We start from the raw sequence: 44,181 nt of genomic DNA, 5'->3' as shown, positions 1-44,181 counted from the left end.
GTGGGGGTGGAACACCCTGCGGGGCTATTTGTTCGGGGGGGGGGGGGGGGGGGGGGGGGGGGGCCCCCCGCGGGGGGGGGGGGCCCCCCCCCCCCGGGGGGGGGGGGGGCGCCCCCCCCCCCCCCCCCCCGCTACCGTGCCATCATCCCCCCATGAAGATCTATCTTGTCGGCGGCGCCGTGCGCGACCGCCTGTTGCAGCGCCCTGCCGGCGACCGTGACTGGGTCGTCGTCGGCGCCACGCCCGCGCAGATGGAAGCGCAGGGCTTCACCGCGGTCGGCCGTGATTTTCCCGTCTTCCTGCACCCGGAGACCGGCGAGGAATACGCGCTGGCCCGCACCGAACGCAAATCCGGCCGTGGCTACCGCGGCTTCGTGGTCGATGCCGATCCGGCGGTGACGCTGGAAGAAGACCTGCAGCGCCGCGACTTCACCATCAATGCCATCGCCTGCGACGAAGACAGCGGCACGCTGGTCGATCCCTATGGCGGCGCGCGCGACATCGAGCAGCGCGTGCTGCGCCATGTCGGTCCCGCATTCGTTGAAGACCCGCTACGCGTGCTGCGTGCGGCGCGCTTCATGGCCCGCTTCGCCTCGCTCGGCTTCACCGTCGCGCCGGAAACCATGGCGCTGATGCGCGAGGTGGCCGCCAGTGGCGAGCTCAACGCGCTGGTACCGGAACGTGTGTGGCAGGAACTGCGCAAGGCACTGGTGTGCGAACGCCCATCGGCGTTCCTGCGGACCCTGCACGACGCGCACGCGCTTGGCCCGATACTGCCAGAGCTGGAAGCGCTGTACGGCGTACCGCAGCGCGCGGAATTCCATCCGGAAGTCGACACCGGCATCCACCAGGAAATGGTCAGCGACATGGCGGCGACGCTCGCGCCCGGTGATGACCTGGTCGGCTTCGCCGCACTGACCCACGACCTCGGCAAGGGCCTGACCCCGGCCGAGGAATGGCCGCGCCACATCATGCACGAGCAGCGCGGCATCAAACCGCTGAAAGCACTGTGCGCGCGCCTGAAGATTCCGACCGAGCACCAGCAGTTGGCCGAGGCCGTCTGCCGCGAGCATCTGAACGTGCATCGCATCGACGAACTGCGCGATGCCACCGTGCTGGAACTGCTGGGCCGCTGCGATGCGTTGCGCCGGCCGGAGCGGGTGGCACGCATCGCGCTGTGCTGCGAGGCCGACAAGCGCGGCCGGCTCGGTTTCAAGGACAGCGACTACCCGCAGGGCGAAACACTCAAGCGCCTGCACCGGGCGGCGCTGTCAGTGCAGGCGCGTGACCTGGACACCACAAACCTGAAAGGCCCGGCCATTGGTGAGGCGCTGGCCAAGGCGCGTGTACGGGCGATCGCCGCCGCCCGCTGATGCTTATCCGGCGCTGTCACCGGTAGTGCCGGCCGCTGGCCGGCAACCACAGCGCTATCAGTGCGCCATCCCACGGGTGATCGCCGCAGCGCGCTCTTTCAGCTGCGCCACGGCATCGGGAATCATCTCCATGCCCACGTCCAGGCCGGGGTTCAGCACCAGGCCGACGCCCTCGCCGATGCCCGACAGCAGTGCATGCACCGCGATGGGCATGGCGTGGGCAAACTGCGGCAGCTGCTCATGCCAGATCTCCGCGCGCTCGGGCGCGGTGAACACCGCAAACATCGGCTCGCCGCTTTCGCTGGTCAGCACCAGCGGCGAAATGCTCTCGTCCCAGGCGCCGTCTTCACCGATGGCCTTGTCCAGCAGCACGAACACCGGCGCGGTCAGCAGGCCGTCGAGGAACTGCGAAGCCGTGAGGGTTCCGTCCTGGGCCTGCAACAGGCGCACTTCCAGGTCGTTGGCGGGTTCGAACGGCGTTTCGTGGTCCATGGTCGGTTCCGGTACGTGGTTGCTGGCTGCAACTTTAGCAGGCCCGGCATCAGCCTACGTACACCTCGTTCCGCAGCGGAATCGACCTCAGCGGCCGATCAGGCTTTCCGCCGGAATGCCCAGGTTGCGGTGCAGATTGCGGATCATCTCCAGGGTCAATCCGCGCTTGCGATTCAATACCTCATATACGCGGTTGAGCTGACCAATCGAGGGCACCAGATCCTTGACGGTCAGACCGCCCTGCTCCATGCGGAAGCGGATCGCTTCAATCGGGTCCGGCAGCTCGATCAGGTAGTGCTTCGCTTCGTAGGCCTCCACCAAGGTGGCGAGAATCTCGAAACGATCTCCCTCTTCGCTATCCAGCGCAGGTTCGTTCTCGAAATAGGCCTCCAGCTCGCGCAACGCGTTCTGGTAGTCGACTTCTGTGCGAACAGGACGAATGTTCATGGAAACTCCGCAGTACAAGCGCCAACCAGATCATAAGCCGCACGCAGCACTTCAGTTATACGGTCAGCCCCCACCGTGTCCCTGCCGCCACATCCACCCCGCCACCGCCAGCCCGGCCACTATCACCAGCATCACCGGCAGGCCGAAGCGGTGCCGGAATGGGATCGGCACCCCGCCCAGTTGCTGGTCCATGCTTTCGGTATCCAGCACCCAGCCATGTTCGCAGCCGGTGCAGGCCAGCTCGTAGCGGCGCTGGTAGACGAAGCCGAACAGCAGGTCGATGCGCGCCATCCTGTAGCGCAGTTGCGGGGCGAATTCGGTTTCGGTCTGGCAGCGCAGGCAGTGGTGCGATTCGGTGGGGCCGACAATCAGCACTCGCTCGTGTTGGCCGATCAGCAGCATGGCTCAGCCGTCCTTGCAGGCCGGCTGGGCGAGCAACCATGTTTCTGCGGCCAGCAGGGTGGAAGGGCCACTAGGCGTGATCTGGTCGGGCTGCAGCTTGGCGCCATCGCCCTGTCCACTGCGGTCGGTCATCACATTCCCTGTCAGCACAAGCATCGAGCCATCTACCAGAGGAACCGGGCGGTTGCCGGTGGAAAGGCCCGCGCTGGGCTGACCGAAACTGCGGCTGCCCGGCTGACCGCGGAACGCCAGCGCCACGGCCTCGCCGGAACTGGCCGTGCCTGCACCCATCACGACCGCGACAGGTGCGGGCGACACCCGCAACGTGTAGGTGGCCTGACGCGAGCGCAGCGAGCCATTGCCGCCGGCCGTCACCGCTCCCTCCCCCTGCCGCCAGGGCTGCAGGCCGCCAGCACTGCGGAACCCACCAATCACGCCTCCCTCGGGATCCGTGGTTCCATGCAGCAACGGCAACAGTCCCAACAGCATGGGCCACATATTGCCGCCGCCATTGCTGCTTACATCCACCACCCAACCGCACCGTGCACCATCATCCAAGGTGGCGATGCGCTGCTGCAGCGCCAGCGCGTACGCCTTGCGCGCCGTATAGCGCTCCTGCTCGCTCTTTCGCAGATCCTCAACGAAGGGGCTCACCTGCAATATGCCGATGCGTGGGTTGTCCTGCCGAGGCGCGGACAAGGCAGCGCTCTGGCCCCCGTTCAAACGCTGGGCGCGCTGGGAACGTTGGTGCTGCTCGCCGGGCGAGATCCATCGCCCATGCCCTCCGCTGCTGCGTGCAGCCGCCTCATCCAGCAAACGGCGTTGCAGAACGCGGTCACTGCCAGCGGCGGCCAGCTGCATGCGCACCTCGCTCCAATCCACGCGGTCGCGATACAGCGACTGCGTTTCCAGCAGTTCCAACATCTGGTCACGTGCTTCAGGCGTAGGCAGTTCGACCGCAGCTTCCGCCGCTCCGGCAGCGGATGGAATCAGAAGCATGCCGAGCATGGCTATGCGCGCATCCCTGTACTTCAGCATTGACGACTCCGTGTCATGTAGTGAACGGGAAGGATAACTGTGTCCAATGGCCTGGCGCTATCACGCAACGCGTCGTTTCTGGCACGACATGCACCCTCCGGAAATCTGCAACTTCACTCATTCCAACAGGCCGGCCAGCGTGTGAAATTCCTTATGCCAGCGCGTTCTGTGTTGGCCGGGATTGGCGTCCCGAATGAAGCTTTTCAGAGGCGGACTTGCAACGACGTTGCAGGACCGAACAATGCACCGTCCGTCGTTCTGCGGCGGGCGGTGCGAGGGGATCTTCCGGATCCGCCGGCTTCATTTCCTCTGGAAAGCTTCACCGGCACGCCAACCCGCACCGCCCGCCACCTTGCATTCCGCAGGTGGCCCAGCCCTGTGAGGTTGTTGCCATGACCACGCTCTACCCCACCTATCCGCGCCTGCACACATTGCTGGGCGATGCCCTGCCCGACCTGCAGCTGCCCAACGCCACCGCCGAGGCGCTGGAAGACGCGCTGGCCGAAGCCGATGAAGCTGCTCCCACGCCCGCCTTCTTCAAGCGGCTGCGCGACGTCACGCGCTGCCACGCCGCTGACGGCGAGCCGTGGACGGAACTGCGCATCACGCCGGCACGGGCGCGCGATCTGGCCTGCACCACGCGCTGCCTGCTGGCGTTGTCGGCGCTGGGAGGTGTGCTGCTGGCGACGCAGGCGGCGCGTGAACTGGACGACGTGGAAGCGCAGTGCCCGCCGCTGACGGAGGAAGGGCTGTTGCACGCGGTGCAGCTGCTGGCCGATCACGCGGGCGCGTTGCTGGGGCGTTCGCCGTTGTGATGCAGCGGCGTTGGGATTGCTTGATTGGTGGAAAGGCGTGTCGACCGAGTTCGACACCTACCAGAGCAGGTCATGGCGCTGGAGGGATTCGTGCCGACCTGGGTTGGCACCCACCAAAGCGGATCATGGCGCTGGAGGGATTCGTGTCGACCGAGGTCGACACCTACCAGAGCGGGTCATGCCGCTGGAGGGATTCGTGTCGACCGAGGTCGACACCTACCAGAGCGGATCATGGCGCCGGGGGGATTCGTGCCGACCTCGGTCGGCACCCACCAGAGCGGGTCATGGCGTCGGTTGGATTCGTGTCGACCAAGGTCGACACCCACCCAAGCGGAGGTCGTCACCAGTCCGCGCGCAGGCCGATGTTGCCTTCGATGATGCGGCGCTTGCCGTTGTCGCTGCCACCAACCTCGCGGGTGTAGTCGGCCACGGCATACGCGCTGATCGTGCGGTTGAAGCGCCCGACCACGCCGACACCGGCCTCCACAGCACGCGAGCGCTGCGAATTGATGATCGCGTCGCTGTCGAACAGGATGCGGTCCTCGCCTGAACGGCCATGCCAGTAGTTCAACTTGAAGTACGGCTGCCAGCCGTTGTCGGCCAACTGGTAATCGCCCGCCAGGCGCAGGCCGACGCGGCCGGTCCAGGCGTTGTCGTTGTCGAAGGAAACGGTGGACACCAGATCACGCTGGTCATCCAGTGAACTGCGCTGCCAGATCACCTGCAGCTGCGGTTCCAGCCACCACGATGACTGCCCGAACTGCAGCAGTGGCTTGCCCGCTTCCAGCGACAGCGTGGTGCCATCGCCCTTGAGGTCGATGCCCAGCCCGCGCGAGGAGCGCGTGCGGCCGTCGTAGCGGCTCTGCATCGCCACCGCATCGATGTAGCCGCCGCTGCTGTCGGTCAACGTCCAGTACAGGCCCACGTGCTTGTCGTCCAACCGGCTCTGGCCGACCAACACGTTGTCCCAGCCTACCGCCAGGCCGGTGATCCTGCCATCGGCGCGGGTACGGCCGACGAACACGCCGATCTGGTTGCGGTGGCTGTCACCGCTGGCAGCCCACACATCCAGGCCTGCCTGCACACCCATCACGTCACCATCGAAGCCGGGCCGTGCATCGCCTTTCCAGTGGATCTCGCTGCTCTGCCCGACCAGCCGTCCCCATGCCGTGCGGAAGGCGCCCTGGTTGTACAGCAGTCGCTGTTCGCCCTGGCGCTCATGGAAGGTCCCCAGGCTGGCCAGCGAGGTCTCGCGCAGCAGCGGTGGCACCACGGCGTAGGCCGCGGTCTCCAGGCGATACAGCGGCACCAGGCCGTTCTCGTTCGGCGCGGCGGGCCTTGCCCCCGCACTGGGCGGCGGCGAACCGGTACCGGGCAGGCTGCCACCGGCCACCGGCACGTCCGGTACGGGTGGATCACTGGGCGGCGCTACGGGCGCAGGTTCCGGCGGCGGTGGCGGCGGTGCGGTCTCGCCTGCGGTCAGGTCCGGATCGGTGGCACCCTCTGGCGGCGGCGGGGGTGCCGGGGGAATCGGCGGTGGTGGCGCCACCGGGGGCGTCGGCGGTGGCGGTGGCAGTACTTCGCCGCCGCCGTTCGGCGCGGGCGTCGGCCCGGCCGCCAATGTCGAACGCAGGTACCAGTTCTCGCCGGTGCCGGCGCTGACGCCGCCCTTGAACAGGAAATACTCGTAGGCACCGGCCGAGACCGGTGCGAACAACGAGAACGCGCCTGGCGCGGTGGTTGCGCCGTTCAGCGCCTGCACCACCAGGATACCGTCGACCAGCGTGGCCGCTCCTCCGCCACCGGTGTTGATGATGCCAAGGCCGGTGCTGCCGGTGGCGGTGCCGCCATCAAAGACCAGGCGGTCGCTGGCTGAGTCGTCCGCACCCAGCACGGTCTGCAGGTACACGCCACCGCCGTCGCCGCGATAGTTGCCACGGATGGTGAAGGCATCGCCGGCGCCGCTGTTGTTGGTCAGATCAATGCGTCCGGCGTTGACCATGTTCACCAGCGCGGCTGCCGCGAACGGGCGGATCGCATGGTTGCCGCCTCCGCCGAACAGCGTGCTGGTCTCGTCCACGTTCAAGCTGCCGGTGCCGGTGGCACTGTCGCCCAGCACCAGGTCGCCATCGAAGGTGAGCTCGGTGCTGCTGGCCAGGCTGATCGCTTCCCAGTTCTGGAAGCGCCCGACGCCAGCGGTCTTGACGTTGTTGAAGCTGAGGCGATCGCTGCCGGTGCCACCATCGAACAGCGGTACAGCGCCGAGGTTGGCCTGGTTGAGATTGCCCAGGGTCGCGACGTCATCGTCGGGGCCCATGTCGATGGCGCCGTAGACAATGCCGCCGCCATTCCAGTTGAAGGTGTCGTTGCCGGTGCTCAGCAGCACCTGGCCACGCACCGTGCCACCGGTGATGGTGACGCTGTCGGCGCCGCCACTGACGCTGATGTTGCCGCCGATGTAGGCGTCGTTGGAGATGATGATGGTGTCGGTGTCGAAGCCGGTGACCACGTTGCCGTCGACGGTGCCGCCGGACATGTCCCACAGGTTCTTGTCCAGTTTCATGTTGACGCGGCCGATGCGGCCGCCGGTCATCCACGCCTGGTCGCCATCTTCGAACGCGCCGACGATGCGGCCACCGCTCATGCGGAAGGTGTCGATGTTGTCGCCCTGCTGCAGGGCGCCGATGGTGCCGCCGGTCATGACGAAATCATCGCGGCCACTGCCCTGCGTCACCAGCCCGGTGATGGTGCCGGCGTTGACGGTCAGCTGGTCATCGCCATTGCCCTGGTCGAGGCTGTCGATGGTGCCGCCGCTGAGCAGCAGCACGTCGTTGCCATCGCCCTGCTGCACGCCGCCGCTGATGCTGCCGGCCAGCATCTGCAGACGATCGTTGCCGGCACCGAACTGCACGCCGCTGCTGCCACTGATGGTGCCGCGGTTGACCAGCTCGCTGTCGCCGGCACCGCTGAACTGCAGTGCGATACCGCTGCCGGAACTGATGCTGCCGGTGTTGTCGACGCGGCTGCCGCCGCCAAGCTGTACCGCGTTACCGCTCGCCGAGCTGATGGTGCCGAGATTGGTGAGCACGTGCCCGCCCGCGCCGAGCAGGGAGACGGCGCTGCCCGCGCCGGCCTGCTGCAGCTGCGCGCCATTGCCAACATTCACGGTGATGCCTGCCGCGCCACTGGCGCTGATGGCTGCTGTCTCGGGATTGGGGGCGGTGCTGCTGCAGGTGACGGTCTGCCCGGCCACGGGAGCCGTCGCGTCGCACCCGGCCCAGGCGGCAGGGGCGGACAGGGCGAGCAGCGAGGGCATCGCCAGGATCTGCAGCAGGGAAACGGTCAAGCGGCGCTGGCGGAACCCGCGCGGGACGACATGGGACATACAGCACTCCTGGGTCGGGGATCAGGAACTGCGGATGCTCTGTACGACACTGCCGATGCAGTCTGCCCTGCCATGAATGGTTTCGATAGGTGAACTTATCGGCAGTCGGTCACGCTTTCGTTGTGAAACCGGGAAGTAGTCACGCAGCCCGCATGTCGATGAACCGATTCATTTCCCATCGCCCGGGATGGAACATCCACGCATGGCACAGCGGGCATGCCACACCTGGATAGCCATGGATCCACACCCGGATGGGCCATGCCCAGTAGATCCACGCCATGCGTGGATGGGCCGTTCTCCACGATGTTTGCCGCGCTCAGATCTTCAGATAAATGCGACGTCGGTCCAACCACCACGCCACGCCCCACCACAGCGCGACGAACGCCAACGCCTGCAGCATCGAGGCCAGCTCCAGCGCCTGTGGCATCGCTGCGGCCAACTGTTGCCAGACCCAACCCCAGGCGCCGGTGGCCAACAGGATCACCGACATCACCGAGGCACCCAGATAGGCGGTGATGGCATTGACGCCGAAGCGCCGGCCCAGTGCCGGCCATCCCTTGCGGTCGATCAGCAGGTGGCCCAGCCACAATGCCAGCGCGGCCAGGCCACCGGTCCACAGCACGTAGCTGGGCGTCCACAGCTGCTTGTTGAGCGGCAGTACGGTTGCCAGCAGCAGGCCAAGCACGGCGGTGACCGCACCCAGCGCGGCCAATGCACCGGCACGGCCATTGCGCAGCAGGCCACCGGCCAGCAGGCCCAGCACGGTGCTGGCCAATGCGCCGAGACTGCTCAGCAATCCTTCCGGGTCATGGCCCAGACCGGTATCGGCCTGCCATTGGTAGATCCATGGCGCGAACAAGGTGGTATCCAGGCGACTGGCCGGGTTGGTCCACGGCGCCAGGTCACCCACGCCCAGCAGCAGCGCGGCGTAGCCCACCAGCAGCGCCACCAGCGCGGCCGCCTGCACGCGCGGGCGCGCATACACCGCCAGCACGCCCACCACGGCCGCGCACAGCGCAATGCGCTGCAGCACGCCCCAGATGCGGAAATGGTGCGTGTGCAGTGCCCACCACACCAGCAGGTGCAGCAGCACACCGGCAACGGCGATGCGCAACGCGCGTTCCAGCACGCCACGTGCAAGCGCAGGCCGTGCGGCCGGATCCAGCGCGCGCGGTGCGACGCTGAAGGCCATCGACACGCCAACAAGGAACAGGAAGAACGGGAACACCAGATCGGTCGGCGTACAACCGTGCCAGTCGGAATGGCGCAGCGGTGCGAACACCGCGCTCCAGTCGCCTGGGTTGTTGACCAGGAGCATCGCCGCCACGGTCATGCCGCGCAGGGCGTCGATCGAGCCCAACCGGCGTGGCGGCGCGCTGCTCATCGTCAGGCCGCCTCGTACTGGCCGGCGATCCACGTACCACGCACCTGCAGCGCGTCGTCCAGCAGCACCAGGTCGGCCTGGTAGCCCTCGGCGATGTAGCCCAGGCGATCATCGACATTGAGGAACTGCGCCGGATAGGTCGAGGCCATGCGCGCGGCTTCGGCCAGCGGCTGGCGCAGCAACTGCACGGTGTTGCGCACGGCAGTGGCCATGTCCAGCGCCGAACCGGCCAGCGAGCCGGCCGCGTTGCGCACCACGCCGTCGATGGCAGTAATGGTTTCGCCATACAGCACGTAGCTCGGATCGTCGGCACCGACCGGCGGCATCGCGTCGGTCACCAGCAGCAGGCGGCCACGCGGCTTGGCCGCCAGCGCCACCCGCAGGCTGGCCGGATGCACGTGCACGCCATCGACGATGATGCCGATCCAGCTGTCGCGATCTTCCAGCGCCGCGCCGACTGCGCCGGGTTCGCGGCCCTGCAGCGGCGACATCGCGTTGTACAGATGGGTGAAGCCACGCACGCCGGCATCGAGGCCGGCACGGATCTCTTCATAGGTGCCGGCCGTGTGGCCAGCAGCGACGATCACACCGCGCTCGACCAGCGCGCGGATGGTCTCCAGCGGCACGCGCTCGGGCGCCAGGGTCAGCAGGGTCACGCCGTTGTCCAGCGACGACGCCAGTTCGATTTCCTGCTCGTCCGGCACGCGGAACTTGCTGGCATCGTGCGTGCCCTTGCGCGCCGGTGCGATGTACGGGCCTTCCAGGTGGATGCCGATCACGCCGGGCACGCCCTGTGCGATCGCCTGGCGCATCGCGCCGATCGCCTCGCGCATCACGACCACGTCGTCACTGATCAGGGTCGGCAGCATTGCCGTGGTGCCGAAGCGGCGATGCGCACGGGCAATCGTACGCAGCGACTCGACGTCGGGCGTGTTGTTGAACAGCGCGCCGCCACCGCCATTGACCTGTACATCGATGAAGCCGGGCAGCAGCCAGCCACCGCCAAGATCCACCTGCTCGTCGGCCGTACCCAGCTGCGGCGCCGCGTCGGGCAGCAGCGCGCTGATGTGGCCGTCTTCGATCACCACCGCAAGATCATCGCGGAACTCATCGCCGGCAAGAATGCGGGCATTGCGCAGGACGGTTGCCATCACACCGTCTCCGTCACCTTGTTCAGATGCGGCGGCAGATCCGGGTTGAAGCCACGGCGCAGCGCCAGTGCATTGATCGCGCGATAGAAGCTCTGCACCGTCAGCAGCGGCGCGCACAGCGGATGCGGCGCGGCAGCGACCGGCAGGTTGCCGCCGGCACCGGCCAGCCACACCTTGGCGCCACGTGCGGTGAACTCTTCAGCCACGGCACGGGTACCGGCGCCGGTCTCATCGGGCTGGGCAAAGGCCAGCACCGGGAAGCCGCGATCGACCAGCGCCATCGGACCATGCTTGACCTCGGCCGAGCTGTAGGCCTCGGCATGCAGGCTGCAGGTTTCCTTGAACTTCAGCGCCGCTTCCTGCGCCGCGCCCAGGCCGAGGCCACGGCCGAGCACGAACAGGTTGTTGGCCTCCACCAGGCCATCGGTCACCGCGCTCCAGTCGCACTGCCAGGCCTCGCGCATCGCATCGGGCAGCAGGTCCAGAGCGTTGCGCAGCGCGCTGTCCTGCTTCCAGTACGCGGCCAGCTGCAGCAGCGCGGACAACGAAGCGAGGTAGCTCTTGGTCGCCGCCACGCTCTTCTCCACGCCGGCATGCAGCGGAATGACCGTGTCGGCCAGTTGTGCCAGCGGAGAATCCTCGACGTTGACCAGCGCCACCACGCGCGCGCCAGCGGCCTTGGCCGCTTCGGCATTACGCAGCAGGTCCGGGCTCTTGCCGGACTGCGAGATGACAATGAACAACGCACCGCGCAGCTGCAGCGGTGCCGCGTAGACCGAACCCACCGACGGCGAGGCCGAGGCGACGACCAGGCCCAGCTGGGTTTCCAGCAGGTACTTGCCGTAGGTCGCGGCATGGTCGGAGCTGCCACGTGCGCAGGTCACCACGAACGGCGGCGGCGCAGCGCGCAGGCTGGCGGCCAGCGTCTCCATCACGGCGTGGTTGCGGGCGAACTGGCGGGCAACGACCTCGGCCGCTTCGGCAGCCTCGGCGAACATCAGGGTGGCGGTGGGATCGGACAGCGACATGGCAGGCTCAGGAAGGATCGGAAGGAAGGGGACGCGCGGCGGCAGGACGCATCGGTGCGGTCGAGCCGCGCACCACCAGTTGCGGCACGAAGCCCTGGTTGTGCAGCGGCGCCGGCGCATCGTCGTAGGCATCGCTGCGCAGCTGTGCGATCAGCAGGCGCGCGGCATGGCGGGCGATGTCTTCGGTGGCCTGCTTGGCAGTGGTCAGCGGCGGCCACGACTGGCGCGAGAACGGACTGTCCTCGAAGCCGGCAATGGACAGGTCGTAGGGCACGTTCATGCCGGCCGACTTCGCTGCGGCCAGCACGCCGGCGGCGATTTCATCGTTGGAACCGAAGATGGCGGTGGGCGGTTCGCGCAGTGCCAGCAGGCGCCGCGCACCGCGGAAACCATCGTCGAAGGTGTAGTCGCCCTGCACCACCAGATGCTTGTCCACGGTCATGCCGTAGTCCTTCAGCGCGGCCTCGTAACCGGCGTAGCGTTCGCCCGAAGAACGGTGCGAGGTGCCACCCCAGAGGAAGCCGATGCGCTGGTGGCCCAGCTGGATCAGGTGCTCGGTGATTTCATAGGCGGCTTCGCGGTCGTCGACGAACACACAGGCGCCATCGGCCGGATCTTCGGTGGCGGCAATGATCCGCACCAGCTTGATGCCGCGCGCGGTGAGCGCCTGGACCAGGTCGCGACGTTCGGACATCGGTGCGGTCAGCACCAGCCCGGCCAGGCGCGAGCGCTGCACCCAGTCGGCCAGTTCATCGGCCAGCAGCGGCGAACTGGAATCGCACGGATGGATCTGCAGGCCGAAGCCGGTTTCGCGGCAGGCCGCGAGCACGCCGTTCTGCACGCCGATGATGTGGTACGGGTTGGGGTTGTCGTACACCAGCCCGATCACGAAGGTGGTGCCGCTGCGCAGGTTGCGCGCCGACGGATCGGGTTCGTAGTCGAGCTCGGCAATGGCACGCAGCACCCGCGCACGGGTGGCCTGCATCACCGAGGGCTCGTTGTTGATCACCCGCGACACCGTCTTCAGCGAGACCTTGGCCTTTTCGGCAACGTCCTTGATGGTCGCTCTGCGCATCGGCTTTTCCTGGGGTTGGCTGCCGTCCATCATCGCCGATCAGACCTTGTCCTGCGGCAGGCCGACGCGATGGCCGACCACCGAGTAGAACAGGATGTACAGATAGCAGGGCACCATCAGCAGCAGGAACACCAGCTGGAAGTCGATGTGCTGCTTGAGCACGGCAAACAGCTGCGGAATGATCGCGCCGCCGGCGATGCCCATGACCAGCAGCGCCGAACCGGTTTCGGTGAAGCGGCCCAGGCCACGGATCGCCAGCGGGAAGATCGCCGGCCACATCATCGCGTTGGCAAAGCCCAGCAGCGCCACGAAGGCGACCGACACATAGCCGTGGGTGAAGAAGGCGCCCAGGCAGAACAGCACGCCCAGTACCGCCGAGATGGTCAGGTAGCGCGACTGCGAGACCACTCGCGGGATCAACACCAGGCCGACCACGTAGCCGATGAGCATCGCAAACAGGGTGAACGCGGTGAACATCTTGGTCTGGTCCAGCGGCAGGTCGAAGCCATGACCGTAGGTACCGATGGCATCTCCGGCCATTACTTCCACGCCGACGTAGACGAACAGGCAGAGCACGCCCAGCCACAGATGCGGGAACTGGAAGATGCTGCTGCGCTCGGCCTTGCCTGGCACGCCGGCCGGAGTGGCATTGGCCTCGGAGGCCTTGATTTCGGGCAGCGGCGAGAACAATACCGCCACCGCCAGCAGCACCAGCAAACCGGCCATGGCCAGATACGGCGCGTGGATCTTGGCCGCGAACTGGTTGAGCAGCGTGGCCTTGGTGGCCGCATCGGCGGCCTGCACCTGAGCGTCGAGATCACCGATGCCATGCAGCACCAGAGTGCCGATCAATATCGGCGCAAGGATGCCAGCGATCTTGTTGCAGATGCCCATCATCGCGATGCGCCGTGCGGCGGTTTCGATCGGGCCGAGGATGGAGATGTACGGGTTGATCGCGGTCTGCAGCAGCGCAAGGCCGCTACCGATCACGAACAGGCCGCCCAGTGCACCGGGATACCAGCGCTGGGTGGCGAATTCACCAAACAGCGCCGCACCACCGGCCATCACCAGCAGGCTCAGGCTCAGGCCTTTTTTCATGCCGGTGCGGCGCAGGATCCACGACGCCGGCAGGGCCAGGAAGAAGTAGGACAGGTAGAACACCATCAGCACCAGGAAGGCGCCGACCTCGCTCAGCTCGAAGGCGAGTTTGACGAAGGTGATCAACGGGCCGTTGAGCCAGGTGAAGAAGCCGATCAGGAAGAACAGCACGCCGACGATTGCGATGGACGAGGCCACGTTCGGGCGTGCGCTTGCAGCGGGGACGGCTGACATCAGGAAGGCTCCTGCGGCGACGGCCGCAGAACACGGCGTCGGAGAGTGGCTGGGAACAACGTTGTCACATTCTTTCGATGGACAGCGACCGTTTGTCAACTTCCCTGCACGGGTCACCACACCTCATGTTGCACTGCGCAAGCGCGTTGCACGGCCATCCGCTGAATGCGCTTGGCCCTTGAAGCCCCTTGCTGCAACGGTTCCGCCCGGGATGCGATGCTCACGCCATGTAAACGTTTACGGCGATCTGCATTCGTTGCGGCGCAGCAACGAAAGTGTCACGAACTCGTTGACATCGTTGTCAACGCGGTTACAGACTCCGCCCAATCGCCGGCTCCATCGTTGCCCTTCCCGGGGCCGGCCCCACCTGCAGCAGGAGCCCGCGTGACCGCCAGCCATCCCGCCCCGGCCCATGTCCTGTCCCGCGTCGCGCCCTCGTTCCTGGCTGCCGACGTTGGCGGCACCCATGTGCGTGTCGCCCGGGTCCAGGCCAGCGGCGACGATGCCCATCCGGTGCAGGTGCTCGATTACCGCAAGTACCGCAACGCCGACCACGCCGGGCTCAGCGCGATCCTCGCCGACTTCCTGGCCGAAGGCCCGCGCCCGTCGCATTGCGTGGTCGCCACCGCCGGCTACGCCCGCGAAGACGGCACGGTGATCACCGCCAACGTGCCGTGGCCGTTGTCGGCGCGGCAGATCGAGGCCGACGTCGGCCTGCAGCGGGTGCACATCGTCAACGACTTCGAAGCGGTGGCCTACGCAGCCGCGCAGGTCGATGCCAGCGGCGTGCTGCACCTGTGCGGCCCGGAAACGGCGCCGCGCGGCCCGACCCTGGTGGTCGGCCCCGGCACGGGCCTGGGCGCAGCGCTGTGGATTCCCACCGCCAACGGCCCGGTGGTGCTGGCCACCGAAGCCGGGCAGCCGACCCTGGCCGCCAGCACCGAACTGGAAATGGCGATTGTCCGCCACATGCAGCGCGACCGCGCGCACGTGTCGATCGAACATGCCCTTTCCGGTCCCGGCCTGATGAACCTGTACCGCGCGATCTGCGCGCTGCAGGGGCAGGCACCGGCGCTGGCCAGCCCCGATGCGGTCACCGCTGCGGCGATGACCGGCACCGATCCGCTGGCGCGTCAGGCGCTGGATGTGTTCTGCGGCCTGCTCGGCAGCACCATCGGCGACATGGCCCTGTTCTATGGCGCCCACGGCGGGGTCTACCTGGCCGGCGGGATCCTGCCGCAGATCCGCGAGTACCTGCGCACCAGCACCTTCGTCGAACGCTACCTGCAGAAGGGGCCCATGGGCGAGGCGCTGGCACGCATCCCGGTGAAGGTGGTCGAACACGGACAGCTGGGCGTGATCGGCGCTGCCAGCTGGTACCTGCTCCACGCCGACGCCTGAACCTGCAATCGGCTTCAACGCAATCGCAGCACGTCGTTCCGTTCCATGCCGTAATCGCAATCCGCATGCCGCCGCCGGCACCCAACGAGTGATGAGGAGAGACATCATGAATACCCGCAAGACTCTGCTTTCGGCAGCCATCGTCGGCTGCCTCGCCTTCTCGGCGCACGCACAGGACCAGAGCCCGCAGGACCTGGACACCGTGCAGGTGGTGGGCATCCGCGCCAGCCTGGAAAAGTCGCTGGACACCAAGCGCAACAACGTCGGTGTGTCCGAAGCGATCACTGCCGAGGACATCGGCAAGTTCCCCAGCACCAACGTTGCTGAAGCACTGTCGCAGATCCCGGGCGTGACCCTCGACCGCCGCTTCGGCCAAGGCGAGCGCGTCAGCATCGACGGCACCGACCCCAGCCTCAACCTGTCCTTCCTCGACAACCACCCGGTGGCGCAGGCGATCTGGCTGTACGGCGAACAACCCAACCGCGGCTTCGACTACACGCTGCTGGCCCCGCAGATCCTGGGCCGCGCCGAGATCCTCAAGTCGTCCGAAGCGCGCCTGACCGAAGGCAGCCTCGGCGGCACCGTGCTGATGCATACCCGCCAGCCACTGGACCTGAAGCAGAACGAAGTGGCCGCCTCGGTAGGCTACAGCTACAGCCAGCAGGCCAGCGAAGGCAAGCCGAACGCCGCCGTGCTGTACAGCTGGAAGAACAACGACGAAACCTTCGGCGTGGCCGTGTCGGCCCAGCACTACGAAGAAGCCGTCGACCGCCAGGGCAAGGAAGTGTTCGGCTACACCAAGGCCAGCACCTTCCCCAATGCCACCGGCGTGGCCGCCGACGTGGACGTGCCCAATTCGTTCAACGCCGCCTGGTTCCAGCAGGAGCGCAAGCGCGACAGCGCCGTGGTCAACCTGCAGTTCAAGCCGACCGACACGCTTGAGTTCAACCTCAGCGGCATGTACATCAAGGAGAAGTTCGACAACTACAACCAGTCGCTCTATTCCTTCCTGACTTGGAACCCGGGCACCGTCAACGCGGTCAACCAGCTTGGCGACGTGCGCAATGGCGTGGCTACCAGCGGCCACTCCAACGCCAGCGCCACCGCCAACAGCGGTACGCTGATCTATGACAACAACGTGCGCCTGTCCGAAGTGGTCACCAAGGGCGTGGACCTGCGCGGCGCGTGGAAGGGCGAGGGCTGGGGCATGACCGGTCAGGTCGGGCAGAGCAAGTCCGACAACAAGAACCTGGCCCAGTACTTCATCGAGCCGTTCTACAACGGCGGCTACAGCTGGAACATGGACAAGGGCATCACTTTCGATGACCCGGCCGGCGCGCGCGATCCGGCCAACTGGGGCTCGGCCGGTGGCTGGTTCGGCAACAACGGCGTGTTCTCCACCGAGAGCAAGGACACCTACGCCCAGCTCGATTTCAACGTCCAGTTCGACAGCATCTTCAACCAGCTGCAGTTCGGCGTGCGCCACGGCAAGCACGATGAAGCCTTCACCCTCAACGTGTATGGCGGCGTCACCCCGGGCACGCTGGCCGACGTGGGCACCATCGGCCTGACCGATATCCAGGGCTTCACCCCCGACCAGGGCCGCCACGTGCAGGCCGGCCGCAACAACGTGCTGAACTGGGTGCGCAACAGCCCTATCGACTACAGCAACCCCGATCCGGCCAGCTACCTCAACAACAGCTGGGCGCTGACCCAGACCAACAATGCCGCCTATGCGCAGCTGAACTTCTCCAACGGCCCGCTGCGCGGCAACCTGGGCGTGCGCTACGTCGATTCCAAGACCGAAGGCAGCGGCTTCGTCTACGGTGGCACGCCCTCGCTGACCGACCTGGACAGCAAGTGGCAGACCCGCACCAAAAAGGAAGACTTCGTGCTGCCGTCGTTGAACGTGGCCTGGGACACCGACAACGACTGGGTGTTCCGCTTTGCTGCAGCCAAGGTGATCGCCTGGGCGCCGTACAACCAGATGGTCAACAACACCTTCCTCAACGACACCACCCTGACCGGTTCGGGCGGCAACGCCGATCTGTCGCCGTATGAGTCGTGGAACTTCAACGCCTCCGCCGAGTACTACTACGCGCCGCAGGCCGTGGTGGCCTGGTCGGTGTTCTACAAGAAGATCGACAACTACATCGATACCTCGGCTACGATCGAGCGCCAGTACAACTCGATCCGCGACACCTCGCCTGCGACTTGGGCCAATATCGTCGGCAGCAACGGCTGCACCGCCGATGGCTACTGCGATTACAGCATCCAGCGCCCGCGCAACGCTGGCAGCGGCCACGTCAAGGGCTTCAACATCAGCTTCCAGCAGCCCTTCGGTGAAAGCGGCTTCGGCCTGACCGGCAACTACACCTACGCCAACGGCGAGAACAACACCGGCGACCCGCTGCCGTACCAGTCGCGCAATGCTATTGCGTTCAGCCCGTACTACGAGAAGGGCCCGATCAATGCGCGCCTGACCTACAACTGGCGTGACAGCTATCTGGCCGGCGGCTACGTGGCCGGCGCGGCCCCCTCCAGCGTGGACGATTACGCAGAACTGGGCGCCAGCTTCGGCTACACCTTCAACGACAACTGGTCGCTGACGGTGGATGCGCAGAACCTGCTGGACGAAACCTACTTCCAGTACCTGGGCGACAAGGAACACTTGGCCGGCAAGTACAAGAGCGGCCGCCGCTACATGGCCACCCTGCACTTCAAGTTCTAAGCCTGCACCCAGCTGCACATCGCGACGGGCCCGGATTTCCGGGCCCGTCGTACGATGGGAGTCTGGAAACGCCGCCTGCGCGGCGGCCACGCGCGGCGCAGCGAGCCGCCCACCACAGGAGTGAGATGATGCGACCCTTTCCCATTGCCAGCATGCTGCTGGGCCTGGCGCTGCTTCCCGCCGCCTGGGCCGCCGATGCCCCGGCACTCGATACCGGCCCTGGCCCGCAGCTGCGCGCCGGCAGCCTGATGTTGATTCCCGCACCGGCCAACGTGCAGCGCGGCAACGGCGCGGGCATCACCGTGGGCGCCACTACCGTGCTGCATGCCGATGGCGAAGCCGCACAGCGCGTGGCCGCACAGTTCGCCGACCTGCTGGCGCGCAGTGGGGGGCCGCGACTGGCCGTGGCCAACGGCAAGGCCGCCGCCAAGGGCAACAGCATCCGCTTCCAGATCGTGCCGACCTTCCGCGACAGCGGCGAGGGCTACACGCTGGAAAGCACCGCGCAGGGCGTGCTGGTGCAGGCCGGCAACGAGACCGGCCTGTTCTACGGCGCCACCACCCTGGCCCAGCTCGCCACCGGCGGCAGCAACGGCGTGCTGCCGGCCGTGCAGATCCAGGATGCGCCGCGCTTCAGCTGGCGTGGCTTCATGCTCGACTCGGCGCGGCACTTCCAGAGCCTGGACGAGATCAAGCGCGTGCTCGATGCGATGGCAGCGCACAAGCTCAACACCTTCCATTGGCACCTGACCGACGACCAGGGCTGGCGCATGGAGATCAAGCGCTACCCGAAGCTGACCGAAGTCGGCAGCTGCCGCCTTCCGGCCGGTGATGGCGGCATCGATCCGGTCAGTGGCAAGGAGCATCCGTACTGCGGCTTCTACACGCAGGACCAGATCCGCGAAGTGATCGCCTACGCCGCCAAGCTGCATATCCAGGTCATTCCGGAGATCGATGTACCCGGCCACGCCACCGCTGCCATCGCCGCCTATCCGGAACTGGGTACGATCAACAGGCCGTTGAAACCGTTGAGCGAATGGGGCGTGTTCCCGAACCTGTTCAACGTCGAGGACGGTACCGTCACCTTCCTGGAAAACGTGCTGGAAGAAGTCGTCGCCCTGTTCCCGGCCAGGTATGTGCATGTGGGTGGCGACGAGGCGGTGAAGGACCAGTGGGAGACGTCAAAACAGGTGCAGCAGCGCATGCGCGCGCTCGGCATCAAGGATGAGATGGCCATGCAGAGCCACATCATCAAGCGCCTGGAGACCTTCCTGGAACAACACGACCGCCGCCTGATCGGCTGGGACGAGATCCTTGAGGGCGGCCTGCCGCCGCAGGCCACGGTAATGTCATGGCGCGGCACCGAAGGCGGCCTTGCTGCGGCCAGCGCCGGCCACGATGTGGTGATGTCGCCGGTCAGCCACCTGTACCTGGATTACCTGCAGACGGCCTCGCCGAACGAGCCGCCGGGCCGGCCGACGCAGGTGAACCTGGCCAAGCTCTACAACTACGAACCGGTGCCGGCCGAACTGGCCGCCGACAAGCGCGGCCACATCCTCGGCCTGCAGGCGAACATGTTCACCGAGCACACGCGCACCTACGCGCGTCTGCAGCACAACCTGTTCCCGCGCCTGGCCGCCGTGGCCGAGACCGGCTGGAGCACGCCGGAGCATCGCGATTTCCGCGACTTCCTGGCCCGCCTGCCCTCGCAGCTGCAGCGCTACCGTGCCTGGGGCCTGGCCTACGCGCAGACGCCGTTCGAAGTAGGCGTGGCCTACACCGATGACCGCGCGGCGAACACGGTGACCGTGTCGCTGGCCAATCCACTGGGCTATGAAGTGCGCTACAGCAGCGACGGCAAGCCGGTGACGGCACAGTCGCCGCTGTACCAGCAGCCACTGACGTCCACGCTGCCGGCGACGGTGCAGGCTGCCGCCTTCTACCAGGGCCAGCCGCTGGCCGCGAAGCCGACGGTGGCGGCGTACACCGCGCAGTCGCTGCTGTCGCGGCACAGCGAAGCACTGCGCAGCTGCGTCGGCGAGAAGGGCCTTGTCCTGCGCCTGGAAGATGATGGTCCGCGCGAAGGTGCGCGTGCGGTGTTCACCGTCGACATCTTCCAGCCGTGCTGGCGTTGGCCGCAGGCACAGCTGGATGGCATCGGCAGCGTGGAAGTGCGCGCGGGCCGCATTCCGTACTACTTCCAGCTGGCCCACGACGAGCCGAAGCGTCGCTTCGAAAAGGCCCGGAGCGCGCACGGCGAAATGCTGATCCGCCGCGGTGACTGCACCGGCAAGGTCCTGGCGCAGGTGCCGCTGCCGGCGCAGACCGATGCCGACGGCTTCGTGACCCTGCGTGCGGCTTTGCCGAAGGGCACCTCGGGCACGGGCGATCTGTGCATCAACTTCACCGGCGACACGCGCCCGGCGATGTGGGTGCTGGATGAGGTGACGCTGGGGAAATAACGGCGGACACGCATGGCGTGGATCTACAGTAGAGCCAGGCCATGCCTGGCTGCCTTTGGTAGACGCCAGCCTTGGTTGGCGCCGCCGAGATTCATCCACGCATGGCGTGGGTCTACTGTAGCGCCAGGCCATGCCTGGCTGCCTTTGGTAGACGCCAGCCTTGGTTGGCGCCGGTGAGATTCATCCACGCATGGCGTGGATCTACAGTAGAGCCAGGCCATGCCTGGCTGCCTTTGGTAGATGCCAACCTTGGTTGGCGCCGGCGAGATCCATCCACGCATGGCGTGGATCTACTGTAGCGCCAGGCCATGCGTGGCTGCCTTTGGTATACGCCAACCTTGGTTGGCGCCGCCGAGATCCGTCCACGCATGGCGTGGATCTACTGTAGAGCCAGGCCATGCCTGGCTGACTTTGGTAGACGCCAACCTTGGTTGGCGCCGGGAAGATTCATCCACGCATGGCGTGGATCTACCGCAGAGCCAGAGCATGCCTGGCTGCCTTTGGTAGTCGCCAACCTTGGTTGGCGCGCCTTACCCCCGCCAGCGCAGCAGCATGTCGCGCAGCGGGGTCAATGCGGTAGCCATCCCCGCCAACACGCCAACGGTGTTGGCCACCGCATCCATCGGATCGGCCATGCGGTTGCTGGTCAACGCGCCCTGCGCGAACTCGATGCCGACGCCCATCAGCACCAGGCCAGCACCCACCCACAGCAGCGGGCGGCCACGCCGGAACAACTGCACCGCGCTGCCAGCCAGGATGAAATAAGCCAGGAAATGCTCGCCCTTGTCGCTGTTTTCCGGCAGCGGGATCGGCGGCGGCGGAATCAGGCAGACCACGATCACCGTCAGCACCGCCAACACCCACAACGCGGTCCACAGTCGCGGCCGCCGCAGCGGCTTGATCACCGGCAACGCTGCACTCACAGGCGCCAGCTCAGGTCGCCCAGTTCGAAAGCCGGTTCGAAATCGACGTCGCGCTGCAGGCCAATGGCCTGGAAACGCTCGCCCATCTCCGTTGGCAGGGTCAGCTTCTTCACCTGGTCGCGCAACTGGATGCGGCCCACCTCATCGGTGCGCTCCTCGGCCAGGGTCAGTACCTGGTCCAGGCCGTTGCCGAGCAGGAAACTGGCCTGGCTGCAGTACCCGGCCAATTCAAATCCGCCATGCAGGCCGGCCTCGGCCATGGCAGTGAAATCGACCGATGCGGTGATGTCCTGCAGGCCCGGCCAACGATGGATCTCGTTGTGCACGTGGTGACGGTAGAACGCGCGCACGGTGCCGTCATCGCGTTCTTCCTGGTAGAACTCGCCCCGGTTGTAGCCGTAGTCCACGAACAGCATCGCGCCACGCCGCAGGCCACCGGCCACCGCCTGCAGCCAGTACGGCAGCTGCGGCAGCACTTCGGAACGGTAGCCGTCGGCAAAAGGCTTTTCCAGGTAGCGCTCGAGATGGCGCACCGCGCCGTTGAGCAGCAGGTCGGCCGGCTGTGCGCCACGGATGAAGTTGCCTTGCCCGTCCAGTTCGACGGTTTCCTCGTATACCTCGCCGTCCTTGATGAGGAAGCGCGGTGTCGGCAGCGCATCGATCACCTCGTTGGCGAACACCACGCCGTCCCAGTCGTCCTCGAACGGACGATCAAGCCATTCCACCCGGCCGGCCAGTTCGGGCGGCAGGTTCTGCTGCAGGCGCTCCTGCTGGCGCTGGCGCAGGTCCGCACTGGGCTCGAGGATCGCGTAGCGGGCCGGCAGCGCCTCCAGCTCGGCCAGGCGCAGCAGCACCGCCTCGGCGAAGGCGCCGGTGCCGCCGCCCAGTTCCAGCATCCGTGCGTGCGCATCGAGCTGGCCGAACACCGGCGCCAGTGCATTGGCCACGCTGCCGGCGAACAGGCTGCCGAGCTCGGGTGCGGTGGTGAAATCGCCGCTGCCGCCGAATTTGCTGGCACCGGCGCTGTAGTAGCCCCAGCCCGGCGTGTACAGGCACAGCTCCATGAAGCGGGAGAATGGCATCGCCCCACCCTGTGCGAGGATCTCGGCACGCAGGGCGGCGGCCAGTTGATCGCTGTGGGCCAGGGCATCGGCTTCGGGCAGGGGGAAGGTAGGCTGCATGGCGTCTTCGAATGCGGTGACAATGGTGCACAGGATAGCCGAGCCTTGGAGGACCCTCGATGAGTGACACCGCCCCCGTGGCCCTGATCACCGGCAGCGCACGCCGGATCGGCGCGGCCATCGCCCGCCAGTTCCACGCCTGTGGCTGGTCGGTGGTGCTGCACGCCCATACCTCCAGCGCCGAACTGCAGCAGGCCGCCTTCGACCTGGACAACGAGCGCCCCGGCAGCGTGCTGGCGTTGCAGGCCGACCTGCGCGACGCCGATGCCCTGGCCGATCTGGTCGAGCAGGCGGTCACCCACTTCGGCCGCCTGGATGCGCTGGTCAACAACGCCTCCAACTTCTTCCCCACCCCGCTCGGCCAGGTCACCGCCGAGGCGATGGACGAGCTGTACGCGGTCAACGCGCGCGCGCCGCTGCTGCTGGCCCAGGCCGCCGCGCCTTACCTGCGCCGCCAGCACGGCTGCATCGTCAACCTGACCGATCTGCACGGCACCGACCCGATGCGCGACCACGTCGCCTACACGATGGCCAAGGCCGCGCTGGAAATGGCCACCCGCTCGCTGGCACTGGAACTGGCGCCGAAGGTGCGGGTTAACGCGGTGGCACCCGGTGCGATCCTGTGGCCGGAACAGGGCAAGGACGATTTCGCCCGCGAGGCGCTGCTGGCGCGCACGCCGCTGGCGCGGATCGGCACGGTCGAGGAAATCGCCGAAGCGGTTTACTGGCTGGCGGCCGAGGCCAGCTTCGTCACCGGCCACACGTTGCGCGTGGATGGTGGGCGTACGGTCAGCTGAAATGTTGCCGGCCAGCGGCCGGCACTACCGGTAGCGCCGGGCCATGCCCGGCGAGCGCAGCGGCAACAACCACCCGTCATTCCAGGTCCACGACCTCGAACGCTTCACCAAACTGCTTGTGCGCGCGCCACAACGTGGCCAGGTCCAGGCCGCTGACCGGATCGACGAAGTCCGGGGCGATGTCAGCCAGCGGCTTCAGCACGAAGGCATGCTTCAGTTCCGGGCGCGGAATGCGCAGATGGCCGGGGCCCTCCACCACCAGGTCGCCATAGAACACCACATCGACGTCCAGGGTCCGGTCGGAGAAGCGCGGGCCGCTGCGGTCACGACCATGCGCATCTTCCAGCGCATGCAGCCAGTCATCCAGTTCCTGCAGCGGCAGGTCGGTCTCGAGGGCAACGCCGTTGTTGAGGAAGGCCGGGCCGTCGAAACCGACGGCAGCGGTGCGGTAGGCGGCAGACACCTGCAGCGCGCCAAAGCGCTCGCGCAGGGCCGCCACCGCAGCGTGGAGGTAGCGGCGGGGATGGACGTTGCTGCCCAGGCTCAGGAGCACGGTGGTCATGCGGTTCCGGTGACGGCAATCAGGTGGAGCGCGGGCATGCCATCGTCACAACGGCCTGCCTACAATCCGGGACGCATATGATAGGGCACCGACATGACCTATTGCGTTGGAATCGAGGTGGACGAGGGCCTGGTCTTCGCCGCCGACACCCGCACCAATGCCGCGCTGGACGATGTCCGCGTGCACCGCAAACTGCACGTGTTCGAATATCCCGGCCAGGCCGCCTATGTGGTGATGGCCGCTGGCAACCTGGCCACGACACAGTTGCTGGTGTCGCGGCTGAAGCGCGATGCCGAGGAGCGGCGCACGCCGAACCTGCGCGACATGGCCCATCTGTTCGAGGCTGCGGCCTACGTCGGCTCCCTGCTGGTGGACAGCCAGGTACAGAGCCAGCACACCGAGCATGGCCACGACGGGGTGAACACCCAGGCGACGCTGATCTTCGGTGGACAGATTGCCGGTGAACAGCCCGGCCTGTACATGGTCTATCCGCTGGGCAACGCCATTGCCGCCTCGCCGGAGACGCCCTATCTGCAGATCGGTGAGTCCAAGTACGGCAAGCCGATCCTGGACCGCATCCTGACCCCGTCCACGCGCCTGGAAGATGCCGCACGCACGGCGATCGTCTCGCTGGATTCGACCATCCGTTCCAACCTGTCGGTGGGCCTGCCGGTCGACCTGGCGCTGCTGCGCGCCGGCGAACTGCGGATCAGCCAGCAGCTGCGGCTGGGCGCCGATTCACCGCTGTACGCCGACATCCACCAGAACTGGTCGCGACGGCTGGAACAGGCGGTGGAAAGCCTGCCGCGGTTCCCGTGGGAACCCCAGGACCGGTAGTACCGGCCGCTGGCCGGCAACCGCAATGATTCGACCACACGCAGATGCCGGCCAGCGGCCGGCACTACCCCTGTTTCAGCCCAGCGCGTCGGCCACCGCGCGGAACACCTGCTGCATCTGCAGCGGCTTGCGCAGCAGGTGCACCTCGATGCCAGCGGGGAACACATCTTCGGGCATCTCCCCGGCAGCGTCTTCCAGCACCAGTGCCGGGCCGCGGTAGCCGAGCGTGGCCATTTCGCCCAGCAGCTGGCTGGCCGACAACAGCTTGGAGCCGGCATCGGCAATCACCAGCGCCGGCATCGCCTCCTGCTGCATCCAGCGCAGCGCAGCCGGGCCATCGGAGGCCAACTGCAGCTGATAACCCTGACTGGACAGTGCATTGCCCAACAGCGACAGGCGGGTGGCTTCACCATCGACCACCAGGATCGACTGGCCACTGCCCAGTGCCACCAGCTGTTCGATCGGTTCGCCGCCCTCGGCGCTGGCATGCATCGGCAAGCGCAGCTCGAAGCAGGTGCCTCGCCCCAGCTGGCTGTCGACGTGGATGCTGCCACCGGCACCTTCGACGATGCGCTTGCAGGAAATCAGGCCCAGCCCGGTGCCATCGGCCTTGGTGGTGAAGAACGGGTTGAACAGGTGCGACAACGTGTCCGCATCCATGCCGGTGCCTTCATCGACCACCGCGATGCGCAGCCAGTCCTCGCCATCGCGCTGGCCACCATGGCTGGCGGTCAGGCTCAGGTTGCCACCCTGGGGCATCGCCTGGATCGCGTTGAGCGCCAGGTTCAACAACACCTGCTGCAACTCGGTGTAGTTGGCATCGACCACCAGCCCCTCATCCTCGACCACCAAGTCCAGACGGACGCCATCGGGCACGTTGCTGCGCAACAGCAGCGCCACGGCCTGGAACAGGTCATCGATGTGGATGCGTTCGCTGGCCTTGCGCGAGCCGCGCACGAACGACAGCATCGATTCGGCCATCTCATGACCACGGCGACCGCATTCGGCGATCACGTCGGCCAGGTGGTGCAGCTGCGGATCTTCGGTACGCGCCTTCAGCAGGTCCGGCATGATCAGCAGCGGCTGCAGGATGTTGCGCAGATCGTGGCTGAGCCCAGCGGCCAGCAACGACAGGCTTTCCAGCCGTTGCGCGCGCATCAGCTCGGTTTCCACCCGCGAGCGCTCGATGGCGCTGCGTGCCTCACGCACCGCGCGCGCCACGGCCGACGGCAGGCGCGCTGGCTGGTGCTTGATGATGTAGTCGTTGGCTCCCTTCTGCAGGGCCGCCACCGCATTCTCCTCGCCCATGGTGCCGGAGACGAAGATGAAAGGTACCTCCGGCAACGCATCGCGCACGATGCGCAGCGCGTCGTCGCCGGAGAAACCGGGCATGCTCAGGTCGGACAGCACGATGTCCGGCTGGAAGCGCGCCAGCGCATGGCGCAGGTCGTCCGCGCTCTCGACACGCTCGAAGGTGGCCTCAAGGCCTGCATCGAGCATCTGTTCGGACATCAGCTCGGCATCCTCCGGGGAATCTTCCACCAGCAGGATGCGCAATGCGCCGAGCGCGGGACCGGTCAGGGGCATGGGCCTACTCGATCTCCGGAGCCTGGTTGATCAGTGCCCAGAACTTGCCCAGGGTCTGCACTGCGCCGAAGAACTGGTCCACGTCTACCGGCTTGACCACGTACGCGTTCACGCCCATGTCCCAGCTGCGGGCCAGGTCGCTTTCCTCGCGCGAGGAGGACAGGATCACCACCGGCAACCGCTTCAGCTCATCGTGTTCGCGGATCTGCCGCAGCACTTCCAGGCCATCCATGCGCGGCATCTTGATGTCCAGCAGCAGCACCGCCGGCAGGCCCTCTTCGCGGCTGGCGAAGGCGCCGCGGCGCAGCAGGTAATCCATCACTTCCACGCCGTCTTCGACGTGCACGATGGGATTGGCCAGGCGCGCTTCCTGCAGCGCATCGATCGCCATTTCGGCGTCGGCCGGGCTGTCTTCGGCCAGGAGGATGGTGCGCAGCGTCGTCATGCGATGGGGCCCTGTTTGTCCGTGTCGAGCACGGGGGGAAGATAGAAGTGGAAGGTGGCGCCGGCATCCGGTGCGGCTTCGGCCCAGATGCGGCCGCCATGGCGGGTCAGCACCCTGCGAACGCTGGCCAGGCCGATACCGGTGCCGGGATAGTCGCTGGCCTTGTGCAGGCGCTGGAATACACCGAACAGCTTGCCGGCGTAGGCCATGTCAAAGCCTGCACCATTGTCGCTGACCGTGAACTGATGACCGCCATCGGGCTGCTGCTGGTAGTCCACGCGGACCTTGGCCGGCTCGCGGTTGGCTGAATACTTCACCGCGTTGCCCAGCAGGTTCAGCCAGACCTGGCGCAGCATGTTTTCGTCGCCCACCACGATCGGCAGCGGCGCGATGCTCCACTCCACCTGATGGGCGTGGCCACTGCTCTCGGCTTCGCTCTGCACGTTCGCGTCGAGCATCGCGCGCGTATCGGCCACCAGCGACTGCATGTCCACGGTCTGCTGGCGCATCGCCACGCGGCCCAGGCGCGAATAGACCAGCAGGTCGTCGATCAACGTGGCCATGCGCCGCGCTGAACCGGAGATCACCCCCAGGTAGTGCTGGCTCTTCTCGTCGGCAGCCTCGCCCAGATGGCGCGACAGCTTGTCCGAGAAACCGGCGACATGGCGCAGCGGCGCGCGCAGGTCGTGCGACACCGAGTAGCTGAACGCTTCCAGTTCGCGATTGACCTCCGAGACCTGGGCAACCTTGCCCTCCAGCTGCCGGTTCAGTTCTTCAACACGTGTCTGCACCGCACGCTGCACGGTCACATCGCTGACGGTCAGCAGCACCACTTCATCGTCGGTGTCAGGCAGCGGCATGCGCCGGGCGTTGAGCAGCATGTAACGGGACATGCCGTCGACGGTGCGTTGTTCGTGTTCGAAATCCCACAGTTCGCGGCCGCGCAGCAACACATCGGCCAGACGCTGGCGCACCACCGGGTCACGCCACGCGCCCTCGCCTACGTCTTCCAGCAGCAGGCCGTCGGCGCGCTCATCCTGCAGCCCGTACAACTCGGAGAACGCGGGATTGTGCAGCTGCACGCGCAGCTCGCGATCCAGCAGCACGATCGGTTCGCGCACGGTCTGCAGCACCGACGCAGCGCGTGCCGCCGCGCGCTGCGACTGCCGCTCTGCCTGCAGGCGGCGGCCGATCTGCCGTTGCAGCAGCCACAGCACCAGGCCGAGCAGTGCCAGCTGCACCAGCAGCGAGCTCCACGACACGAAGTTGGTCTGCCGCTTCTGTCGCTCCGCCTGCGCGGTGCGCTGGGCCAGCAGCGCTTCCTCACTGGCCTGCAGCTCTTCCACCAGGCCGCGGATCGGGTAGCGCGTGCTCAGGTCCTGCACCAGCTCGCGCTGGTCGCTGTTCGGCTCGGACTTCGCCAGTTCACGCGCAACCCCCAGCCGGCCTTCCAGCATCGACTGGATGCGGCCGATGCGGATCAGCTGGTCGGGATTGTCGCGGGTCATCCGGCCCAGTTCGGCCAGACGCTCGGGGATGTCGTTGGCCTTGCCCATGCGCTCGCGCAGGCCCGGCGCGTCCACGCCCTTGGACAGCGTCAACGCAGCAGATTCGATGTCGCGCACGTCGGTCTGCAGCTGCTGCAGGGCCACGGTCACCTGCTGGGTATGGGTCACCCAGCCCATGGCCAGTTCGTTGTCCTGCTGCAGTTTACGCAGGGTCAACCACGGGACCACGATGATGGCTGCCGCTGCCAGTGCCAAAGCAGGCAGTCGCCAGCGATCCCAGATGTCATCACTGAAAACCAGCGCCATAGTTCCTCGTCAGCTCAGCCGGGGAGTGCGATCCGGGCAGGACCGGCCACGGCGGAACCGGCAATATAGCGCAGCCGGTCACATCTCTGGGGCAATGGGTCATTCGGCGGGGCGCCCACCAGCACGTATCGAGCAGGCGCCACAGCACAAAACAGGGGCGCCCCCGTGGGAGCGCCCCTGCCGATAACCTGCGGCGTCGATCAACGCTTGGCGGCGCTGACCTTCAGTGCGGCGGCATCAACGCGGGTCACGCCCTTGATGCCCTTGGCGGTGGCGATGGCCTTGTCATGCTCGGCCTTGGTGGCAACGGTGCCACTCAGGCTGACCACGCCATTGACCGTCTCCACCTTTACTTCGGTACCCGGCACATTGCTGCTGGCGAGCAGATCGGCCTTGACCTTGGTGGTGATCCAGCTGTCGGTGACCGGCTCGTTGGAATCATGGCGGTCTGCATGGGTCATCGCCGAATGATCAGTTTTCGGCGGGCTCTTCGCTGCGGCGTCCTGGGCGAATGCGGCCGAGGAGGACAGCGCCAGGCCCAGGGTGAGGGCGGAAGCCAACAGCGTACGGGTCGTGGTGCTCATCGTTTGGTTCTCCTACTGGTTGGTGCGCCCAGTGTCGCCAAGTGCTTGTAGTGCAGGCGTGGCGCTGCGGTCACGCTCACGTGAATGGGCGCACCCGCAGCGGGAATGGTTCAGCTTCCGGGCGCGTAGTCATCTCGTTTACCCTGAGGTTCCTGTCCTGCACTTCACGATCTGCGCGGAGTCCTCCCATGCGCCCTGAGCTGCAACTGGCCCTGATCGGCTACGGCCTTGCCGGCCGCGTCTTCCACGCCCCGCTGATCCAGCACACGCCGGGGCTGGCCCTGCACAGCGTGGTCAGTTCGCAGCGCGATACGCTGCTGCGCACCTTCAGCGACGTCCACGTACGCGCTGCCGCACAGGAGGTCTTCGATGACCCTGCGGTAGATGCGGTGGTAATCGCCACGCCGAACGAACAGCACGCGCCATTGGCCATCGCCGCGCTGGCCGCCGGCAAGCATGTGCTGGTGGACAAACCGTTCGCCGTGAGCGTGCGCGAAGCCGAACAGGTGCTGGCCGCAGCGCGCGACGCTGGACGCATCGCCACCGTGTTCCAGAACCGGCGGTTCGATGCGGACTTCCTGACCCTGCAGGCGCTGCTTGCCGACGGCACGCTCGGTGACATCGCCGAATGCCACGCACATTTCGACCGGTACCGTCCGCAGGTGCGCGAACGCTGGCGCGAGCAGGACGGGCCGGGCAGCGGCCTGTGGTACGACCTGGGGCCGCACCTGCTGGACCAGATGCTGGTGCTGTTCGGCTGCCCGCAGGCGATCGATGCGGACCTTGCGGTGCAGCGCGAAGGCGGCAGCGGCGTCGACTATTTCCACGCCGTACTGCATTACCCGCGCCTTCGCGCGATCGTGCATGCCGGTTCACTGGTCGCTGCGCCTGCCCCCCGTTTTTCCGTGCATGGCACGCGGGCCAGTTGGATCAAGCATGGCCTGGACGTGCAGGAGGGGCAGCTGCGTCGCGGCATCGCGCCAGGTGCGCCGGGATGGGGTATCGATCCGCGCCACGGCGAGCTGCTGCACTGCGATGCGGAGGACAACGTCCTGCGCAGTACCGTGGACAACCTGCCGGGCGACTACCGGCGCCTGTATGCCGATTTCGCGGCGGCGATGCAGGGTGAGGGCGAGCCGACGGTCAGCGCGCAGCAGGCGCTGCAGGTGATGCGGCTGCTGCAGGCGGGGATGGATAGCGCGCGCGAAGGGCGGCGGGTGCAGGTGGGGTGATCGGCAGGGCTGCGCCCTGCACCTGCCGAATCAACGTCAACGTCAACGTCAACGTCAAAAGCGGGCATTCCGTGGGATGGCGGGGTGGGCCCGATTGCGGGGGACGCTGCAAGTACGTCCATGTAAGCTCGGTCGCGCCATCCATGGCGCTCACGCCCCCGCAACCGGACCCACCCCGCCTTCGACAGTTGTCCGCTGCTCTTGGTGGGTGTCGACCTTGGTCGACACGGCATGGCCTGCTCTTGGTGGGGGTCGACCTTGGTCGACACAGTAGATCCACGCCATGCGTGGATCTACATAAAACCGGTACTTACGACTTCTTGATGGCGTGGCCGCCGAATTCGTTGCGCATCGCTGACAGCAGGCGGTCGGTGAACGAATTGGATTCGCGCGAACGCAGGCGTTCGAGCAGCGACAGGGTGATCACCGGGGCCGGTACGTCCAGCGCGATCGCTTCGGCGACGGTCCAGCGGCCTTCACCGGAATCTTCCACGTATGGTGCGATGCCATCGAGCGAGGGATTGCGCTTGAGTGCTTCGGTGCTGAGGTCCAGCAGCCACGATCGCACCACGCTGCCGTGGCGCCAGACCTCGGCCACCTGGGCCAGGTCCAGTTCCATCTCCTGCTTGCGCTCCATCAACGCGAAGCCTTCGGCGTAGGCCTGCATCATTCCGTACTCGATGCCGTTGTGGACCATCTTGGTGAAGTGGCCTGCGCCGGAAGGGCCGACGCGCGCCCAGCCGCGGTCCTCGGCCGGTGCCAGCGTGCGCAGCAGCGGTGCGATCTGTTCGACCACCGCTGCATCGCCACCCACCATCAGGCTGTAGCCTTCCTGCAGGCCCCACACGCCGCCGCTGGTGCCACAGTCCACGTAGCCCAGGTCATCTTCGGCCAGCGCCTTGGCGCGACGGATCGAGTCCTGGTAGTTGGAGTTGCCACCGTCGATGACGATGTCACCTTCGGCCAGGTGCGGGGTCAACTGGCCCAGCGTCTGGTCCACGGTCTCGCCGGCGGGCACCATCAGCCACACCACGCGCGGCACCGGCAGCGCGGCCACTGCGGCGGCCAGCGAATCAACCACCTCCAGGCCGGCCTCGGCGGCGCGCTGGCGGGCGCCCTCGCCCGGGTCGTAGCCGACAACGCGGTGGCCACCGCGGTGCAGGCGCTGGGCCATGTTGGCGCCCATCCGGCCGAGGCCGATCATTGCAATATCCATTGTTTCACCTTCAGTTGGGGTCTAGGGTCAGGCTGCCTGGCCTGCCGGTGGCTGCGCAGTGGCGCAACTGCGCCTCGCGCCAACGCCGGTAGAGCGTGGTATGCAGATTGTGCAACGCCAGGTCGATGGAAAACGGCGTGCGCGGATTCCGGTCGAGCAGGCGAATGATGTGGTAGCCGACAGGACGTATACCGCGTGGGTGCGCGTAGATCACGAACTGCTGGTAGAACGGATCGTCCAGCAACTGGTCCATCTGCTGCACGACGTCACGATAGCGCGGGGCCAGCTGCGCACGCAGCGCTGGATCGCGCTCGTACAGCAACCGCTCGAAATAGCGTTGGCCGACACGCGGAATGCCCTGCGCCAGCTGCCACAGGGCACGGTTGCGCTGGTCATACCAGGCCAGGCCACCGTGCTCCGCCAGTGCCTGCGCCGCGCCTTCGCCCACCTCCACCACGACGAAGTTCTCCGCCTGGTTGCTCAGATCGTCCAAGGTGCCTTTGTCGAAGACGTGTTCGATGAAGCCCGGCAGCCCGACAAAGGCCTGCCGCCCCATCGCCGACGTGCGCACGGCCTTGCCGTCGGCCATGAACTGGCCGGCCTGCGCGCCCAGCAGGATGCTGTCGGTGTCGTGCAGGCCAAGGAACGTGCCGATGGACAGTTCGGCGGGCGCGAATTCCGCATCGAAGGCCGCATCGCCGTACAGCTCGCGCTGCGTGGCCAGCTGCGCGACCTGGCGGCCGACGCCGCACTCGGCGCGCACGTGGCCCGTATAGAACGCATCCAGCGCGCGGCTGTTGCTGGCGGCCGGCACATAGCCACGACCGAAGCTGCGCACCCGCTGCCATCCCTGTGCCGGGGCGCCGCGTGCGCCAAAGCCGATCCAGCCCAGCTGCACACCGGTGAAGCGGAAGGATTCATTGTCCTGCAGTGCCTGCGTAGCGCGTTGCACGGCGCCGCCCAGTTCAAAGGCGTAGGCGCAGACCGTGGCCGGGTCATCCAGCAACTGCTGCAACAGGGCCTGCCGGTCGGCCTCGGCCAGCGTTCCGGGCCAACGCACACGTAGATCACCGGCCGCCTGCGCTTCGGCCAGCGAGGCACGCGTACACACCGGCCCACCCTCTACCTGTGGCGTGGTAATCGTTGCGGTTTCAAAGCGCCATCCCAGCCGCTGCAGCAGGCCTTGGCTGCACTCGGCCGTAGCGGCCAGCGTGCTCAGGGGCCAGCCCAGCAGCAGGGCCCACGCGATCACCCTGCCGCGCACGCTCAGCCCTGGTCCGTTGCTGCCGGCGCTGGTTCGGGCTCAGGCCCGGCAGGAGGCTGCGGCGACGCGGCCGGTTGCGGTTGCGGCTCTGGCTTCGCTGCCGCTGGCAGGTATTGCTGCAGGCGCTGGAAGAAGCGCCGATAGAACTCGGCATCGGTGATCGTGCTGCTGGCCACTTTCACCAGTGAGTCGTCATTGCTGCCGAACGGCAGCGACACCGAGCCCAGCGCGCCCACGCCCACACTGGCCGAGGTCGGGCTCTTCTTCAGTGCATAGCGGTCCTGCACGGCGCTGACGAACACCAACGCCTGGCTGCCACGCGGCGCGCACGAGATACGCAGCACCAGCTGCTCATGGTCGTCCTCGCGCGGCTGGAAGTTCTTGTTGCCTTCCACCTGCGCATCGTCCGAGCGTGCGATCGCATAGCCCTGGCTGAGCAGCGTGCGCCGGGCTGCTTCGCAGGCTTCGGCCGGCCGCCCATCGACGGTGCGCGAGAAGGTGTCGCCGGAGTCGAAGGACTCCCGCAACAGACTGCTGTCGGCGGCACGACCGCCACAGGCGGTCAATGCCAAGGCACTGGTGGCAGCCAGCAGGGAAGCAGAAAGAAGGGAGGCCCGCATGGGTACTCCTGCGAAGACGGTATCCCCGAGGGTAGCCCCCTGCCCGTGTGCGCCGGGTCGAAAACACCGGGCACGTCCCCCACCGTTGTACCCGGTTCATGCAAAAAGGGGACGGAAGGATCAAGTCGTTTGTGCCACTAACGACTTGACCCCTCCGTCCCCTTTTTCAGTCAATCAGTCGGCCCAGCGGCCTGCGGCGGTGGACTGCGGCAGGACCTGCGCCGACAGCGGACGGTCGGCCTCCAGCAGGTTCACCGCGTCGGCCAGGATCGAGGCCGATTCACGCAGCAACGGATCCGGGCGCTTCTCGGCGGCCTTCTCGCGGGCGGCATCCTTGACGATGTCGCGCTCGTTGCCGGTCAGGCCGTCATCGCTGCTGTCATCGGCCAGCGGGTCCAGGGCCAGGCCCAGTTCCTTGCGCACGATCTGGCGCTGCTTGCGCTGGGTGTCCTGGCGCTCGCGCTCGGCACGTCGGGTCGCTTCATTCAGCGAGACGTACTTCTTCGCCGCTTCAGTACGGAACTGCTCCACGTCCTCGTTCCACCACTGGAATTCCTTGTCGGTGGCGATGCGCGCGTCGTGACGCGTTTCCAGCTTCGGCAGCAGCGGCGCGAAGTTGCCGTACTGGGTGTGCGGCACCGCGGCGATACGGGTCCACGGCAGGGCATTGTCGTAGGTGCTCTCGCCGAACTCGGTGGCATCGACGCTGGCCGGGAACGCCAGGTCCGGCACCACACCCTTGTGCTGGGTGCTGCTGCCGCTGATGCGGAAGAACTGGGCGATGGTCAGCTTCACCTGGCCAAAGCGCTGGGCTTCGCCACTCGGCCAACGGTCCAGGTCGACGATGTTCTGCACCGTGCCCTTGCCGAAGCTGGTTTCACCGATGACCAGGCCGCGGCCGTAGTCCTGGATGGCACCAGCAAAGATTTCCGACGCCGAGGCCGAACCACGGTTGATCAGCACGGCCAGCGGACCGTCCCATGCCACGCCCTGGTTGCGGTCGCTGTTGACGGTGACCCGGCCACCGGATTCGCGCACCTGCACCACCGGACCCTGCTCGATGAACAGACCGGTCAGCTCGATGGCCTCATCCAGCGAACCGCCACCGTTGTTGCGCAGGTCCAGCACCACGCCGTCCAGCTTGTCGGTCTTGAAACCGGCCAGCAGCTTGGCCACGTCGCGGGTGGCCGACGCGTAATCGGTGGCGTTGCGACGACGGCCTTCGAAGTCCTGGTAGAAGGTCGGCAGCTTGATCACGCCGACCTTGCGTGCCGGCTCGCCATTGACGGCCGGGATGGTCATGGTCTCGCCCTTGGCGGCCTGTTCGGCCAGGCGCACCTTCTGCCGGGTCAGCACCAGGGTGTGGTGCTTGCCGTCGACGCCCGCTTCGGCCGGAATGAACTCCAGCTTCACCTGGGTGTCCTTGGCGCCACGGATCTTGGCCACGACATCATCGATGCGCCAGCCGATCACATCTTCCACCAGCCCGGACTTGCCCTGGCCGACGCCGACGATGCGGTCACCCGGCTTCAGCGTGCCGTCCACGGCCGCCGGACCACCGGCGATGATCTCGCGGATCACCACCACGTCGTCCTGGCGCTGCAGCTGCGCGCCGATGCCTTCCAGCGACAGCGACATCGCCTGGTTGAAGTTCTCGGCGGTACGCGGGGTGAAGTAATCGGTGTGCGGATCAACCGCGCTGGTGTAGGCGTTCATGAAGAACTGGAAGGTGTCTTCGCCCTTCAGCTCGTTGACCGACTTTTCCAGGGTGGCGTAACGCTTGTCCAGCGTCTTGCGGATGTCATCGGACTTCTTGCCGGCCAGCTTCAGGCGCAGCCAGTCATTCTTCACCGACTTGCGCCACAGCTCGTCGAGCTCGGCGCTGGACGCTGCCCACGGCACGTCCTTGCGGTCGTACTCGAAGCGCTCGTCGGTGGTGAAATCCGGTTCCTGCTTCAGCAGCTTGCGCGCATAGGCCACGCGCTCGCCGACGCGCTGCTTGTAGACCGCGAACACCTGGAAGGCCGGCTCCAGCTCGCCGCCGCGGATGGCATTGGCAATGCCGGCCTGGAACGGTGCAAAGCGGGTGATGTCGGCCTGGGTGAAGTACTGCTTGCCGCCGTCCAGTGTCTCCAGGTAGCGCTTGAACACATCCTTGGAGGTGGCTTCATCGAGCGCACGCGGGCGATAGGCGTAGCGGCTGTCGGACAACAGGCCGTAGACCAGCTTGGAGGTGGTCACCTGATCGGCGGTAGCCGCCGCCGGCAACGCCGGCGAGTCGGCCTTGGCCGCCAGCGCCAACGGCGCGACCAGCGCCAGGGCCATCAGGAATGCGGGGGCTTTGAATTTCATTGACGTGCTCGAAGGCGCCTTGCCAAGGGGGAGACTGCAGGGTGTTCAGACACCACGACAGTGCCGAAAGTTGCCGGGTTTGTCACCCGTCCACTTCCAGTGGAAAACCAGCCTAGCGGGGCCGGTGTAGCAAATTGTGAATGGCTGAAGAGCGGCCCACCTTGCGGTGACGTCTATCAGGTTACGGAGGCCGTCGGGTTGCAAGCCCCCTGAGTCAGGGGGCGGCCGCGAAGCGGCGGGGGTGTGGGTGGTGGTAAGCCGGGGCCCACGGTGTGCGCAGCACACCGTGGGAAGCGGTAGCGCGCATCGCGCAACCGCTTACTGGACGCCGGCGCCCTTGGCCTGTACGTCGGCGTGGTACGACGAGCGCACCATCGGGCCGGAGGCCACGTGGCTGAAGCCCAGCTCGTAACCGTAGACTTCCAGCGCCTTGTAGTCGTCCGGGGTCCAGTACTTCAGCACCGGGTGGTGGTGCGCGGTCGGCTGCAGGTACTGGCCGATGGTGATCATGTCCACATTGTGCGCACGCAGGTCGCGCATGGTGGCCTTGATCTGTTCGAAGTCTTCGCCCAGGCCCAGCATGATGCCCGACTTGGTCGGTACGTCAGGGTGCTGCGCCTTGAAGTTCTTCAGCAGGTTCAACGACCACTGGTAATCGGCACCCGGGCGCACGTTGCGGTACAGGTCCGGCACGGTTTCGATGTTGTGGTTGAACACGTCCGGCGGGTTCTGCGCGAGGATCTCCAGCGCGCGCTCCATGCGGCCCTTGCCGCGGAAATCCGGGGTCAGCACTTCAATGCGGGTGCCCGGCGATTTCTCGCGGATGGCGGTGATGCAGTCGACGAAGTGCTGGGCACCGCCGTCGCGCAGGTCATCGCGGTCGACGCTGGTCACCACCACGTACTTCAGGCCCATGTCGGCCACGGTCTGGCCCAGGCTGGCCGGCTCGTTGGCATCGGGCGGCTTCGGCCGGCCGTGTGCCACGTCGCAGAACGAGCAGCGGCGGGTGCAGACCTCGCCCAGGATCATGAAAGTGGCGGTGCCGTGGCCGAAGCATTCGTGGATGTTCGGGCAGCTGGCTTCCTCGCACACGGTCACCAGGCGGTTCTCGCGCAGCTTGGCTTTCAGGTTCTGCACGGCATTGCCCGAAGGAATGCGCACGCGGATCCAGGAGGGCTTGCGCAGCACCGGCACGTCGGCGAACTGCACCGGCGAACGGTTGATCTTGTCCCCACCCATCTGCTTGACCCCGGCCTGCAACGGCGCGGTGGACGGAAGCTCGGCCTGCACGATCTGCAGGGGAATGGTGCGGGCAGTGGTTTCAGTCATGGCGTTTCCGGGGGCGGTCAGGCGGCCGCAGAGAGATCAGGCAGTTCAGGCACGGGCTGCAGCAGCAGGCCGAACTGGCGGGCCAGGTGGTCCAGCAGCACCGGCTTGACGGCGTCCATCCCGGACGGACCGCCCAAGTCTAGCACCGTGGTCACCTGCAACCCCTCGTAACCACAGGGGTTGATGCGGTGGAAAGGGTCGAGGTCCATGGCCACGTTGAAGGCCAGGCCGTGGAAGGTGCAGCCGCGCCGCACGCGGATGCCGAGTGCGGCGATCTTGGCGCCGCCGACGTAGACGCCCGGGGCGCCATCGAGCCGTTCGGCACCGATGTTCCATTCCGCCAGGGTATCGATGATGGCCTGCTCGATGCGGCATACGTAGTCGCGCACGCCAATGCCCAGCCGCGGCAGCCGCAGCAGCGGATAGATCACGATCTGGCCGGGGCCGTGGTAGGTCACCTGGCCACCGCGATCGACGTGGACCACCGGGATCTCCCCCGGCGCCAGCACGTGTTCGACCTTGCCGGCCTGGCCCAGGGTGAACACCGGATCGTGCTCGACCACCCACAGCTCGTCCAGCGTGTCATCGTCGCGCTGGTCGGTGAAACGCTGCATGGCGTGCCAGACCGGCTCGTAGGCCTGGCGCCCCAGGTCACGGACCACCGCCGGGCGCGGCGGGCGCGCCTCGGGGGCAGCCGCTTCGGCAGGACAGCTGACGGCTACACCGTCCACTTCACTTCCGGGTGGTCGCGCAGGGCCTGGTGGGCCACGTCGTACTGTTCACGGTTCTCGGCCCGGAAGACCAGGCGCACCGAGACGTACTTGCCGTTGGACGAATGCTTCCAGCTGATGCGCTCGTTCACCACGTCGACGCCAGCAGCCAGCAGCAGGCGGGGGAGTTCATGCTCCAGGCCGCGGTTGGCCGGGCCCATCGCGCTGAGCTCGAACTGACCGGGGAACTGGAAGCCGTGTTCGGGGTTGTCGGACTTGATTTCCATGCGCCCATTATCGGGCCGCAGGGCAACAAACCCAAGAGTATTCATGTAAGCCGGCGGCACTGCGGGCGGGCCGCTGCGTTGCAGCTGAACATCCATTCAGGCTGGGACCCACCTCCCAGGGCCCCTGCCCCATCGCTGCGGCTTCACCTGCGGTAACCGATTGTATCGATCAGACAATGTTGTTTTCGGAACAGACAAGTGATCCCAGCGCGCTCGTTCCATCACAGCGCCGGGAGTACCGTGTCGTTGCATAAAACGACAGACAAAAGCCCCCTTCCCGATGATCATCCCATCCATGCGCTACCTCGCATCCTTTGGATTGTCCGGCCTGCTGGCCACCGCCCTCCCCCTTTCCGCCTACGCAGCCGAGCAATGCGGCCCGGACGCGATGCGCGAGCATCCGCCGCAGGTCAATTTCCGCGTCGACAACGACCTGTTCGGCGGCCGCCACCAGGACCAGGGCTATACCAACGGTGCCCAGCTGACCCTGGTCTCGCCCAACCTGGTCGATTACACCGACGACCCGTGCCTGCCGCGCCTGGCGCGCTGGGTGAACAGCCACCTGGAGGCACTGCACCCGGGCAGGTTCGAACAGCAGAACATGATCTTCAGCCTGGCCCAGGGCATCTTCACCCCCACCGATTTCACCCGGAAGGACCTGATCGAAGACGACCGCCCGTATGCGGGCGTGCTGGTGGCCAGCTTCGGCTACAACGCACGCAGCGGCGACCACCTGCAGACCACCCTGCTGACCCTGGGCGTGGTGGGCCCGTGGGCGCAGGGCCGGCAGGTGCAGAACGCGGTGCACGACGTGCTGGGTGATGAGAAATTCCAGGGCTGGGACAACCAGCTGCACAACGAACCGGTGTTCATGCTGACCCACGAGCGCATGCGCCGCTGGCCGGGCGATGCCAGCATCAATGCCGACGGCTGGGGCTGGGATGCGATCAGCCATTACGGCGGCTCGATCGGCAACCTGGAAACCAAGGCCAACGTCGGCGGCGAAGTGCGTTTCGGCTGGAAGCTGCCCGACGATTTCGGCAGCACCCCGCTGCGCCCGGCCGGCGAGAACACCGCGCCGACCCGGGGTGGCAAGCCCAGTGGCTGGTCGTGGCACATGTTCGCCACCACCGATGCGGCGTGGGTGATCCGCGATATCACCCTGGACGGCAACACGTTCCGCAACAGCCACAGCGTGGACAAGCGCCACGTGGTCGCCTACGGCGGTTACGGCGTGGCAGTGATGCGCGGCCGCTGGAAATTCGCGGTAGCCCGCTACCACAGCACCCGCGAGTTCAATGGCCAGCGCGAAGCCCCGGTGTTCGGCAGCTTCACCATCAGCCGCTCGCTGTAAGCGAGGGGCTGATGGTGAAGCGGGTAGGTGCCGACCGTTGGTCGGCACACCGGATTGAATCGCTCGCTGTAATCCGGGACTGCGTCCGCCGGGCATGGCCCGGCGCTACCCGATCATCGGTAGCGCCGGGCCATGCCCGGCGGGATCCCACGAAAAAGGCCGGCATTCGCCGGCCTTTTTCATTCACCGCAGCAGGCTGCGGATCATTCCGATTCCCACCACATCCAGAAGCTGTCCCACAGGCGCTTGAAGAAGCCGGCCTGCTCGACGGCGGCCACAGCCACCAGCGGCGCTTCGGCCACCAGCTTGCCATCCAGGGTGACCTTGACGGTGCCGATCTGCTGGCCAGCGGTGAACGGCGCTTCCAGGGTCTTGGGCACGTCGATGCTCGGCTTCAGGTCGTTGTAACGACCGCGCGGCACGCTGACCAGCATCGGCTGCGCCACGCCCAGCTGCACCTTGTCGGTGGTGCCCTTCCATACCTTGTGCTCGGCCACGGCCTTGCCCGGCTCGTACAGGCGGTGGGTCTCGAAGAAGCGGAAGCCCCAGTTCAACAGGGCCAGGCTGTCATCGGCGCGCTGCTTTTCCGACGCGCCACCCAGCACCACCGCGACCAGGCGCTGGTCACCGCGCTGGGCCGAGCTCATCAGGCAGTAGCCGGCCTCGGAGGTGTGGCCGGTCTTGATGCCGTCCACGCTGCCATCGCGCCACAACAGCAGATTGCGGTTGGGCTGCTTGATGGTGCCGACCTGGAATTCCTTGATCTTGTTGTACGCGTAGGTTTCCGGGTAGTCGCGCACCATCGCGCGGCCCAGCAGGGCCAGGTCGTAGGCGCTGCTGTGATGGCCCGGGGCGGTCAGGCCGTGGGCGTTCACGAAGTGCGAGTTCTTCATGCCGATCTTGGCGGCGTAGCTGTTCATCAGCGAAGCAAAGGCTTCTTCGCTGCCGGCCACGTGCTCGGCCAGGGCGATCGCGGCGTCATTGCCGGACTGGATCGCCATGCCCTTTTCCATGTCTTCCAGGCGCGCGGTCTGGTTGACCGGGAAGCCGCTGTAGCTGCCGTCGGTGCCGGCACCACCTTCGCGCCAGGCGCGTTCGCTCATCATCACCTGGTCATCGGGACGGACCTTGCCGTTCTTGACCTCGGCGGCGATCACGTACGACGTCATCACCTTGGTGATGCTGGCCGGGGCCAGCTGTTCGTTGATGTTCTCGCCTGCCAGCACCTGGCCGGTGGCGTAGTCCATCAGCACCCAGGCCTTGGAAACGCTGGGTGCAGGCGCCGGCGGCGTGGCCACGGCGGCGGGGGCAGCAGCGGCGGCAGGCGCCGGGGTGGCCGGGGTCGGCAGCGGCGTCTGGGCGGAGGCCAGGCCCACCACCAGGGTGGCGGCCAGGGCAGTGGCGGCGGAACGGAAATTCATGGGACAGCAGGCTCCAGGGGACGGCCGGAAAATGAAGGATGGGGCGAGGTGGCCATTGTAAGGCCGAGGTGGCAAGGGCCGGCAGCACCGGCCCGGGCGGAATCAGTCCTTGACGATCTGTGGCGAGCCAAAGCCCAGACCCGAGATGCGCCCGGCAAGTTCCGCCGCGCTGGCATGGTCGCTGGCGGGTACCCGCAGGCGCCACAGGGTACGACCACCGGCAGCGATGTCGCTGATGGTGGCACCGACGATGCCGGCAGCGTTGAGCTGGCCCATCGCCCGGTTGGCGTTGTCGCGGTTGGAGAAGCTGGCGACCTGCAGCATCACCGCGCCCACCACCTTCTGCGACAGGCTGGGGCTGCTGGCCGGGGCCGGGCCGCGCGGCATGGCGGTGGCCACGACCGGCGCTGCCGGACGCGACGCGGGTGCGCTGGGCGGCAGGCTGCTGACCGCCACTTCCGGCATCGTGCTGACAGCGGCCTGGGTGGTAGCCGGCTGGCCGCGCTCGGGCGCGGCGTCGGCCGGCAGGCGCTTGACCAGTCGATCGATGTCGCTGTCGGCAACCGCACGTGCGGTGGGTGCGGGGCGTGCGCTGGCAACGGCAGCGGTAGCCGCTTCAGCAGCACGGCGTTCGCGGCGCGACGGCTTCTGCGCCATCAGGTTGGTTTCACCCGGCTGCACTGCGCGCACTTCCACGTTGCCGGTACCGCGCTGGGTGATGCCCAGGCGCACAGCGGCGGCGTAACTGAGATCGACCACGCGGCCATCGTGGAACGGGCCACGATCATTGACGCGCACGATCACCGATTCGCCGTTGTCCAGGTTGGTCACGCGGGCGAAGCTGGGCAGCGGCAGGGTCTTGTGCGCAGCGGTGAACTGGTACATGTCGTAGACCTCGCGGTTGGAGGTCAGGCGGCCATGGAACTTGGCGCCGTAGTACGAAGCGGTGCCGCGTTCAACGTAGTTGCGGGTGTCGTCGAGCACCTTGTACTGCTTGCCCAGCACCACGTAGGGCGACTTGTTGCCGATCGCCGAGCGATCCTCATTGGTCACCACCGGCTCGGGAATACAGGCCACGTTGGGCACGTAACTGGGCGTGGTGTCTTTCACGCCGGGCTTGTACAGGCCACCGGCGGTGTAGTTGCCACGGGTGGACAGGTCCTCGGTGGCCGCCGCGTACGGCGAGCCCTCCGGACAATGCGCCGGACGCCCGCCCTTGCCCTGCACCACCGTGCCGGACGGCTTGCCACCGTGGCCGGCGGTCGCCGGCTTTTTCGGCGCGCTGCTGCAGGCGGCCAGCGCGAGGACGATCAATCCAGGGACCAGCCATCTGATGTTCATGCCGGGGGCAGCTCCTGTCCGGCAATGGCCTGCGACAACTGGAACACGGCCATCGCGTACATCTTCGAGAGGTTGTAGCGGGTGATTGCGTAGTAGTTCTGGAAGCCCAGCCAGTACTGCTTGCCGGTGCTGCCTTCAAGGGTGATCGGGGTAGCAGTGGCACCGGGCTGCACCGGCGCGCTGGGCTGGTAGCCGCGCTGGGCCAGGTCGCCCAGCGACCAGGTGGGCATCCACTCGGTCGGGTTGAACTCCTCGCGGCCGGCGGCGAGCGTGGCCGGCACGGCGACCTGGCCACCGCGCACCCAGCCGCCCTTCTTCACGAAGTAGTTGGCGATGGACGAGAACACGTCGTCGTAGCTGGTGAACAGGTCACGGCGACCATCGCCATTGCCGTCCACGGCGTAATCCAGGTAGCTGGAGGGCATGAACTGGCCCATGCCCATCGCACCGGCATAGCTGCCCTTGAGCGTGGTGATGTCCAGCTTTTCCTCGCGACCCAGCTCGAACAGCTTGGCCAGTTCATCGCGGAAGAACAGCTCGCGGCGCACTTCGCGTTCCAGCTTGGCCGGGTCGCCACTGCGCGGGTAATAGAAGGCCAGGGTGTACAGCGCATCGAGCACGCGATGGCTGCCGGCATTCTTGCCGTAGCTGGTTTCCACGCCGATGATCGCCACGATCACTTCCGCCGGCACGCCGGTGCGCTGCTGCACACGGTCCAGTTCGGCGCGATGCTGGGCAAGAAACGCCTTGCCGCCATCGATGCGTGCCTTGCTGATGAACATCGGCCGGTATTCGTTCCACGGCTTGACCCGTTCGGCCGGCCGCGACATGGCGGCGATGATCGGCTGGCGCACCTGCGCCTGGTCGAGCACGTTGCGGATCTCGTCGGGCTTGAGTCCGTAGCGCTTGGCGGTGTCGGCAATGAATCTGGCGCGCGCGGTTTCGAACGGCACCGGGGTGAGATCGACCGGTGCTGCCGTGGCCGCGGTCGCTTCCGGCGCGGCCTCGGCCGGGCCGTGGGGCTTGGCCGCCGGGTGGCGCGGCGTACTGCTGGCCTGTGGCGAAGTCGGTGGGGACGTCGGCTGGGTCGCGCAGGCGACCAGGCCGAGGGTGAGCATGCAGGCCAGAGAACGTCGAATCATCACCGCAGGTTAGCAGGTCATGGATGAATTAAAACCCCTAACACCATGAATCACAACGATTTGCACGCGTTCAGCGCGAAATGTGAAGACGTTGTGATTGACCTGCCCCATTCAGGCAGAGGTTGCCGGTTGCGTCCCCATCCCCGCAGACGCAACCGGCCGCCGGACCCGGTCGGTACCTGCGCGGCTGCCGCTCCCCAGTGGCAGTGCTCCGCGCTCCCTGTACCCGTTGGATCAGTACTGCTTTCCCATCCGACGCCCCTCGCGCTGCATCAAAGACGGCGCGCCATGCCGAACGGGCCGCCATTGTGCAGGCCGATTGCGACAAGTCCATTGATCAGGATCAACGCGGCGTCAAAATGTGAATTGGCGCCCACTTTTAATGGAACTTCGTCAGCGGCGATGCTGCTGTGCGGCGTTGTGGGAACGATTACAGAAATGCGCTTGCGCAGATTCATGCGCGCATCGGCGGCGAAGGTCGGCGAACGGCGCAGCCCCTCGTGGGTGGGCGCAAAGCGATTCATGAGGGTTGGCCGGGTAGATGGGCTGCGCAGGGGACGCCGTGAACCCATCCTGAAGTGACCCCCTAAAGTTGGACAGTTGGGGATCAGGCAGCCAGCGCGACCTGTTCCCGGTACTTTACCGGGCTCAGGCCCTTTAGTTTCAG

The 44,181-nt window shown here is 66.7% G+C and carries 36 protein-coding genes and 1 pseudogene; 9 read left to right on the top strand and 28 right to left on the bottom strand.

Translation table 11 applies throughout. The annotated features are described in order from the left end of the window. Positions 1-152: 152 nt before the first annotated feature. Positions 153-1,373, top strand: coding sequence for a multifunctional CCA addition/repair protein (locus ABIA73_RS20370; RefSeq protein WP_354276215.1), 1,221 nt, complete (start codon positions 153-155; stop codon positions 1,371-1,373). 57 nt (positions 1,374-1,430) lie between these two features. Here ABIA73_RS20370 and ABIA73_RS20365 read toward each other — a convergent pair whose 3' ends face one another. From ABIA73_RS20365 to ABIA73_RS20350, 4 genes are all read right to left on the bottom strand, one after another. After that, complete coding sequence (locus ABIA73_RS20365; RefSeq protein ID WP_059065110.1) at positions 1,431-1,865, bottom strand: SseB family protein; 435 nt, start codon at positions 1,863-1,865, stop codon at positions 1,431-1,433. Positions 1,866-1,952: 87 nt separating this feature from the next. After that, positions 1,953-2,312: a helix-turn-helix domain-containing protein gene (locus ABIA73_RS20360; protein ID WP_354276214.1), complete on the bottom strand. Its 360-nt coding sequence runs from the start codon at positions 2,310-2,312 to the stop codon at positions 1,953-1,955. 63 nt (positions 2,313-2,375) lie between these two features. Beyond that, entirely contained in the window at positions 2,376-2,714 is a 339-nt protein-coding gene (locus ABIA73_RS20355; RefSeq protein WP_080149839.1) for a hypothetical protein, read from the bottom strand. Between the two features lie 3 nt (positions 2,715-2,717). Beyond that, on the bottom strand, positions 2,718-3,575 hold the full coding sequence (locus ABIA73_RS20350; protein ID WP_167552094.1) for a S41 family peptidase: 858 nt from the start codon (positions 3,573-3,575) through the stop codon (positions 2,718-2,720). 569 nt (positions 3,576-4,144) lie between these two features. On the opposite strand from ABIA73_RS20350, the gene ABIA73_RS20345 reads away from it, so the two are divergent. Next, a complete protein-coding gene (locus tag ABIA73_RS20345; RefSeq protein WP_025878679.1) occupies positions 4,145-4,567 on the top strand; it encodes a hypothetical protein in 423 nt (140 codons plus the stop codon). A 340-nt stretch (positions 4,568-4,907) separates the two neighbouring features. Here ABIA73_RS20345 and ABIA73_RS20340 read toward each other — a convergent pair whose 3' ends face one another. The 6 genes from ABIA73_RS20340 to ABIA73_RS20315 all read right to left on the bottom strand — a co-directional run bounded on the left by ABIA73_RS20340 (position 4,908) and on the right by ABIA73_RS20315 (position 13,922). Continuing rightward, a complete protein-coding gene (locus tag ABIA73_RS20340) occupies positions 4,908-7,952 on the bottom strand; it encodes an autotransporter family protein (protein WP_354276213.1) in 3,045 nt (1,014 codons plus the stop codon). Between the two features lie 316 nt (positions 7,953-8,268). Continuing rightward, positions 8,269-9,336, bottom strand: a complete 1,068-nt coding sequence (locus ABIA73_RS20335) for an acyltransferase family protein (protein WP_154881067.1) — start codon at positions 9,334-9,336, stop codon at positions 8,269-8,271. Positions 9,337-9,338: 2 nt separating this feature from the next. Continuing rightward, positions 9,339-10,487 (bottom strand): N-acetylglucosamine-6-phosphate deacetylase, encoded by a 1,149-nt coding sequence (gene nagA, locus ABIA73_RS20330; protein WP_032975389.1) that lies wholly within the window; start codon positions 10,485-10,487, stop codon positions 9,339-9,341. After that, positions 10,487-11,515, bottom strand: coding sequence for an SIS domain-containing protein (locus ABIA73_RS20325; protein ID WP_025878683.1), 1,029 nt, complete (start codon positions 11,513-11,515; stop codon positions 10,487-10,489). Before ABIA73_RS20325 ends, nagA begins: the two co-directional genes overlap by 1 nt. A 7-nt stretch (positions 11,516-11,522) precedes the next feature. Continuing rightward, positions 11,523-12,590, bottom strand: a complete 1,068-nt coding sequence (locus ABIA73_RS20320) for a LacI family DNA-binding transcriptional regulator (RefSeq protein WP_025878684.1) — start codon at positions 12,588-12,590, stop codon at positions 11,523-11,525. 39 nt (positions 12,591-12,629) lie between these two features. Next, a complete protein-coding gene (locus ABIA73_RS20315; RefSeq protein ID WP_059065118.1) occupies positions 12,630-13,922 on the bottom strand; it encodes a sugar MFS transporter in 1,293 nt (430 codons plus the stop codon). A gap of 384 nt (positions 13,923-14,306) precedes the next feature. On the opposite strand from ABIA73_RS20315, the gene ABIA73_RS20310 reads away from it, so the two are divergent. The 3 genes from ABIA73_RS20310 (at position 14,307) to ABIA73_RS20300 (ending at position 20,516) form a co-directional block, all read left to right on the top strand. After that, positions 14,307-15,323 carry a glucokinase family protein gene (locus tag ABIA73_RS20310; protein WP_033832013.1) on the top strand — a complete coding sequence of 339 codons (1,017 nt, stop codon included), beginning with the start codon at positions 14,307-14,309 and terminating at the stop codon, positions 15,321-15,323. A gap of 106 nt (positions 15,324-15,429) precedes the next feature. Continuing rightward, positions 15,430-18,054, top strand: coding sequence for a TonB-dependent receptor (locus ABIA73_RS20305; RefSeq protein WP_140227678.1), 2,625 nt, complete (start codon positions 15,430-15,432; stop codon positions 18,052-18,054). A 128-nt stretch (positions 18,055-18,182) separates the two neighbouring features. After that, positions 18,183-20,516: a beta-N-acetylhexosaminidase gene (locus tag ABIA73_RS20300; RefSeq protein WP_502960556.1), complete on the top strand. Its 2,334-nt coding sequence runs from the start codon at positions 18,183-18,185 to the stop codon at positions 20,514-20,516. Positions 20,517-21,046: 530 nt separating this feature from the next. On the opposite strand, the gene ABIA73_RS20295 is transcribed toward ABIA73_RS20300, so the two are convergent. Together ABIA73_RS20295 and ABIA73_RS20290 are read right to left on the bottom strand one after the other, a co-directional pair. Continuing rightward, positions 21,047-21,439 carry a VanZ family protein gene (locus ABIA73_RS20295; protein ID WP_025878689.1) on the bottom strand — a complete coding sequence of 131 codons (393 nt, stop codon included), beginning with the start codon at positions 21,437-21,439 and terminating at the stop codon, positions 21,047-21,049. Next, a complete protein-coding gene (locus ABIA73_RS20290) occupies positions 21,436-22,620 on the bottom strand; it encodes a class I SAM-dependent methyltransferase (RefSeq protein ID WP_025878690.1) in 1,185 nt (394 codons plus the stop codon). The genes ABIA73_RS20295 and ABIA73_RS20290 overlap by 4 nt, the downstream gene beginning before the upstream one ends. A 59-nt stretch (positions 22,621-22,679) precedes the next feature. Between ABIA73_RS20290 and ABIA73_RS20285 the strand changes: the two genes are divergently transcribed. Beyond that, positions 22,680-23,417, top strand: coding sequence for a pteridine reductase (locus ABIA73_RS20285; protein WP_354276211.1), 738 nt, complete (start codon positions 22,680-22,682; stop codon positions 23,415-23,417). A gap of 76 nt (positions 23,418-23,493) precedes the next feature. Here ABIA73_RS20285 and folK read toward each other — a convergent pair whose 3' ends face one another. Continuing rightward, positions 23,494-23,979: a 2-amino-4-hydroxy-6-hydroxymethyldihydropteridine diphosphokinase gene (gene folK / locus ABIA73_RS20280; protein ID WP_025878692.1), complete on the bottom strand. Its 486-nt coding sequence runs from the start codon at positions 23,977-23,979 to the stop codon at positions 23,494-23,496. A 93-nt stretch (positions 23,980-24,072) separates the two neighbouring features. Between folK and ABIA73_RS20275 the strand changes: the two genes are divergently transcribed. Then, a complete protein-coding gene (locus ABIA73_RS20275; protein WP_025878693.1) occupies positions 24,073-24,816 on the top strand; it encodes a proteasome-type protease in 744 nt (247 codons plus the stop codon). A gap of 75 nt (positions 24,817-24,891) precedes the next feature. On the opposite strand, the gene ABIA73_RS20270 is transcribed toward ABIA73_RS20275, so the two are convergent. The 4 genes and pseudogenes from ABIA73_RS20270 to ABIA73_RS21530 all read right to left on the bottom strand — a co-directional run. Next, positions 24,892-26,403 carry a hybrid sensor histidine kinase/response regulator gene (locus ABIA73_RS20270; protein WP_032975381.1) on the bottom strand — a complete coding sequence of 504 codons (1,512 nt, stop codon included), beginning with the start codon at positions 26,401-26,403 and terminating at the stop codon, positions 24,892-24,894. Between the two features lie 4 nt (positions 26,404-26,407). Then, entirely contained in the window at positions 26,408-26,848 is a 441-nt protein-coding gene (locus ABIA73_RS20265) for a response regulator (RefSeq protein WP_025878695.1), read from the bottom strand. Beyond that, positions 26,845-28,662 carry a sensor histidine kinase gene (locus tag ABIA73_RS20260; protein ID WP_025878696.1) on the bottom strand — a complete coding sequence of 606 codons (1,818 nt, stop codon included), beginning with the start codon at positions 28,660-28,662 and terminating at the stop codon, positions 26,845-26,847. Before ABIA73_RS20260 ends, ABIA73_RS20265 begins: the two co-directional genes overlap by 4 nt. A gap of 200 nt (positions 28,663-28,862) precedes the next feature. Further along, positions 28,863-29,099, bottom strand: a pseudogene (locus ABIA73_RS21530) (BON domain-containing protein); the annotation flags it as partial. Between the two features lie 335 nt (positions 29,100-29,434). Here ABIA73_RS21530 and ABIA73_RS20250 point away from each other — a divergent pair. Beyond that, positions 29,435-30,478, top strand: coding sequence for an oxidoreductase (locus ABIA73_RS20250; RefSeq protein WP_354276210.1), 1,044 nt, complete (start codon positions 29,435-29,437; stop codon positions 30,476-30,478). A gap of 310 nt (positions 30,479-30,788) precedes the next feature. On the opposite strand, the gene gnd is transcribed toward ABIA73_RS20250, so the two are convergent. From gnd to ABIA73_RS20215, 7 genes are all read right to left on the bottom strand, one after another. Further along, positions 30,789-31,694, bottom strand: a complete 906-nt coding sequence (gene gnd / locus ABIA73_RS20245) for a phosphogluconate dehydrogenase (NAD(+)-dependent, decarboxylating) (protein ID WP_025878699.1) — start codon at positions 31,692-31,694, stop codon at positions 30,789-30,791. 10 nt (positions 31,695-31,704) lie between these two features. Next, positions 31,705-32,943, bottom strand: a complete 1,239-nt coding sequence (locus tag ABIA73_RS20240) for a hypothetical protein (protein ID WP_354276216.1) — start codon at positions 32,941-32,943, stop codon at positions 31,705-31,707. Positions 32,944-32,960: 17 nt separating this feature from the next. Then, a complete protein-coding gene (locus tag ABIA73_RS20235; protein ID WP_033832021.1) occupies positions 32,961-33,578 on the bottom strand; it encodes a DUF2242 domain-containing protein in 618 nt (205 codons plus the stop codon). 174 nt (positions 33,579-33,752) lie between these two features. Next, entirely contained in the window at positions 33,753-35,930 is a 2,178-nt protein-coding gene (locus ABIA73_RS20230; RefSeq protein ID WP_059065142.1) for a carboxy terminal-processing peptidase, read from the bottom strand. A 318-nt stretch (positions 35,931-36,248) separates the two neighbouring features. Beyond that, positions 36,249-37,259, bottom strand: coding sequence for a lipoyl synthase (gene lipA / locus ABIA73_RS20225; RefSeq protein ID WP_059065144.1), 1,011 nt, complete (start codon positions 37,257-37,259; stop codon positions 36,249-36,251). 17 nt (positions 37,260-37,276) lie between these two features. Beyond that, positions 37,277-37,921 carry a lipoyl(octanoyl) transferase LipB gene (lipB, locus tag ABIA73_RS20220; RefSeq protein ID WP_223483263.1) on the bottom strand — a complete coding sequence of 215 codons (645 nt, stop codon included), beginning with the start codon at positions 37,919-37,921 and terminating at the stop codon, positions 37,277-37,279. A gap of 56 nt (positions 37,922-37,977) precedes the next feature. After that, a complete protein-coding gene (locus ABIA73_RS20215; RefSeq protein WP_032975372.1) occupies positions 37,978-38,256 on the bottom strand; it encodes a YbeD family protein in 279 nt (92 codons plus the stop codon). A gap of 295 nt (positions 38,257-38,551) precedes the next feature. On the opposite strand from ABIA73_RS20215, the gene ABIA73_RS20210 reads away from it, so the two are divergent. Further along, positions 38,552-39,610 carry a lipid A deacylase LpxR family protein gene (locus ABIA73_RS20210; protein WP_394122756.1) on the top strand — a complete coding sequence of 353 codons (1,059 nt, stop codon included), beginning with the start codon at positions 38,552-38,554 and terminating at the stop codon, positions 39,608-39,610. 203 nt (positions 39,611-39,813) lie between these two features. On the opposite strand, the gene ABIA73_RS20205 is transcribed toward ABIA73_RS20210, so the two are convergent. From ABIA73_RS20205 to ABIA73_RS20190, 4 genes are all read right to left on the bottom strand, one after another. Beyond that, the gene (locus ABIA73_RS20205) at positions 39,814-41,031 is read right to left on the bottom strand and encodes a D-alanyl-D-alanine carboxypeptidase family protein (protein WP_025878707.1); all 1,218 of its coding nucleotides are present in this window, start codon (positions 41,029-41,031) and stop codon (positions 39,814-39,816) included. 102 nt (positions 41,032-41,133) lie between these two features. Continuing rightward, the gene (locus ABIA73_RS20200; RefSeq protein WP_025878708.1) at positions 41,134-42,372 is read right to left on the bottom strand and encodes a septal ring lytic transglycosylase RlpA family protein; all 1,239 of its coding nucleotides are present in this window, start codon (positions 42,370-42,372) and stop codon (positions 41,134-41,136) included. Next, positions 42,369-43,514: a lytic murein transglycosylase B gene (gene mltB / locus ABIA73_RS20195; RefSeq protein ID WP_313283479.1), complete on the bottom strand. Its 1,146-nt coding sequence runs from the start codon at positions 43,512-43,514 to the stop codon at positions 42,369-42,371. Before mltB ends, ABIA73_RS20200 begins: the two co-directional genes overlap by 4 nt. Before the next feature lie 272 nt (positions 43,515-43,786). Then, on the bottom strand, positions 43,787-44,038 hold the full coding sequence (locus ABIA73_RS20190; RefSeq protein ID WP_088100959.1) for a hypothetical protein: 252 nt from the start codon (positions 44,036-44,038) through the stop codon (positions 43,787-43,789). Between the last annotated feature and the right edge of the window lie 143 nt (positions 44,039-44,181).

The sequence above is a fragment of the Stenotrophomonas sp. 2694 genome, assembly GCF_040548715.1.
Taxonomy (GTDB): domain Bacteria; phylum Pseudomonadota; class Gammaproteobacteria; order Xanthomonadales; family Xanthomonadaceae; genus Stenotrophomonas; species Stenotrophomonas indicatrix.
This window is presented reverse-complemented; position numbering and strand designations above follow the sequence as displayed.

Bases quoted from the DNA above. Each gene is read 5' to 3' on its own strand.
- ABIA73_RS20345 (WP_025878679.1), top strand. From the start codon at position 4,145: ATGACCACGCTCTACCCCACCTATCCGCGCCTGCACACATTGCTGGGC.
- ABIA73_RS20360 (WP_354276214.1), bottom strand. From the start codon at position 2,312: ATGAACATTCGTCCTGTTCGCACAGAAGTCGACTACCAGAACGCGTTG.
- ABIA73_RS20355 (WP_080149839.1), bottom strand. From the start codon at position 2,714: ATGCTGCTGATCGGCCAACACGAGCGAGTGCTGATTGTCGGCCCCACC.
- ABIA73_RS20325 (WP_025878683.1), bottom strand. From the start codon at position 11,515: ATGTCGCTGTCCGATCCCACCGCCACCCTGATGTTCGCCGAGGCTGCC.
- ABIA73_RS20350 (WP_167552094.1), bottom strand. From the start codon at position 3,575: ATGCAGCTGGCCGCCGCTGGCAGTGACCGCGTTCTGCAACGCCGTTTG.
- ABIA73_RS20230 (WP_059065142.1), bottom strand. From the start codon at position 35,930: ATGAAATTCAAAGCCCCCGCATTCCTGATGGCCCTGGCGCTGGTCGCG.
- ABIA73_RS20370 (WP_354276215.1), top strand. From the start codon at position 153: ATGAAGATCTATCTTGTCGGCGGCGCCGTGCGCGACCGCCTGTTGCAG.
- ABIA73_RS20260 (WP_025878696.1), bottom strand. From the start codon at position 28,662: ATGGCGCTGGTTTTCAGTGATGACATCTGGGATCGCTGGCGACTGCCT.
- gnd (WP_025878699.1), bottom strand. From the start codon at position 31,694: ATGGATATTGCAATGATCGGCCTCGGCCGGATGGGCGCCAACATGGCC.
- ABIA73_RS20235 (WP_033832021.1), bottom strand. From the start codon at position 33,578: ATGCGGGCCTCCCTTCTTTCTGCTTCCCTGCTGGCTGCCACCAGTGCC.
- ABIA73_RS20275 (WP_025878693.1), top strand. From the start codon at position 24,073: ATGACCTATTGCGTTGGAATCGAGGTGGACGAGGGCCTGGTCTTCGCC.
- ABIA73_RS20265 (WP_025878695.1), bottom strand. From the start codon at position 26,848: ATGACGACGCTGCGCACCATCCTCCTGGCCGAAGACAGCCCGGCCGAC.
- lipA (WP_059065144.1), bottom strand. From the start codon at position 37,259: ATGACTGAAACCACTGCCCGCACCATTCCCCTGCAGATCGTGCAGGCC.
- ABIA73_RS20215 (WP_032975372.1), bottom strand. From the start codon at position 38,256: ATGGAAATCAAGTCCGACAACCCCGAACACGGCTTCCAGTTCCCCGGT.
- ABIA73_RS20340 (WP_354276213.1), bottom strand. From the start codon at position 7,952: ATGTCCCATGTCGTCCCGCGCGGGTTCCGCCAGCGCCGCTTGACCGTT.
- ABIA73_RS20300 (WP_502960556.1), top strand. From the start codon at position 18,183: ATGCGACCCTTTCCCATTGCCAGCATGCTGCTGGGCCTGGCGCTGCTT.
- ABIA73_RS20335 (WP_154881067.1), bottom strand. From the start codon at position 9,336: ATGAGCAGCGCGCCGCCACGCCGGTTGGGCTCGATCGACGCCCTGCGC.
- ABIA73_RS20290 (WP_025878690.1), bottom strand. From the start codon at position 22,620: ATGCAGCCTACCTTCCCCCTGCCCGAAGCCGATGCCCTGGCCCACAGC.
- folK (WP_025878692.1), bottom strand. From the start codon at position 23,979: ATGACCACCGTGCTCCTGAGCCTGGGCAGCAACGTCCATCCCCGCCGC.
- ABIA73_RS20320 (WP_025878684.1), bottom strand. From the start codon at position 12,590: ATGCGCAGAGCGACCATCAAGGACGTTGCCGAAAAGGCCAAGGTCTCG.
- nagA (WP_032975389.1), bottom strand. From the start codon at position 10,487: ATGGCAACCGTCCTGCGCAATGCCCGCATTCTTGCCGGCGATGAGTTC.
- ABIA73_RS20210 (WP_394122756.1), top strand. From the start codon at position 38,552: ATGCGCTACCTCGCATCCTTTGGATTGTCCGGCCTGCTGGCCACCGCC.
- ABIA73_RS20315 (WP_059065118.1), bottom strand. From the start codon at position 13,922: ATGTCAGCCGTCCCCGCTGCAAGCGCACGCCCGAACGTGGCCTCGTCC.
- ABIA73_RS20250 (WP_354276210.1), top strand. From the start codon at position 29,435: ATGCGCCCTGAGCTGCAACTGGCCCTGATCGGCTACGGCCTTGCCGGC.
- ABIA73_RS20200 (WP_025878708.1), bottom strand. From the start codon at position 42,372: ATGAACATCAGATGGCTGGTCCCTGGATTGATCGTCCTCGCGCTGGCC.
- ABIA73_RS20285 (WP_354276211.1), top strand. From the start codon at position 22,680: ATGAGTGACACCGCCCCCGTGGCCCTGATCACCGGCAGCGCACGCCGG.
- ABIA73_RS20305 (WP_140227678.1), top strand. From the start codon at position 15,430: ATGAATACCCGCAAGACTCTGCTTTCGGCAGCCATCGTCGGCTGCCTC.
- ABIA73_RS20190 (WP_088100959.1), bottom strand. From the start codon at position 44,038: ATGAATCGCTTTGCGCCCACCCACGAGGGGCTGCGCCGTTCGCCGACC.
- ABIA73_RS20205 (WP_025878707.1), bottom strand. From the start codon at position 41,031: ATGAATTTCCGTTCCGCCGCCACTGCCCTGGCCGCCACCCTGGTGGTG.
- mltB (WP_313283479.1), bottom strand. From the start codon at position 43,514: ATGATTCGACGTTCTCTGGCCTGCATGCTCACCCTCGGCCTGGTCGCC.
- ABIA73_RS20270 (WP_032975381.1), bottom strand. From the start codon at position 26,403: ATGCCCCTGACCGGTCCCGCGCTCGGCGCATTGCGCATCCTGCTGGTG.
- ABIA73_RS20365 (WP_059065110.1), bottom strand. From the start codon at position 1,865: ATGGACCACGAAACGCCGTTCGAACCCGCCAACGACCTGGAAGTGCGC.